Here is a 41,044-nt window from a genome sequence, read left to right on the forward strand (position 1 = left end):
ACAGTCAGGAAGTGGCAATGGATTTATCCCTTCAACCGTGCGATGTGATTCATTTTCAACATACGAGCCAGTACATACCAGTTATTCGCTCCTTAAACCCTAAAGCTAAAATTGTCTTAACCCTTCATAGTGAGCTGTTTCCCCAACACAACCGGAAAATATTTGAAAAGCGTCTTCGCCACGTTGACTATGTCACTTGTGTCAGTAACTACATAACTGAAAAAACTCGTCGAGACTTTCCCCAAATTGCTGATCGCTGCCAGACAATTTACAACGGTATTGAAAGCGGTGAATTTGTGAATAGTAAGAAAGACTATAGGGAAGCTAGAGAAAGGGAAATCAAGCGTATCATGTATGCAGGTGCGGTGTCACCACAAAAAGGGATACATATTTTATTAGAAGCTCTACAAATTGTAGTTAAAAGCTATCCCAATGTTCAGCTAGAAGTGGTAGGCCCACAAGGAACAGTTCCTGCACAAGAATGTTTTCCTTTAGATGATAAAACCTTAGTAGACTGCTTAAAACCCTTTTATGCAAAACAATATCTATCTGAATTGCAACAAAGGCTTTCTCCAGACATTGCAGGTAGAGTATCTTTTGCAGGAATGATTCCTCGTTCCCAGTTGATTGACCGTTTCTTTCAAGCAGATATTTTTGTTTTTCCACCAATCTGGGATGAAGGTTTTGGAATTCCACCGGTTGAGTCAATGGCAGCAGGTACACCTGTAGTTGCCACTCGTTCTGGGGCTATAGTGGAAACTGTCCAGGATGGCGAAACGGGTCTTTTGGTGGAAAAGAACAATGCCCCTGCCCTAGCAACTGCAATCCTGCAACTTCTTGAAAATGATGATCTCAGAGAATCTATGGGCAGAGCAGGACGACAACGTGCTTTTGATTATTTTACCTGGGAACGGGCTGCTGATAAAACCTTGCAGTTATACAAAACTGTTTGTAATTGAGTGTTCCTATTTTGATGGAACCTATTTGTATTTGGTAGATTGAAAAATCAAAAAAGAAGAGTTCCCATGCCAAAAATTTCAGAAGTCCTCCAGCTTGCGTTTCAATATCATCGATCAAATCACTTAGTCAAAGCTAAGGAAGTTTACAATCTGATTCTAGAGCAACAGCCTCACCACCCAGAGGCATTATATGGGTTGGGAACGCTGGCACAGCAAGTAGGTCAGCACCAGTCTGCTGAGAAGTTGTTTATTGCAGCCCTCCAGATCCACCCAAAGTCTACAAAAACTTGGTTTAGTTTAGGTAATTTGCGCCAAGCTCAAGGTCAATTAAAAGAAGCAGAGTCAGCCTATAAGCAAGTCTTAGCCTTGCAACCGAACTCGGTAGCCGTTTACAACAATCTCGGCTATACCTTGCAACAACAAGGCAAACTGGAAGAAGCTATAACCTGCTATCAAAAAGCTCTGGAATTTCAGTCAGACTGCGCTGAAGCTGAGGTTAATTTGGGCAACATCCTGTACTCCCAAGGAAAACTCTCTCCAGAACAAAAAGTCTACTATGGAGCTTTGAATAACAAACTAGGCATTGACCGCAAAAAAGCAGGGAATTTGAAAATTGCCATTGCTTACTTTCAACAGGCTATAGCCCTACAGCCAGATTTAGGGAATGCTCATTACAACTTGGGAACAGCACTCCAAGAGCAGGGACAGTTTGAAGATTCCCTCACTTGCTATCAAAGAGCTTTGGAGTTGAATCCCGACAACTTTGAACTCCGTGATTTTATCATTATTTACCAAGCATTACTGTAGTAAAAATAACACTAAATACTAAATCAATACCCTTAATGTGAATTAAGTGCTGAAATCATTGTAATTGCGTTAATAATTTCCAAAACATGATTACAAGACAAGTCTCAAAATCCTTACAGGAGAAGAGATGTTTTTAATTCACACCATGATGTTCAATATATTACTTTATCTATAAACTTAAAAGAGGTGCAGAATTTATGATTCAACTACTACACGGCAACCGACAACAATTTCGTTGGCGACACAACGATATAAATATTCTGGGAAACACAGATACCAAACTGCCTGTAGTGCATTCATTGTACCTGCTAAATGGCGGCTCGCCAGTTCATTTTTATGTAGAACCAGAACCGGAGTTAGGAAAACCGAAGTATCCTTGGGGAACCAGAACCCCATCCGTGCTGCGATTGAAAGATCTACCAGGTCACTTCAACATTGAAATCCCGGTTGATAGTCCAGCACTCCGGGAAGGGTGGAATAGTATCAGCATTCAAATCAAAAATGGGGAGGGAGAAATTGAGGTGCTGAATGCTGAATTTAACTGGAATTCTCAGCCCTTACCTCTCCCCCTGAACTTGGACAATCTCAGTAGTTACAATAACATTCAAGAAATTGCCCAAATTGTGGACGGTAACTTTGACATTGATCATGAAAAAAATGCGATTTGTTCGCGGGAGCCAGTTGGTTCTGATACTCTCTTACTGCTTGCTTCTCCTGGTGGCAGCCAAGAAGCTACCTATGATGTGAAGTTTGCCAGTAATAGAAAGGGTTGGTCCTTCCTGGGATTAAGCGACTTTTTTGCCGGACATACAGAACAGTCCCCGGATCTGGGTATTAAACCCGGTTATTCCACTGCAGGGCTGGCGACGCTCGACCATAAGGGATTGCCTCAGATTTGGATAGCTTGGGGAGACTGCCTATATGAGAAGGAAGATTCATGGGTGATCAAGACTGAAAAAGAGATTAAACTTCCTATCCGTTCAGGCATTACCTACAGCGTCAGACATCAAGTGATTATGGAAAAAAATGTTAATTGTGCAAGGTTTCGCATTTGGAAGAAAGGCAACCCTGAGCCAAATGTTTGGGTATGTCAAGAACACAATCAGCATCTCAATAGCAAATTACCTAGAATTAATCAAGCTGCTTTTGGTCTCTTTCAATATTGGGGAATGTCAACAGAATGGTCCAATATTCATGTGAAAGCTCTAGATCTCAAAATGCAAGAACTCGGTTAAAACGAATGAAGCTATCCATAGTTACTGTAAGACAGGCTGTATTTTAGTATGCTATTAGCATGTTAGTATCAACACCAATTAGAAAACCAGAATATTGGCATATCGGACATATTGTAGCTATTCAATACACTGACTTGGCTTATTTAATTTAGGTTTAACCATGAGAGCACCACAGCTAAATAAAGTTAAAGTAGCTATAAGTAAGGCTGGATTTGCTGAAGGCTCAGGCTCCGGAACTGCTGAAATTTCCACCTTGTTTCGTTTAACTTCTACCAAAGCTAATGTAGTGTTATTTGCAAAATAGCGATCGTAAGAACCAACAATATAGGCTTCAGCGTATTCTTGATTCTCTCCAAAGTCGTAATCAGTGCTAGTTGCATACGGATCTATCAGCACATATTCACTGTTATCATAGCCAATAAAATCATTATCTCCTGCTGTAGTTAGATTACCTACAAGACTAAAGTAGTCTATGGTCTGATTATTACTTACATCTACTAGTGTAAAAAAGATATTTCCATTTGCCCTGGCATTTTCCACATATGGATTATCTACAGATGGATTATCTACCAATGGATAATCTATGGATGTATCTAGGGTTAAATCGCCAAAAAAATCAAATTTGAAATTAGTATCTGCCGTTATATCAAAGACTCCTCGAATCGTGGCTTCACTTTCTGCTGTACCTATGTAAGCTCCAACTTCACCTAACGCAGAAGTTGAAGAGACATTATATCCTAGTGCGGGGTCAATAACAAAAACTGCATCTGCATTCGCTTCGGTAGATAATTTAGCATCTTCAAAAATTCCTATGGCATTGACATTGGCATCAAAGTCAATATTAGTGGAGACTGTGGAAGGATTTTGACTAAAATTTGTAAACAAAAAGTTCCCTTCTGAGTTGGCAAGAGTAGCTGCTTTACTAGGTGAAACTGTCACCATTGAAATAGCTAAACATGGAGCACAGAATAGTAGTACTTTTTTTAAAAATTGCATTGTTTTAACCTCAAAAAAATTAGAGTTTTTAATTTTATCCAACCTAAATAACTCTCCTAAAACAATCAGGATATATCAAAAAAAATTGATATTATTAATATTATTCATTACCAAATTATTTGGCAGAACTGTACTTATGTTCATAAATACATTTATCAATAAGTTAAAAAATCTTTTTGATAAATTATCTGTTTTTTCTCAGATTTTAGACCAAGTTATATGATTTAGGATATGCCTATCTTTAAGCCTTGACAATCAATTATCGTTCTTATATGTAATCATCAGAGAGCTATGACAATACTGATAAAAATTGATTTTGACAATAACATAATCTAATTTATGCAAATCTAAATGCTCGATGTTTTGATGCCTGAGATTTGCCAATATCAGTATTTATTATCCTACTTACGCAACATTTTATAATCTTCTTTTATTAGCTTTATTCTTCATAATAATATTTTGTTTTTCATGATTTCATCATATAGTAAATCCCGAGATTCACCTATAATAATACCCGTATTAATACTGTCTAAATTAATGTTAATACCGTTAATTTGCAGGCGCTGTAAATTTGACGTAAGTTCCTGTAAAGCTATGCTCAAATTTGAATAGTAAAAATATAAAGTAAATATATAGATATTTTGAGGTAGATTAGGTATCATAATGCATTAAGTGCTGAAACCAACATAAATGCCTGGATAAGTCTCACAACCCTCACAAGAAAAGAGACATTTTTAATTCGCAAAATTATTATCCTCAGAAACAAACAAAAATCGATCGGGATTCTGGGATATGCTGGAATAAACGGAAAATTTGCCAAATAAAAGTGACGATGAAGCTGGCAGGACGAATAAGTCAGGTAAAACCTTCTCTAACCTTAGCGATCGCAGCTAAGGCTAAGGCAATGAAGGCAGATGGAATTGATGTTTGTAGTTTTAGTGCTGGGGAACCAGATTTTGACACTCCAGCCCATATTAAAGCCGCAGCTGCAAAGGCTTTGGATGAAGGTAAGACAAAATATGGCCCTGCGGCAGGAGAACCAAAGTTACGAGAGGCGATCGCCAATAAGCTCAAATCTAACAATAATCTAGATTATAAAGCAGAAAATGTGATTGTCACCAACGGTGGTAAACATTCCCTGTTTAATCTCATGTTGGCTTTGATCGAACCAGGTGATGAGGTGGTAATTCCAGCTCCATATTGGTTGAGCTATCCGGAAATGGTCACCTTAGCTGGGGGTAAAGCTGTAATTGTACCCACCGATGCATCCACCGGGTACAAAATCACCCCAGAAAGGCTGCGTCAGGCAATTACCCCCAAAACTAAGTTATTTGTCCTCAACTCCCCATCTAATCCCACAGGGATGGTGTATACACCAGAGGAGATCAAAGCGATCGCTCAAGTCATAGTTGACGCTGATATACTAGTTGTGTCTGACGAAATTTACGAGAAAATTCTCTATGATGGAGCCACACACATCAGTATTGGTTCCCTAGGTTCGGAAATCTTTCAGCGTACCATTATCAGTAATGGATTTGCTAAGGGTTATTCCATGACTGGTTGGCGAATTGGTTATTTAGCAGGGCCGGCAGACCTAATTAAAGCTACTATTACCATTCAAAGCCATAGTACATCTAATGTGTGTACCTTTGCTCAATATGGAGCGATCGCAGCTTTGGAAAATTCCCAGGACTGTGTGGAAGAAATGCGCCAAGCCTTTGCTAAACGAAGACAGGTAATGTTAGCCAGACTCAACGCCATTCCTGGATTAAGTTGTGCCAAACCCGATGGTGCTTTTTATATGTTTCCTGATATCAGTAAAACTGGATTAAAGTCTATGGACTTTTGTAATGCTTTATTGGAAAAACATCAGGTGGCGGTTATTCCTGGAATTGCTTTTGCTGCGGATAACAATATTCGTCTATCTTATGCTACTGACATGGCAACCATTGATAAGGGCTTGGATCGATTAGAAAAATTTGTCAAGTCCCGACTGTAGTTATTAGAACCAAAAGACCCCCGACTTCTACTCATAGGAATCCCTGCAATATGCCCATACTGATGCAGAAGTCGGGGTTCTAACAATATGTGAAACAAAAGTATTCGATTGTGGTGCAGGCAGTTTAGTATTTTAGTTGGTATAGCGGTAAACTTAACGCTCTCCGGGCGAAAAGCCAGGTCGGTTTTTGGTTCACCGAGTCGACTTAAACTAAACTCTTTGTGAATACATATGAGGCCACGCTCTGTTTTTAGTTTAATTGCAATTGGTGCGGTAGCACTGCTATTAATCGGTTCTGCAATTTTTTATTGGTTATTACCCAGAAATACCCCCAGCTTAATCACAAATAGAGGCACTATATCCGAACCAAGTGCAGCTATCTTTATTCCCAAACAAGCACCAATTATGGTGTCAATGCTAGTAAACCCAGAGGATTTGCCAGCCCTATCTAGAAATGGCATATCCTCCCAATTACAAAATAGTGTAAGTAGATCGGCGTAAAAAATTATCGTTTGGATAAGGCAGGGGGCAGGGAGCAGGGAGCAGGGGGAACAAGGATTTTAGGCTTATTTACTTTTCTTCACATAGTTTGGTTTTATTGTGCCGACTTACTTATTAGCTAACTCTGGTATTAATTACCAAAAAGATATTCAACCGTGGTTAGGGGAAGAAATTACCTTAGCTGTGACTACCCCAGATATAGATAGGGATGATAAAAATGGATTGCAACCAGGATACCTCATGGCTTTAGCCACCGCACAACCAGAAAAAAGCCGAGAATTTGTCGATTTATTATTTTCCCAGCGAGTATTAGCAGGTAATCAATTAGCTGTAGAAGAATATGAAGGTGTAAAGCTAATTTATGACTATCCAGAACTGAATCAGGAGCAGAATAAACCCAAACACATCAAAGATTTACAACCCCTGGCTAGTGCTTTAGTAGGAAACAGCTTTGTATTATTTGCTAACAATCTTCAAGTATTGCGAGACGCAGTAAATAATGTCCAAGCACCGGACGTGAATTTGCTCAGTTCTCCCCAATATCAAAAAGCCATACAGCAATTACCCAAAGAATCTCATTTAGCTACAGCTTTTATTAATTTCTCTACAGTGGCACAATGGCAAGGGTTACAGCTAATAGATCCAGTTTACGATAGTCAAATGGTTGCCCTGAAGCTATCTAATAAAGGATTATTTGCAGAAAATATTATACTAAGTAGGTTGGCGTAAAAAATTATCGTTTGGATAAGGCAGGGGGCAGGGAGCAGGGAGCAGGGGGAACAAGGGTTTTAGGCTTATTTACTATTCTTCACATAGTTTGGTTTTATTGTGCCGACTTACTTAGCAGCATCCAAAGAATTACCAGTATCAGCCTCATTATCTACACTTACAACAGCATCAAACTGGATTCCCAACACAGCAGCATTAGTCTTAACAGGTAAGGATTTAAGCAATTTAGGTAATACTGCTTTGGCACAGTTTTGGACACAATTAACCAACACTATATCTGGTTCTAGTAGAAATACAATTAGCCAATGGGTAAAACCACTGACAGATGTGCAAAATCCTTGGAGAATTGACTTATCTGAGGATATTTTTAGTTGGGTAAAGGGAGAATATGCCCTGGGGTTATTACCCAACAATGGCAAAAAAGCACCTGATTGGATTTTAGTTGTAGACAAATCGGATGGTAAAGCTGGAATTTCTCATTTAGATCAGATTGCCGCTTCATCTGGTTTAAGTATTAATAGTTTCTCATTAGAACAGCAAAAAATCTTAGCCTGGACACAAATACAAGCAGCTGCAACTCCCCAAAATAATAAGCAAGATAAACCTTTCAATATAGACGCACAAATTAGAGGCTTACATACAACATTAGGGAATTATGAAATTTTTACATCCTCCATTGCAACTATGGATAAAATACTCACAACAGAAGAAAATAGCTTTATGAAAAGTCCTTCTTTCCAAAACAGTTTGCATGTTATGCCTTTTCCGAATCAAGGCTATGCATACCTTGACTGGAGCACAGGTCAGGAAATTATTAAACACGAATTTCCCATGATTAAGTTATTTACAGCATTAAGTAAACCATTTGTGAATAAATTACTCCCACGCAGTGACTTTGATCAAGTATCGCTTACCTTGAGTAGTGATAGTAGTCATACTGACTTTCTCAAAGCATCTTTACTTTTGCAACTTGAACCCTAACAACTTAGTCTTTGACTAACAGATAGTTTATTTTGCCAATTCGTATAAGATTTTTGATATCTTGTACAGATTTTTTTGTACAGATTATAAGGTGTCATACTCCCAAGACAAACATATAGTGATGGAAATTAAGATTTATATATAAAAACACTATAATTACTTTTAAATAAATGACTCAAAGTAAGTTTGGCATTCCCCATTGTGGATTGTATTCCACCTTAATTTTGACTATTATCGCCACTGTCACCGCCACACCAGTAATAGCAAATTCATCTAACTTCGAGAAGATTATCCTGTCACCAGGTTTTGAACCTAACAAAGGACGAGTCACTGGTTATACCAAAGGCTCCTTCCCCTTACATAATATGAGCAAACGCGATCAAAAAGGCAATCATTGTACTGGTTTTGCTACACCCACTCCCGATCACATCATGATCTTAAAAAAAGACTTCTCTAATTTAGAATTAAAGGTTAATAGTGGTAGGGATACAACTTTGCTGATATTAGGACCAGATAAGAGTACCATTCGTTGTGGCGATGATACTGGTAAAAATAAAGATGCCAGCATTACTGACAATAACTGGAAAGCTGGACCATATAAAATATGGGTAGGTAATTTTAAAAAAAATTCACAAACAAACTACTCTCTTCTAGTCAAAGAATAGTAGGGTGAACTAATACAGCAATACGCATTTATATTTAGACATCTTAGGATTCTAAAACCTATACACAATCAACTTTTGACTTTTGACTTTTAAATTTTGACCGAAAAAGAAAAGCATACAAGCCCCCAAATTTATTTGTGGAAGAATTAGAAATAATTGTGCCGCGATGCATAAGCACTCTTTCTCAATAATTCATTTCTTGAGAGACTCCCTTTCTGCGCGCTGCATCGCTATTTCAAGCCCTTCGCAGTCGCTCATGGGGGAGACCCCCAAGACCGCGCGCGCTGCTCTCTACATTCATGTATGGGGTTTCTCCCCTGCTCCCTGTTCCCTGCTCCCCTGCTTCTTACTGACTTCCGCGTAGCGGTATACCGAACTTTAGTTATGGCACTTAAAAAGTTAAGATAGGATTGACTACCTTGGCGAAATTTAGGATGCAATAAGCGTGCTATCTACACTCCTTGCTGACTTTCGCATTATTTTTGAACGTGATCCAGCTGCCCGTAACTGGCTAGAAGTCTTGTTTTGCTACCCTGGCTTGCAAGCTTTGCTATTTCATCGGTTGGCTCATTGGCTCTATAGCGTTGGCATTCCTTTTCTTCCCCGATTAATTTCTCATATTTCTCGATTTATTACTGGAATTGAAATCCACCCTGGTGCTGCAATTGGACAAGGGGTATTTATCGATCATGGTATGGGGGTTGTTATTGGTGAAACAGCTATTATTGGTGATTACACTTTGATTTACCAAGGCGTAACCCTAGGGGGTACAGGTAAAGAAAGTGGTAAACGCCACCCCACAGTTGGAGAAAATGCAGTTGTTGGTGCTGGTGCGAAGGTATTAGGCAATATTCTCATTGGTAATAATGTCCGCATTGGTGCTGGTTCAGTTGTCCTCAGGGATGTACCCTCAGATTGCACAGTCGTTGGTGTACCCGGTAGGATAGTCTACCGTTCCGGTGTTCGGGTTGCTCCCCTAGAACATAACAACTTACCAGACTCAGAAGCGCAGGTAATTCGGGCTTTAGTTGATCGCATAGAATTACTGGAAGAACAAATACAAGACTTCCAGCATTTTCAATCTACGACAAAAACTCCTGTTTTAGTGGGTAATGTTACTAACTGTGAAGAAGCAATAACCCAAGAAGCACCCTGTTGCGATATCAAAGATAAAGCAATTAAACAGTTTTTTGATGGTGCAGGTATCTGAGAGTCAGTTAGCCTCCTCCGGAGGAGCTACGCTAACAGTTATCAGTTATCAAACTTGTGTGGTGTGTTTCTGAACACACCTTATTTTTTCCTGGTAAAAACCAATGTTATAGCGCTAGGCGCAAGTAATAAGTAATAAGCAATAAGTTTGAGGAAATACTGCAAATTTTGTAGTTAAAGATGACAGTACTTATATTAGTAGTATTAGTTGCGATCGCATTTCTATAATCAAACCTGTTGACAAGTTTCTACACTAGTAATGCTGGGTGGAAGTCGGAAGTTGACCTATTACCTATTACCAATGAAAAGATGGATAGTAAAACAAATATCTTCCAAATATCATCACAACTTCCTGATCAAGAATTATTTGAAACTTTACTACAAACTAAAGATATTCTGATTGAACGGATTATCTCTACTGGACAAAGTACTCCTCCTGGACAATGGTATGACCAAGAAACTGATGAATGGGTGATTTTATTGCAAGGAAAGGCTCAATTATCCTATGAAAATGGTCGCACAGTGGATTTATTGCCAGGAGATTACCTATTATTGAAAGCACACGAAAAGCATAGAGTTGAAGCTACCAGTAGTGACCCTATTTGTATTTGGTTAGCGATTCATTTTACTTCTCGGTAATTTTCAAATATTATTGCGAGTTTATGACATCTGCATAATTCAGATATATCATTACTGTCCGTTCGCTCATTTTTGAACCGAAAATTTAATTAAGCCTTACAAAGCTTATGATCTAGGATATGCCGTCAATTCAGGCATTTTTGGCTCTTACAAGGTTTTAGCCATTTTTATGATTTAGACCTCCCTACGTCTTAAATAGGCGCTTCTGGAGGCTTTTTATTAAAGTTTCAAATATTACTTCTAAATAACCGCTTACTTAGGAATCGCCTTTTTCCTTTTAAATTAAGGCTTTAATTCAACTTAGAGTTTCAAAATAAGCGAACGCCGAGTCATTAAAATTAATCTAGAATTTGCATTTCAAATAAATTAATAGTGGAAAATTAAATGGCAACAACTGTCCAACTAAGAGCAGCAAAACTTCCCTCAATTGTAGGATATATTGCTGTACATTATTGGTTTGTAGTTATTAAAGAAAACCAACAAGAACGATGGGAAGTTTGGCAAAATCGTGGTCGATGTCCAGAAAGTTGGGGACATTTACATAAAAATTTGATGCCTTGGGATTCTGGAGTTGGAAATGGAGGGAGTTGGTTAGAAAAAGAATGGCAAGGAGAAATGGCAGGTTTACTAGCTGAAATTATTGAAAATAGTCCAACAAAGTATGGATACAAATATGTTTACCGTTATTATCCCGGCCCCAATAGTAATACTTATGTTCAGTGGATTTTGAATGAAGGTAAAGCTAATTATTTACTGAGTGCATTAGGAGTTGGGAAAGATTATACTAAAAGAATTGGTATACAAAAATACGATCAAGTAATTCATTTTTCTTTATTTTTTTTAGGTGGATTTAAATTTATTCATAGGAAAGAATTTGAACTCCATATTTTAGGTCTTACTATTGGTGTCAAAACCCAACCATTTATCCTAAAACTTCCATTTAATTTTCGCAAATTTGCTAAAAATCACAATGGATGAAATAGAAATACTATTCGTAAATGAATTAAAGAGTTAAATAGTGGCATTAATTGTGTAGATCATTATTCCGCTAGAGTAAGATTATTAGCGGAATCATACCTTCCTAAACCTATTAAAAGATATCAAAAATTTAGTTGATTCCCAAAGTCAAAATTACTGGTCTTCTTTTGTTCTTGTAGCTAATTGGTTGTAGTGTCTAATGCGCCAAACTTTTTCAGTTTAAACCTCATCTACCTTGAAAACCGTAGTCTTCTAATTATAGTTTTCTAATTATGAATTTGGGATTGCTTGCTTACGTCGCAATCATACATACGAGTAATTTTAAACTCTAGGTTTCAACACGTACGGATTTATTTTTGGTAGTGGGCAGTGGGAGAATCGAACTCCCATGACCGCAAGGTCGCCACATTTTGAGTGTGGTGCGTCTACCAATTTCGCCAACCGCCCCGATCTGCAACTTTGCTACTATAACATACTTTGTGATTTTGCAACAAACTTTGATATTCTTTACTACTAGACCAGCGATCAATCTCTCTGGCTCGCAATACGGGAACTGGGTGAGTCAGTTGAGATGTGTGGGTTGCTTTGACCATTTCCCCCAATTCAGTGTTACTAATCTCATCATAGGCACGGGCTTGGGCAATAAAAGCATCAAGATTTAATTGTGATGATAATTTGGGAGAACCGCCTGCTAATTTCATCAACACAGACATAATTACCTTTGGATCTTGGGTCACTAATAACGCAGCGCGATCGCAAGTAAATTCAGCACAGCGTACCCATTCCAACAATTGTGTCTGAATCGCTTGAGCTAACATCCCTCCTATGTTAGGCATGGCAGTAGCTGCCAATATGAGTAAATTTACAGGAGTGAGATAAACACTATGGTCACATTTTAGATGTCCCAGTTCATGGGCAATTACTGCTTGAATTTCCTCTGGAGTTAGCATATCAATTAAAGCAGTATGCAATACCACAAAGGGCTGTTTTCCCCGCATAGCGAAGGTATAAGCATTAGGGACTGGAGAAGAATGAACGTATAACTGAGGCGTTTCTATGTCCAAAATTTGGCAAGCAGAAACCAATAATTTGTGTAGCTCGGGTAGTTGTTGCTCTCCCACTAAAATACTAGAAGCAATATTTTCTACATAAAATACTTGTTCTGCGATCGGTCCGAGGAGATTGCGTACTATCAGATCTATCCCAGGAATTTGTTTGAGAGCCTTAGTTGCTTCCAGATCCAAGGGGTGGCGAAAAGTATCTGCTTTCAGTCCGATGAGAGATGTTTTTGATAAGGACATATTAATCTTAGTTATCAGTGAGCCAGTACGAGAATGTCTTCTGTCTCCTGCCACAAAATAATTCATTGAGGCTGGTTGTGAAACCAACCCTATACAGCTAGTATAACTACTATTAGAGAAATTATGAGTCTGTCTGCCCATTCTCATCTAGATATGGCGCTACGGGGAAGTAAGAAGTAATAATTCAGAGGGAGTAGGGAAAAGGGAGTAGGGAGTAGGGAACCCACCTTTAAAAAAGTGGGATTGTGAGTCCAGCCACACGTGCGGCTTCGCCGCCGAGTGGACTGGCGCTCGCGAAGCGTATCCGAAGGATTCACTCCGAAGGGGTAACAAGGACACTGTATTTTTTCGCGCTTCGCGGAGTCAAAATACAGTTTTTTAAACTGGGCTTTAGACCCAGAACTAAAGTTTTGTACATCCCTACTCCCTGTTTTTGTAATAATTAATTAAGTAAGTCCATTGTGGTGGAAGGGTTCCCAAGTATCTTACTGGTGCTGTGCCCTTACAAAGAATTTATGTTGCAAACATTATTTGAATTGGTTTTATTTATTAAAATTTAGCAATGTCCGCGCCCTAATTTCGTAGTGCTATATGCCAATTTTTTTTGTGGTGCAGCCATCTTGCCTAACTCACATAAAAGGATGGGCAAAATGCCCATCCGACAAGATTGGATCATCATTTTTGTGAAGTTCTCTAAGTCGAAATCTGCACTTTAGAATCACCAATATTTTTGATAAATTCCATGTCAGTTCCAGTGGCAGAAACTCGCTGAATTTTAGCTCCCAACTGTTGCAACTTTACATCTAATCGATCATAGCCACGATCAAGGTGATGTAATCCATGTATTGTAGTTTGTCCTTGAGCTGCTAGCCCAGCTAAAACTAGAGCTGCTGCTGCCCGTAAGTCAGGACATAATACTGGTGCCCCAGATAACATTGGAACTCCACGGAGAAAAGCAGTATTTCCTTTGACGCGAATATCTGCTCCTAAGCGGTTTAACTCCGAAGCATGGCGCAGGCGATTTTCAAATACAGATTCGTTAATTATACTATCCCCTTCAGCCAAAGTTAGGAGCGCCATAAATGGTGCTTGCATATCGGTGGGGAAACCTGGATGAGGGAAAGTTTCAATATCCGTTGCTTGGAGATTGTCTGTTGGTAAAACTCGTAAGCAATCAGGTGCTTCCTCAACTAAGTTCACACCTATTTCCTTGAGCTTGGCAATTACTGGTAATAAATGTTCTGGTACTAAAGATGATACTAATATTTCAGAACGGGTAATCGCTCCGGCAAGTAAAAATGTCCCAGCTTCAATGCGATCGGGAATAATTTTATAATCTGTAGAGTGCAGTTTAGGAACACCATCAATAATAATTTTGCTAGTCCCAGCACCTTTAATTTTTGCACCCATTGAGATACAGAAGTTAGCTAAATCTATCACTTCTGGTTCCCGGGCAGCATTATCTATAATAGTTTCACCATCAGCCAGAGTTGCCGCCATCATCAATGTTTCTGTGGCACCTACACTGGGAGTATCCAGATAAATCTTAGCTCCTTTCAGCCGGCGTTGATTGCCAGGAACATAGGCATTACAAATACCATGTTCAATTTGCACCTCAGCTCCCATAGCTTGTAGTCCTCGGACGTGCAAATCTACAGGACGGGCACCAATGGCACAACCACCAGGTAAGGGCATTTGAGCCACACCTAGCCTTGCCAAAATTGCACCAATTGCAAAAAAGCTTGCCCGCAACTGAGTAACTAATTCATAAGGGGCTTTAGAGGTTTTAATTTCACTGGCGTTAATATCTAAAATGTCATCATGGCGTTCTAAGCTAATGCCTAAAGCTGACAACACCTGCCCCATTTTGTCCACATCTGCTAATAGAGGAACATTGCGAATGCGGCAGTCTTCCGAACATAGCAAGGCTCCAGCCATAATTACTAAGGCTGAGTTTTTTGCTCCGCTAATTTTCACATGACCATGCAAACGATGCCCACCGAATATTTGCAGAACTGAGGAGTCTGCATTTGGTACAACTTTGGCATCCGGTAAGCCACTGGAAAGATTAATAAGCCCACCCTCCACAATATAGGTAATATTATCCAACTGAATTTGGTTCTGATTCTACACGAAAGATTTCATTTGTCTATATTTTTTTTTAATCAGCCTCACATAAAATTTATATTTTTCTAGCTAAAAATACTTGTGAATATCTATCCTCAGGGTAACATTTAATGCTATTATAAGATTTTTCTTGACACCATTAAATAAGTAAGTCAGAATAATAGACTAGTCAATCAAAAATAACTTAAATAAGCGGGACTGGCGGAATTGGTAGACGCGCTAGATTCAGGTTCTAGTTTCCTCACGGATGTCCGGGTTCAAGTCCCGGGTTCCGCATTTAAGGGTTTAAGGATGAAAGATGAATGGAGCTAGGGTCTTCGTCAACTTTTATCCTCAAAAATTCCCAGATAATACTTTCTATGTTGACCAGTACTCAAAACCCTCTTGTAAAACAAATACGTAAACTGCATTCTACTAAGGAACGACATAAGCAGGGTTTATTTTTAATTGAGGGAACCCATTTAATAGAAGAAGCTTGTGAGGTGGGTTATCCTTTTGATGCTGCTTGCTGTACTCCAGAATGGCAAGGGAATCACCTGAGTTTATGGGATACTGTTTGTCATCAATGTGAACGGGCAGAAATTGTCAGTCAAGAAATTTTAAATGCGATCGCGACTACGGTGCAACCGGATGGGGTAGTAGCTACGGCTAAACGGGGAATCAATGCCAGTCAGGTTCCTTTCACTGGTTTAGTTATGGCTGTGGAAACTATTCAAGATCCTGGTAATTTGGGAACAATGATTCGGGCGGCTGCGGGAGCAGGAGCGTCAGGATTATGGTTAAGTGAAGATAGTGTGGATTTAGATAATCCTAAGGTACTGCGTGCTTCTGCAGGTCAGTGGTTTCGTTTACCTATGGCTGTGAGTCCAGATTTAAAATTGATTGTGCAACAGGCGCAACAAGTGGGGATGCAAGTGATTGCGACTTTACCTAGTGCAAATTTAACTTATTGGCAAGTAAACTGGCAGCAACCAACCTTAATGCTTTTGGGTAATGAAGGTGCGGGCTTATCACCTAATTTAGCAGCAATGGCTGATTTGCAAGTGAAAATCCCCCTGAATCCTGGGGTGGAATCATTGAATGTAGCTATTACTGGAGCTTTGATGTTGTATGAGGCTCAAAGACAAAAAAGTTTTGCTGGTTAAATTAAACTGAAACTGGGAGCTAATCCTATTTTAGATTTTAGATTTTAGATTTTGGATTTTAGATTTTGGATTGTGAAAGAATTACTACATAAGCTTTTCTTCCCATCTGTAGCAATCATTTTTTAAATTGGCATAATATATTAACTTTGCCTGTTAAATGGCTGAACAGCAAAATCATTCCATGTAATAGTAAAACTTCTCTGCTCTTCTGTGGCGACAAACTTGACTATTACTTCACAAGCTACAGCAACTGCGAACATAACTAAATTACGCGCTAAAGGGTAATCACACACATCATCATTTACGGGTGATGGTACGCGATAAATTTGATTCCAAATAATTTCGGCATAATCAGAAGCTAAACCAACATGTAAACAAGGTATTTGAGATTGGTGACAGTAATCTTTAACGGCTTGACGACTACCACTGTTATCAAAGGTGTCAACAACCAAACCACTACCTGTTAATAATTTACCAGCATTGGCTGGTGTTAATTCTTGAGAGCGTCCATCCACAGCAATTCCCAAAGCACGGTAAAGACTATTTGTGAGAATTTTAGCCTTATATGCACCAATATCAGAACGGTAATAGGGTTGAGTGGAAAGATTCCGTTCCTCAATGCGATCGCAATCTATAATCCGGAGTTTACCAAAACCAGAGCGAGTTAAATTTTCACTTATATTTGCACCCAAAGCACCAGCACCGCATACTATAACTGGAAAATCCCGTAATTTAGTCATTAGTGCAGGAGTACGGTGTAATTGTTCGTGGAAAAAAATAGACATAGGGACTTGCAAATAAAAAAATAATCCATCACTGGGAATGCAGGGGAACAGGGGGAGTGAAGCAAGTAGTTCAAGCCTATAAATTGGGCACTTTATTCCCCAGACCCTAATTAAATCAGATAACAAGAGGTAGAGGGAGATGTCCTATATCGGAATAAATTTCCCAGACTACCACGCCTCTTGTCAGAAGAACTTCCCTCTAAGGTAATACCAAGTTGCTTCCAAAGATAGTCAGCATGTCATTGCGACGTTCACAGGGCGGAAGGAAGCAATCTCACCAACTAGTGGTCTATCCCATTTGTTCTGATAGCTAGTTTTGTAGTCATATTTATATGACTTTTACTATTAGACTGGGACTTATAAGTAAGTCGGCACAATAAAACCAAACTATGTGGAGAAAAGTAAATAAGGCTAAAACCCTTTTTCCCCCTGCTCCCTGCCCCCTGCCCCCTGTCTTATCCAAACGATAATTTTTTACGCCTACCTACTTAAGTCCTAGGCGGGTGTGATAGAAAATCTATCATATTTTATGGGACAGACCACTATAACTACTACAACAGAATGCAACTTAGTATAAGTTATGCCAATTGGAATACTCCAGTTTCCTATCTATTGCGTCTATTACGACGAACATAAAGTTTCACCCCGAACCGACCAAAATTAGGTTGATCGATAAAAAAGCCTGTTACTCCTAAATCTAACAGTTGCTGCACCTCAGTAATGATATTTTGACAGCTACCATCAGTATTCAAGGTGAGGTATCTCTCTTCTGCACGGAGAGTATAGGGATGTACTTCTAACCCTCGTTTAAGTGCAGTTTCCAGGAATGGTTCGACTTCTCCAGTCAGCTGTGTCCCCACTTCTGCAACTCCATCACCATTACAATCCACTTTTTCGGCGATTGTTTCTCGCAGCAGAAAAGAGTTTTTCCAGGGACCTATACCCTCGGCATAATTGCTGGCAATATAACTAATGACATCGTCGTTGACTAAGTCTTTGTAACCTGTTGTTGGTGTAATTGTCACCAAATCAACTAGATTGCCATAGATTGCTCGCAAATCTTTACCCTGTTCTGCATTGTAAATCATGTCATAAGGATGGGAAAAATTACTACTAGGCTGTACAAAATCATCAGTAATATCACCGTAAAGCTGCACCAAGGGAAGATCAACCCCTGCATCAGGCATGATTTTATTCTGTAGCTCAATCAGATTCTCAAATTCAAAGGATTGAATAAAGATACGTTGAGAATCAGTAAAATTCTTCTTTACCAAGGTATCAATTAACAACTTACCTAATGAAGTGTTAATAGATCCACCATTAATCAGAGTACCTGCTTTAGCAAAGTGAGTCGGATGTTTTGTCTCTGGGTAAATACCGATTTTCCGACCAGTTTCCTTTTCTTCTTTTTGGAGCAAATCAATAATCTCCTCCAAGGTGGGAATCTCAAATTGACCGTCAAAGCTGGTATTTTGTGGACGAATATCCGGTATACGCTCTTTTGCCCTTAGTGTTTTAATTTCAGCTAAGGTAAAATCTTCACTAAACCAGCCCGTAGTTTCTACCCCATCAATCATCTTCGTGGTTTTGAGATGGGCAAATTCCGAGCGATCAGCAACATCAGTAGTACCACTGAGTTCATTCTCATGGCGAGCAATCAGAACACCATCCTTTGTAGCCACCAAATCAGGCTCAATAAAATCTGCACCTTGTCGAATTGCTAGCTCATAAGCTGCAAGGGTATGCTCTGGTCTGTAACCACTAGCACCCCGATGAGCAATTACTAGGGGAGTTTCCCGCTTATTGTTTTCAATGTCGGCAATTGCAACTGTACCCAAAAAAATAGCTCCCATCGGTAAGAGTAAAATTGGCAGTGCTTTGAGTTTTTGAAAAATAGCCATTGGAAATCTCCTAAACCTCTGATTCTGATAACTCTGCAAATTTAGACATTTACAGTCAGATTCAGGAGTCTAGAGTTTAGAAGTAATGGCAACATTAAGTTAACTGTAATGGAAAGGTTAAAATAATGGCTCTTGGCAACTTTTGGTGATCTTGATTGAAGTAAGGCAGTTCCATTTCAAGTTAGAGCCAATGAAAAAAATTTTCACCATCAAGGATGTATAGCCCTGTGGGCATTAAAGAAAAGCGCAGCTTGGCGCGAAGCGTCATAAATACTTTTCCCTATCCCCCAACCCCTAACACCTAACCACTATTTTCAAGCTAGACATATCTACACAGAAAATTCATCACATCGTTACAAATTACCCAGTTTAACTCTGGTAATATTACTAGTAAGCAAACATTCCGTTTGCTCCTCACAACATAGTTACGCTCTCTTGTCCTTACTAACAGCAAGGGAGCTTTTTCCCCAAAAAAGCCAAAAAGCTTAAGCATTAATGCTTAAGCTTGCACTTACATGTAATACTAGGAAATCCCTAATTTACCAGAATAATAGTTTACTAGAAATATCTACATTGCTCAAAGCTTAGTAGTTTCTATTACGATTACCGCCGCGATTACCGCCGCCACCATAGGATGAGCGTCTATCTTCTCTGGGTTTAGCTTTATTGACTTTCAGATCGCGTCCCATCCACTCTGCGCCATCAAGAGCTTCAATCGCCGCTGCTTCTTCCGTTTCATTCTCCATTTCTACAAAAGCAAAACCACGCATACGACCAGTCTCACGATCAGTCGGGACTTGTACTCTTTTTACAGTACCATATTCTTCAAAAACAGAATTAAGATCAGCTTCTGTAACCTCATAAGAAAGATTACCTACATAAATGGACATATATTGTCTCCAAAATCATCAAAATCATGGGTATGTAGAGATTTAGATTTCGGAGATAAGTCTTTGAATACCAAAAGGAGAAAACCTATCAATACTGAAAACAAACACCGTCGCCGAATTAACTCTCGAACACCATTATTACACAATATTCAAATATTAGGGTAAAACTTAGAAAAAATTCACAAAAAGCCATAATTAATGATACATAAGTTCTATTTTGAAGTTTGAGGTTAAATACTTGTCATTAGGACTACAAAGGGCAAGAGGCAGAGGGAGAAAGAGTTTAGGTGATTTTTGCATGGATGGCAATATCACAAGTAATCAGGCGGACATGATATCAAATACCAGTTTAACACCATTTAAAAAAGCCCGTATCAACGGGCTTTTTTAATCAACTAAGTTCAGATTTGTCAAATTCAATCCATTGACTAAAGTGATTGCTGATACATAACAATGATTATCGTTTTGCCAACTTCTTCGCCATCTTCCGTAAACGAATTGACTCAGGAGTGACTTCCACTAATTCATCGGAAGTGATGTATTCCAAAGCACGTTCTAAGCTCATTTCCACTGGTGATTGTAACTGTACCAATTCATCACCACTGGCAGCACGGTGGTTAGTCAACTGCTTAGTTTTGCAAATATTTAAATCCAAATCTTGGGGACGATTGTGTTCACCGACAATCATACCCTTGTAAACTTTGGTACCAGGTGTAATAAAGAATACTCCTCTATTTTCAGCATTCTTCAGGGCATAAAAAGTAGCAATACCTTCTTCAAAAGCAATGAGTACTCCTTTGTTGCGGGATTCAATGTCACCAATGAGTGGACGATAATCAAGGAAACTATGATTCATAATTCCCTCACCCTTAGTCATGCGGATAAATTCACCACGGAAACCGATTAAACCTCGGGCGGGAATCACAAATTCGAGTTGAGCTCGTCCATTCCCACTCATTTGCATATTTTGCATTTCCGCCTTACGTTGTCCTAGGCGTTCTATACAGTTACCAACCCCGTCTTCAGGAACGTCAAGCACCAAAAGTTCGTAGGGTTCGCATGGTTGTCCGTTTACTTCTCGGTAAATTACCTGGGGTTGGGATACTTGGAACTCATAGCCTTCTCGGCGCATGGTTTCAATTAAAATACCTAAATGTAGTTCCCCACGACCGGATACCAGGAACTTATCGGGAGAATCTGTTTCTTCTACCCGCAAAGCAACGTTAGTTTCTAATTCCCGGAACAAGCGATCGCGAATTTGTCTGGATGTCACAAATTTACCTTCTTTCCCAGCAAATGGTGAATCATTAATCCAAAAGGTCATCTGTAATGTCGGCTCATCCACCTTAATTAGTGGTAATGCTTGGGGTTCATTGGGACAGGTAATAGTTTCCCCAATATTGGCATCTGCAAACCCAGCTACCGCCACAATATAACCAGCTGAAGCCGATTCCATTTCCACTCGCTGTAATCCCTCAAAGCCCATCAATTTAGTGATTTTAGCTTTGATGATTTCACCCTTTTCATTCACTAACGCCGCTTGCTGTCCAGCGTTGATAGTACCATTGTGAATCCTACCAATGACAATCCGTCCTAAATATTCCGAATAATCTAGGGTTGTAACTTGTAATTGTAAAGGCTTTTGGGGATCTCCTACTGGGGGTGGCACATGGCGGAGAATCGCCGCAAATAGTGGTTGCATATCCTTGGGTTCTGCTTCCAAATCCTCTTTGGCATAACCAGAAAGACCAGAGGCAAACAAGTAAGGAAAATCACACTGGTCATCATCTGCCCCTAGTTCCAAGAACAGATCCAAAACCTTATCAACTGCACCGTGAGGATTGGCTTGGGGACGGTCAATTTTATTGACTACAACAATTGGCCGCAATCCTTTTTCCAGTGCTTTTTTTAACACAAACCTAGTTTGAGGCATGGGGCCTTCATTGGCATCCACAATTAAGATGCAACCATCCACCATACCCAATACTCGTTCCACCTCACCACCGAAATCGGCGTGTCCGGGAGTATCTACAATATTAATTAGGGTATCTTGATATTTGACTGCTGTATTCTTCGATAAGATAGTAATTCCCCGCTCCCTCTCCAGGGCGTTAGAATCCATAACGCAATCCGGAACGTCTTCCCCTTCGCGGAAAATGCCGGATTGTTTGAGGAGGGCATCAACTAGGGTTGTTTTGCCGTGGTCTACGTGGGCGATAATAGCGACGTTACGGATAGGGAGCGTCATAAGCTCGTTCCAATACTGCGGTTTATATAACTTTACAATTTTGCTTGTATTTATGTAACAGAATTTCGGAATTTTAGATAATTCTGTAAACAAGCCTTAATAATTGTATCTTAATCGTTAGAATTAGTGCAGTTTATTTGGAACAAAGATGGGGAAGTTAGAAATTGGATGATCACAACTTACGACTCAACAGCCATAAGCACCAACTGGTTGATTGCGGAAAACAGCATCGCCGGATGCGACATCAAACCAATGGGTGCTTTGGGGTTGTAATGCTAGGGTAATTTGTTCATCATTCCAGTTTTGATCTGTAGGTAGCAAAGCCCTGACAGTGACTGCTTGGGAGTCGGGACTAGCTACACTCACACTCACCAAGTTATACATACCCAAATTTTCTACTAAAAATACCTTGCCAGTAAAGGTATAGGGATCTCCTGGTTGAGCAATACAGACATTCTCTGGACGAATCCCCAGGATAATTTCCGGGGGTATGGTGGGTATATCTGGTAAAGATATGGGAAAATCTCCCAACATAGCGGATTTATTTTTACAGGGTAGAGTCAGTAAATTCATTTGCGGACTACCAACAAATCCAGCAACAAATAAATTCGCAGGGTAATTATATATATGAGCTGGTGTATCGAGCTGTTGGATATAACCATTATTGAGTACCGCCACTTTGGTAGACAAAGTCATTGCCTCCGTTTGGTCGTGAGTAACATATACTACAGGAGCTTTTTGACCAGCAAATATTTGTTTTAAGTCAGCGCGGACTCTTTCCCTTAATAAAGCATCTAGATTACTCAAGGGTTCATCTAGTAAGTATACTTGGGCATGACGTACCAAAGCCCGACCGACTGCCACCCGTTGTCTTTGTCCTCCAGAGAGTTGACCTGGTTTGCGTTGAAATAATTCTTCTAATCCGAGAATTTGGGCAACTTCTGCCACCCGCTTTTGAATTTCGACTCTAGGTATTTTCTTTAGTTTTAATCCCGAAGCTAGGTTTTCATATACACTCATATGGGGATAAAGAGCGTAACTTTGAAATACCATTGCCATATTGCGATCGCCTGGTCTTCTAAAGGTAATATCTTCATTACCCAGGATAATTTTTCCTCTTGTTGGTTCTTCTAAACCAGCTATCATCCTCAGAGTAGTAGATTTACCACAACCAGAGGGCCCCAGCAAGGTGAGAAATTCGTTATCATCCACTGTTAAACTAATATCTTTAACAGGAACAACTTTAGAAGAATAGGTTTTATTTAAGTTGTTTAATTCCAGTTTAGCCATGATGTTGATATTTATGATGGTGATGGTGATATTGATGAGGGTTAAAGATTAAAAATTAAGCAAATAAACCAGAGAACAATGTAAAAAAATAATCAGTGACATTCTTAATCAGTGACATCCTTCAATCCATAAAAATCAGTGATCTAACCTTTAACAGCTCCAGCAGTTAGACCTTGAACAATTTTCCGCTGGAAGAATAAAACTAATACAACTAACGGTAAAGTACCCACAACAGTTGCTGCTGATATAGAACCATAGGGTATTTCAAAAGTTGAAGAACCACTGATTTGAGCCGCTGCTACCGGAATAGTTTTCATTTCATCACGGGTAATGAATGTGAGGGCAAAAATAAACTCATTCCAAGCAAAAATAAAAGTCAGAATGCCTGTTGTGACTAATGCAGGGACAGTCATTGGCAAGAGAATTTTCAGCAGCATTTGCAAGGTATTATAACCATCCATTCTAGCTGAATCTTCTAATTCTTTTGGTAGTTGTTCAAAAAAGCTGCGTAATACCAAAATTGTCAATGGTAAATTAATTGCAGCATAGGGAATAATCAAAGCCAAGTAATTATTTCCCAGGTGTAATTTCTGAATAATTTCTAACAGCCCTAAGAATAATAAAATACCGGGGAATAAAGTCACAATTAAGATTCCACCCAAGATAAATTTACTACCCCAAGGGCGCAATCTAGCTAAGGCATAAGCAGCAGGTGCACCCATTGTTAAGGATAAAACGGTGGAAGTAATAGAGACAAAAGCACTGTTCAATATGTAGCGCCAGAAAGGTCGACGGGCAAATAAATCCAGGTAGTGGTCGAAGGTAATTCTACTGGGAAAATAAATCGTTGGTAGTTTAGAAATATCCTGGTTTACCTTAAATGATGTCAGTACTTGCCACATTACAGGTGCTAAACAAAATACTACTAAACAAGCGATCACTACCCACATAAAAACATTTTTGACCAAATTCTTGGCTTGGTTCTGTGGTTGGGGATTTGCAGTTAATTTTTCTGGTATTGCAGCCATGTTTACTCAAGGTTAGATGGTTGGTGGTTGGTGGTTGTTAGTTGTTAGTTGATGGTTAAAGCAATATTGTCCTAACTAATATGCCCATTGCTATAAAGTTGCGAAATCAAGTCGTTCAATTAGGTTGACAGATTAATTAGTAACTGGGTTTTTGTCGTTAAATTTACTCAGTAATAAACCGGCAAAAGCTACTGCTACGACTAAGAGGGTAAATGTAACTACTACTAGTGCTGCCCCATAGCCGAAATCCAGGTAGCGCATAATGGTAGAGTAAATATATAAGGATATGACCTCCGTTGCACCACCAGGACCACCACCAGTCATGACAGAAACTAAGTCGAATATTCCAAATGCCTGGGCAAAACGGAATAGCATGGCAATCAAGATTTGTGGCATTAACAGGGGAAGGGTAATTTGCCGAAAACTTTGCCAAGGTGTGGCACCATCAATGGCATGAGCCTCATACATATCTGAGGAAATTGACTGCAAGCCAGCGAGCAATAAGATACTGATAAAAGGCGTAGTTTTCCATACATCAGCAAATACTACTGCAATCATGGCTAGGGTTGGTTCTCCTAACCAGTTAATACCATTTTCTACTAGCCCCAGTCGCAGTAATATGTCATTAGCAACACCGAATTGATCGTTAAAAATCCATGCCCAAGCCAGACCAATTAAGGCTGTTGGTAAAGCCCAAGGTAAAATGGCAATGGTTCGCACTGCACCACGTCCAGCAAAAGGCTGATTCAGAATCAGGGCAACTCCTAGTCCGATAAATAGTTCCACCAGTACTGATGCAGTCGTAAATATGGTTGTTGTCCCTAAACTTTGCCAAAAATGACCATCCCCTGACATTCTCAGGTAATTATTTATGCCAGAAAACACGGGTTGCAGTTTTGTCCCTAGGTTCTGAGTAAATAAACTTAACCAAAAGGCACGCATAATGGGATAAACGAAGACTAATAACAGCAACAGCAAAGCTGGTAGCAAGAAAACTGCTGCTGTTCTGATTTCCCGACTTCTGATTGTTTGTAATTTTGTCATTCAATCTTAGATTTTGGATTGTAAAAAACAGATAATCAGTTGTTGATTTGAAGTTTGAATTTTGACTTTCAACCAGTAACTAGTACTCCACCAAGAGAACTATGGCTGGTTAATAATGAGAAGGAAAAGTTATTTTATCTCCACACTTCCCACACTTCCCAAACTCCTCCTACCCAGCCAGAGTACTAGGTTTTGAGTAGTCGTCTGGTTTCTGATGCTGCTGCTTTCATAGCTTTTTCTGGGGTCATGCCATTTGTGAGTGCAGAACTCAAATAACGCTGTAAAATATCTGATGCTTGAGCATATTGAGCAATTGGTGGACGCAAAACAGCTTTATTGACTACTTGCAATAATTCTGGATAATGAGGATACTTGGCGACAATTTGAGGATCTTTAAATAGGGATTGTCTACTGGGAACGAAGCCTGTTTGGAGAATAAATTTGCGTTGTGCTTCTTCACTGGTAAAGTATTGTATAGCTTTCCAGGCCGCTTCTGGATGTTTAGAGGTTTTGGCAATTCCTAAACCCCAACCTCCCAAACAAGCACCTCCACCTTTATCAGCAGTACCCACCATAGGTCTAATTGCTAGTTTTCCTTTAATGGGGGAATCATCTGCATTCGCTAAAGCCCATACATAGGGCCAATTGCGTAAAAATGCGGCTTCCCCATTTTGAAATATTCTTCTGGTTTCTTCCTCTTGATAGGTTGTTACCCCTTCTGGAGTAATTTTATCTTTGATAGTTTGTTTGAGAAAGGCGATCGCTTTTAAGCTTTCTGGTTGATCTAAACCTACTTCTAAAGTATCAGGATTTACCCAATATCCTCCAAAACCTTCCAATACCTCCACAAACATCGCCGCTAATCCTTCATATTGGCGACCTTGCCATACATAACCCCAATCTACCTTTCCTTTCTCCTTCAAAGCTTTGGATATTTTCACTAAGTCTGCAAAAGTCTCTGGAGGTTCAAATCCAGCCTCCTGAAGTAAATCCTTCCGGTAGTAGAGCATCCCCGCATCAGAACGCATGGGAATTCGATACAACTTACCTTCATAACGCCCCCCATCTACATCTTTGGGAGAAAATGCGGCGAGTTCATCTTTGGTAATGCGATTACTTAAATCTGCTAACCAACCCGCAGCCGCAAATTTTGGTGTCCAAATCACATCCATATTAATCAAGTCATATGGAGAGTCACCCAGAATAAAGGCAGAAGTGTACAAGTCTTCCAGTAAATTGGTAGCATTAGGTCCTTCAATGACATTGATGCGAATCCCCGGATTTTTTTCCTGAAAGTCTTTGACTAATGATTCCTTCCAGGTTTGGGCTTCGGATGCTATCATCAGCATATTCAGAACCACTGGCTGTTGAGTCAGAGCTGGTGGCACAGATATGAGAAGAATACCCAATAAAACTGTAAAAAAGACAACTATTGGTGATTTGAATTTTTGTTTTATTTTCGACATTAACTGCAATTTTGCCATTAGTGAATAAAGCATTACTTTCCAACTAGCGCAAATTTATAAACTATTTATAGTTACTTAAACAATCTCAATAATTAAGCAATATAATCTGGGTAAGGGTTAACAATCTATCAGTAAATAACTATAAATATTCCACATTTGAGGACATATTATTGGTTGAATATTGTTGACTCCAAATTATTCCAACAAATAAGTATATAAGTAGGTTGGCGTAAAAAATTATCGTTTGGATAAGGCAGGGGGCAGGGAGCAGGGAGCAGGGGGAACAAGGGTTTTAGGCTTATTTACTATTCTTCACATAGTTTGGTTTTATTGTGCCGACTTACTTATATGTTTTTTTGCACAAATTTTATACAGCAAATGTTTTAATAAAGTCAATAGTGGGAAAAAAAAGATACAGTTTACCGTCAAAATAGCTAATCATTTTCTATCAGGATATGAAGCAACAGTAAATTTACTGAAATTAGAGCTGAATATCCTCATACAATCAAGGTACTGCTATAGGATTTTGTACGGTTGCTTTTAGGAACATTACCTAACATCACTTAGTCATGGAATTATATAGCTAGGCAATTAGGGTGCATATGTTTTCGAATGCTGACACCTATGAATAGTTAATTTATTACTTATTACTTACCCCTAGGACTATATCTGGGAATGACTATAACCAAAATTGTAGCTAGATTAGAAGGGTTGAGCTGGTGAGGATAGCAAAAAACAATGCTACAAGCAGAGCAAACATTACAAAATCGTTATCAATTACAACGCCAACTGGGTAATAATGGGATTCGCCAAACTTGGTTAGCTAAAGATTTACAGACTACTAATGACGAGCAGCACCTGGTAGTGGTCAAGCTCCTAGCTTTTGGTGGTACAGTACAGTGGGAAGATTTAAAACTCTTTGAAAGAGAGGTACAAATTCTCAAGCAGTTAAATCATCCCCGTATTCCTAAATATATTGATTATTTTTCCATAGATGATCGCAATCTCTGGTTTTGCCTAGTCCAGGAATATATTCCTGGAGGATCCTTGAAAGAAATGTTAACTCAAGGTAAGCGATTTACAGAAAAGCAAGTCCGGAAAGTCGCTATTGAAATTCTCACAATTCTCATTTATTTACACGAACTCAATCCCCCCGTACTACATCGCGACATCAAGCCTAGTAATTTAATCTGGGGGGAAGATAATCATATTTATTTAGTAGATTTCGGTGCAGTGCAAGATAAAGCAGCAAAGGAAGGAGTGACATTTACCATAGTTGGAACCTATGGTTATGCACCTATGGAGCAGTTTGGTGGGAAAGCGGTAGCAGCCTCCGATTTGTATGCTTTGGGAACAACCTTGATTCATTTACTGACTGGAACCTCACCAGCAGAGTTACCAATGCGTGACTTGCAAATTCAGTTTCGAGAGTTGGTAAATGTTAAACCTAGTTTGGTAAATTGGCTAGAGGATATAACTGAGCCATCGGTAGAAAGACGAATCAATAGTGCTCGTGCAGCATTAGACTCCCTAAAAAAGAATCGCTTATCCCCTACTTTATTAAATGTCATTCGCCAGCCCCGAGAAAGTCGGGTAGAAATCAAAAAAAACCGCAAACATTTATTAGTCAAATTACCAATGCGATCGCAGTCTATATTCGATATGATACGCTTTGGTACCATCTTGCTGACTATAGTTAGTCTAGAATTAGTAATATTATTCACGATTTTTTCAGTACTGCTAGCATCAATTTCTGGATTTTCTCTAATTATCTTGGCTTTACTTTCCTTGGCATTTTTCCGATTTACAGATGGATTATTAATGAATGCTTTTGGATACCAGCATGTACATATAACTCCGGAAAATGTTGCAATTGAACAGAGGTTATTTAACTTTTGTCGTCAGCGTCAATCTGCTCCTACTAATTCTATTCGAGATGTGTTTCAGAGTGTAATGTACATCACGAATAGAAGAAGCTTTCAGATGAATAATGTCAAAGAAGAAAAAGAAATGGTAACAATTCAAACTGATAATCAGCGTCACTCCTTTGGTGTCGGCTTAAGTGCAATAGAATGTGTTTGGTTAGCAAACGAAATAAAAGATTGGTTACGCACTGTGAGATAAGAGATATTAATTATTAGTTTGAATTTAGAGATTATTATCAAATACAGATAAAAAAGAGTGAGCAAATATTGCTGCTTGAGTTCTATCCCTTAAATTCAATCGCGTTAAAATACTGGTAACGTGGTTTTTTACAGTTCTTTCTGCAATAAACAAAGTTTTAGCAATTTCTTTATTATTTGCGCCCTTAGCAATTAAATGTAATACTTCTTTTTCTCTAGGTGTTAGTTCTGCCAATTCAGGTGGCACTAAAGAATTTTTAGTTGGATATACATCACTAATATGGGCAATTACTTTTTCAATTAATCCTGGCCCTAAATGGGTATGTCCGGCATGAATTAAGCGAATAGCATTAGCTAAAGGATCCATAGATGTATCTTTAAGTAAATAACCTTTAGCACCAAATCGAATTGCTTGAGATACATATTCATCATCATCAAAAGTAGTTAAAATTAATATTTTTATCTGGGGAAATTTTTGGCAAATAATTTGAGTCGCTGCTACGCCATCCATTATCGGCATTCGCACATCCATCAATACTAAATCTGGCTGTAAAACCTCAATTTGGTTGATTGCTTGTTGACCATTTTCTGCTTCACCAATAACATCAAAATCAGCCTGGGATTCTAGTAAACTTTTGATCCCTTGACGGATAATACGTTGATCATCAACTAACAACAAGCGAATCATTAACTTAGCCTCGATAATGGAAAAAATGCGATTATATTGCAACCACCACCTGGTTGGCTTTTAATATACAAGTGACCATCAAATGCCATACAACGTTCCCGCATACCTTGAAGACCAAAACCAGTAGTATTTTGATTGGGGTTGAAGCCAACTCCATTGTCATCTATACGTAAGCAAACAGAATCATTAGTTGTATGTACATCAATTATCACCTCATTTGCACCGCTATGCTTAGAAATATTTGTTAAGGCTTCTTGAATGATCCGATAAATAACTTGTTTCAAATCAGATGATAATACTGAATTAATTTGCAAATCATATTTAGGTTGAATAGAAGTATGGGCTTGAAACTCTGTAATTAAATTAGTAATTGCAACTTCTAATAATTGCCCCTTCAAAGGGTCAGAGCGCAAAGTCTTAACAGAGGAACGAACTTCTTTTAATGAGTTAGCAACTATTTTTTTGGCTTCCAACAAAAATGATTTCGTTTTATCAGGATTAGACTCCAAATAAACTAAAGCATTTTCTAGTTGAATACTTTGCGTAGTCAGTGCATGTCCTAAAGAGTCATGAATTTCCCTTGCAATTCTGTTACGCTCTTGTAGAGTAGCTTGGTCTTCTATTTTTAATGCATATTGTCTTAGCTTATCATGGGCTAAAGTTAATTTTTGCCGACTTTGGCGTTCTGAAATTAGAGTATTTATAAGTAATAATATAAAGACTAATTTAAAACCAAATATTACACTAGCAGTCAATTTAATACTGAAACCTATAGTCTTAATGCTCTCTTGATTAAGAGTAATCTCTGTTGGGATATTTCCGTTTGTAAAAGGTAGATAAGTATTAATACTCGAAAAAAACAATATTAAAATTGTTACTGCAACTAGTATTCTTCCTGGTGTTTCAAATATGAGGGAACTACGAATTAGTAAAACAACTAATAATGTTGGAGTAAAGCCAAATCCAAGACCGCCAAGAATATTTAATAATAAAATAAATAATAACCCCAATCCAGTATAAGCCAATTTAGAAAATAATTTCTTTTTAGGCAGATACAATCCCATGATCGTAAAACACAGCATACATATAAGGAATAATATCTTATGACTTATATCTATAGTGTTTATTGTTTTTGCTAATGGCAGCTTAAAAGGAATATTAAATATCCGAAATATTAATAAAGATGTTGCTAAAAGTAACCATTCTAAGTATAAAAATAAAGGAAACGGATGTTTTTTCAAGCTCATATTTTGCATGAATTTAAGTACTGGTATTTTATTCATACTTTTGTAATTAATATTTTATTATTAAATTATAAACATAACTTATCTGACAATCAGATAAATACAGCCATGGCGATGCAGGGAAGTAATCCCACAGTCTGATTTTAAATCTCTCTGGGGCAGGCTCAGCTAAGGTTGCGAGCGGGTAAGTTATAAAAAAATGATGGGAGGAATTTAGTATATTTATTATGTGATTGAATGTCTAGTGGCTTCAGTACTATTTACTATAGAACAAACTAGGTCTAAAGTACCAGTTGAAATTAGAGCAGTAGTACCATTGATTTCCAAAATAATAATTATACAATTAAATCAGTAAACAGAAAGCAAGTTCTGTTTCTAGCAAAAACATCAATAATTTTGTCAATTTCATCAACAATATACTTGATAGGTGCTTAAAAAATATTCACTCATAAAAATCAGAACAACGATTAAAGAGTGAACCTTTAGTCTTCAAGTAATGGTGATGAAAAATGTAAAACTTGAAAAATGCATAGGAATTATATGTCAAACAAACTTCTTTCTAGTTTATTTGTGTCTACAATGGCACTCATGATAATTGCGCCTACAGCACAAGCAAAACTGGTGTCTACACCAAACAAAGATAATATTCCCAATCATAAGATTGAAAATAAATTTGCAGGAAAACCCGGGTCTAGTGGTTTTAATCAAGATTTTTCTCAGATACCTGGTTTGAATTTAACTGAAAATCAAAAGAATCAACTCCAGGAAGTTAAAGTGACTATGGATAGTCGTTTGAGTGAAATTCTCACAGATGAACAACTAGAAAACTTGCAAGAATTAATGGAAGCAGGAAAAAGTCCTCGCAGAATGGCGAGTTCTTTATCTTTTAAGCAAATGAGACAGATGAGAAAATTGATGAATTGGCAAAAGAAACAATTAGATTCTATTCTTACTGATGAGCAGCAAGATTTATTAGAACAGTTTAGAAACAGCAGAAATAGAAGTTCTCTTGTTTTTCAGGCAGTAGGTTAATAGCCGATTATAAAAAAGTTCCTTGTAGATTCTTGGGGAAATATGATCAATATGATTATTTATATTGATTATATTTTCCTTTCTTTATTTCGCAATCATCAATTATTTTGGAGAAAATAAATATATCAGAAAATATGTATTTTCAGGCTGACATGAAGGGTATTACAATCCAATTAAAATTGGAATATTTATTATGAAACTAGAAATAGTCCAGGTAATCGATTGGCAGGAAAAACAGCAATATAAAATTATATTGAATGAAGAAGTAACATATAATACATGGCTAAATAATAAGGGATATGATTATCTTCATCAAGTTAATATAGATCAAGAAGTACTAGATATTTATTGTAATAAAAAGTCTTCCTATGCTGTTTATATGCGATCATTACTTGGTCTACAAAATCATTATATATTGATTTATTGAATATATAAATATAATAACTTCAAGTTATAAAATAAATGTTGTATTGCCACAATTTAATTTATTAACCTGTTTAAAACAAATTGGATGTAGCTTTATCAAAGAAAAGAATTATTTATAATCTAGGTTGATATTATTTGTTGACTAATTAGTAACAACTAAGTTATCTACAAAAAAAGGCATAACATGGAAAATTCCATACCATTACAGACTAATTTTACCTGATGTTATGCCCTAGTGGATGGTTTATTTTTTATTTTTATACTTCCCAAGCCATAACTAAGCTTCCACTACTCCCACAGGACAACTGACATTGGTTCCACCTAAACCACAGTATCCACCAGGATTTTTGGCTAAATACTGCTGATGGTAGTCTTCGGCATAGTAAAATTCTGGAGCATCAATAATTTCTGTGGTAATCTCGCCATAACCTGCATCTTTAAGAGCTTGCTGATACATCTGCTGGGATGCCTGGGCTTCCTGCTTTTGACCTTCTGAATATACATAAATTCCAGAACGGTACTGAGTACCATTATCATTCCCTTGACGCATTCCTTGGGTGGGATTATGGCTTTCCCAAAATACTTTCAATAGTTCCTGGTAGCTGATTACCTTGGGGTCAAATACAACTAGTACCACCTCATTATGTCCAGTCATACCAGTACAAACTTCTTGGTAAGTGGGGTTAGGAGTAATACCCGCCCCATAACCTACAGCAGTGGTATAAACTCCCTGGAGTTGCCAAAATTTACGTTCTGCACCCCAAAAACATCCCATACCAAATATTGCTTTCTCCATGCCTTCTGGAAAGGGGGGTTTGAGTGGATTCTTGTTTACGTAGTGCTGTGCCGGTACTGGCATGGTTTCTGCTCTTCCTGGTAAGGCTTCCGAGGTACTAGGTAAGGTTGATTTTTTTTTCCCAAATCCAAATATCATGGTGATACTAATCTCTAATTTTTGATACTAATCTTAACTCTACTTAATATTGTAAAGACTGTAGTGATTTTTTGCTCAGTGGGTATTTAATTGCCAATCAGGGTGTCAAGAAGAGACGAGGAGACGGGGAAAGGGGGAGACGGGGAGACACTGATGTAGTGGGGGCTTGAACCGCCCACCAATCGGGAGCCATCAAATCGCAGATTTTGATGGAGGACTCAGACCCTTGAGACACATCCCGCTCCGCGTTCCCGTGTCCCCGCGTCCCCGCGTCATCCAGTTGAGCTGAGCCCGAAAGGTTAAGTAATAAGTCGGAGTTCAAGCTTCTGACAACACAGTGTTCCCTACACCCTACACCCCTATTGTTGGCGGAACTCATATATATCTTGAATTACTTTTACCCAACCATCAGAAACAGATTCCAGGATGCGATCGCCTTTTTCTTTAGTTGCAGTGGTAGGATCCCCTATAACCCCACTTTTACTTAAATCTTTAGTTGCCCAAGCGAAGGATAGCTTGCCTTCCATACTCAACAGACTTGTTTCTGGCTGTACTGGTGGATACTCGGCAATGGCTTGATCCATTTTTACTTGCTCTGGTAGTAATGCCAACATAATACTAGTTTCTGCATCTCCAGCATGAATTCCTAGTTTTTTTTCCTTATCTGTCAACATTTCTCCGGTAATATGGGGCACCCTCCAGGTAAATAAAGGAAATACCAAAAAATCGCTATATTTAATATGTAAATCCCGCGCCACAATATCCATTACCTGGGGTTGTCCGCCGTGGGAGTTCATTAGTACTAGTTTTCTGAAACCTGCACGGTAAATACTTTCTGCCACTTCCGTCAAGGTTGCTAACAGGGTTTCTGCACTGAGAGTTACTGTACCGGGAAAATGCCAGTGTTCATTTGATTTACCATAATACAAATTAGGTAAAGCATAGGCAGGAATACTAGTATCCAGTTTTTCTAAGGCTCTTCCTAATACCCCCATACCAATTGCCCCATCGACAATTAGGGGTAAATGAGGTCCATGTTGCTCAATTGCCCCTACAGGTTGAATAATTACTGTATTTTCCTTATCTGGCATGGCTTGGATATTAGTCCAAGTCAGGTATGGGAAAAAACGTGCTGGGGGGATAAAACTATGCATATTAAAAACTTTGATAAGTCTTTTCTACTACTGTTGCCAATAATTTCATCCCAGTAGCAATTTCTTCGTCAGTACCTGTAAGGCTAATGCGTAAACACTCCTGTTTGTGTCGCCACTCCTGCCTTAAGCCAGGGAAGAATGTGCTACCGGGGACAACAATTACACCTACTTCCTTCAGTTTTTGGTAAAGTTCCCAGTCAGAAATTGGTAAATCTTTTAACCATAACCAAGCAAAAATAGCTCCTTCACCACGATGGAGAAACCAAGGTAAATCCTTGGGCATGGATGCATGTAAGGCACTTTCTAGAACTGTGAATTTTTGCTGATAAAAGGGGCGGATAACTGTTGTACTAATATCTGCTAAGGCTCCGGAATTTATAGCACGAGCCGCGATCGCTTGTCCATATTTGGATGGATGAATGCATAAGTTTGTCTGGAAGCATTCCAGTGATTTAATCATCCTTTCTTTGCCAATAGCAATCCCAATTCTTTCTCCTGGTAATCCCGCTTTGGATAAGCTCATACAGTGGAGAATATTATCCCCAAATACTGGTGTCATGGGAGTAAAATTTAGTGCCGGGAAAGGTGGTCCATAGGCCGAATCAATTAATACAGGGGTATCATAAGGTGCAGCCAAAGCCGCAATTTTATTCACTTCATCTTCAGTCAGAACATTACCAGTAGGATTGCAGGGGCGGGAGAAAATCACACAACCAGTAGTTTCTGAAATTGATAGTTGACTGAAGTCTGGACGGTATTTAAATCGGTGTCCTTGTTCCTCCACATCTAAAGTAGGCTTATAAGCTACCAAAGCATCTGGGAACAAACATACGCCACCATAACCCGTATAATCAGGACTGAGGGGTAAAACAATTTGCTTTAGTTCTTGATCAGGGGTAGCACCCCCAAAAGAATTAGCAGCGTAGAAATAGAGGCTTTGACTACCAGGGGTAATGAGAACATTGTGCTCTGTTAATTTTAATCCGTAGCGACGATTAAAATCATTGGCGATCGCGTCAATCAAAGGACCATACCCCTGACTGGAGCCATACCGACAAACCACTTCTCCATACTCTGAACTAGCTAGGAGTTCCGCCGTAGAATCCCGCCATAATTTTTCGACTTCGGGCAAAATTAAGGGATTACCAGCACTTAAGTTAATAAATTGCTTACCTGCATGGGCTCGCAAGGTTTCAACAATGTCCTTCATAATTGCCCTAACACCAGTTAGGTGAGACATTTGTGCGCCAAATTGAGAGAGGGCAGGATTCATAAGCTAATAAATAACTGTGCTAATCGAGTATTTTGATAAATATTGTAACGCGAGTTAAGAAGCTGGCAATAGGTAATTTGCTGGAGATAATTACAAATACCAACGAACAATGATTTTTAATTACACAATATTTTTTCCACATATAAACCCCGTCTATTTTGAAACTTGGAGTTTCTGATACTTATACCATTTTGAAAAAAGAATGAGACAGATGGGTAGGGGCACGGCATCCATAATCTTTCAACCGGATGACACTGGGCTTGGGACACATCCCGCTCCGCGTCCCCGTGTCCCCGCGTCATCCGATTGAGATCCAAAAAGTCAAATTTTGTGATACTCAATCCTTAGTTGTTGTACTTCTTGTGGTTGAGATTCCCGAAATGTAACTCTTTCACTTTCTTGCAATCCTAGGGGTGAAAATTCAGCCAATTCTGATGTAGATAAAGGCCAAGGTGGGCCATCAGTTGCTGCTTCTTGTTCTCGAAAACGGGTAATTACTAATAATGTTCCCATGGGAGCAACCATAGAAGCAACTGACTGGATGGCTTGAGAACGAACATTCAAAGGTAAAGCTTGGATATTGCGAGATTCGATGACCAAATCAAAAGTATTTTGCCATTGTTGGGGTAGCATTAATAAATCTGCGATCGCATAATTCACGGTAGAATTAGGAAACCGTTGTTTACACCAAGCGATCGCAGTAGGGGAAATATCGAAGGCAGTCACCTGAAAACCGAGTTCGGATAGAGCTTGAGCATCATCACCTAAACCACAACCAATTACTAATGCTGAATTTCCTTGTCCTGATGGTTTACGTAGAGTTAACCAATCTTGCAAATAGGGGTGGGGTGCTAACTTTGCCCAAGGAACTTGTGTAGCATCCCCCTGAGCATCAGCATACAATACTTCAAACCATGCTGATGGTTCTGATGATTTTACAGCTTCTGTGGCTAATCGCTTAACCTTCTGTTGTAGATGTTGTGGTTGTTCTTCAAACATAGAGCATGTACCGATTCATTGTAATTCCACCATATTTTTCCATTTATCACATGCCATACCCAACCATCCATTGTAGGGGCACGGCATCCACAATCTTTGCCGCACAACGAAATATTCCACCCACGCCGTGCCCATAAGATGTTTCATCACACGACAAAATTTCGTCCACAGCATCCACAATCTTTGCCGCACAACGAAATATTCCACCCACGCTTTGCCCATAAAATGTTTCACCACACGACAAAAATTTCGTCCACAGCATCCACAATCTTTGCCGCACAACGAAATATTCCACCCACGCCGTGCCCATAAAATGTTTCATCACACGACAAAATTTTGTCCACAGCATCCACAATCCTCACTGCACAACGAAAAGTTCAACCCACGCCGTGCCCATAAAATGTTTCATCACACGACAAAATTTCGTCCACAGCATCCACAATCCTCACTGCACAACGAAAAGTTCAACCCACGCCGTGCCCATAAAATGTTTCATCACACGACAAAATTTCGTCCACAGCATCCACAATCCTCACTGCACAACGAAAATTCCACCCACGCCGTGCCCAATCGCCATAATTTGGTTGGCTTAATATATTCAGGGCAGGCGCATTTAATTTTGTTGGTAAACCAGTTATACTATCGATACCGTGCCCCTACTGTTACACATACTCAAAGGCATTACTGGTGAGATTCAAGCTATTCACATCCTCAAAAATAGCCACCAAATCCCCACTGCGGTAGAGTAACACATCACTACCCTGTATTGTTGTCTGGTAATTCCCAACAACACCATGAAGCTGCACAACATCCTCGCTAGCGAAGAAGTCTTGAATCATAGCGTAATCTTGATTACCGGCAGTTACGTAATAAGCCTGAATCGCATCCCCAAGGATAAAGCGGTCTGCACCAGCTCCACCCATAAGCATATCCCGTTCATAAGCTCCAGCAGCTACCTCATCAGTACCGTTGAGGGTATCATCGCCTCCACCCCCGAAGAGCTCGTCATGACCGCTACCACCAGTGATTTGGTCGTTGCCAATTGCCCCTTCTGGAATGGAAGTTGCATCTTGATTAACATCAACCACCAACCGGGGTGCATTCCAACCTTCCGCAGAGTCAAACTGAACCCAGTTACTACCTGTACTCAGGAAAGCCCACCCATGATTACTGGTGGGGTCTGCTTGCCAAGCTTGCAAACTAGCTGTTACATCAATAGTGAGAATGCCTTGATTCACATAACCCGTAGTCGCCACTGATGTACTCTTGGCTTCTGCACCGTTGGTTTGGATTCCATTTCCCCAGGAATTCCAGGTGGCACTATCAGTCCAACTTTGCTGTAGTTCATAAACTTCAAGGCTGCTACCCGCGTTATAAACTTCTAATTCCAAAACCGCAGAGTTGATGGTATCGTCCAAGGCAATTTGACCAGCTTGGCTGCCGAAGATATTGTCAAACTTCAATAGACCTTGGACTTCTCTTCCTTCATCATCATCATCATCATCATCACCTGCAATATCTATATCACCTGCAATATCTATTATATTCAGCGAGGTATTACTGCCACGATAGCTATTAGCATAGGATTGATCAATATAAGTATCAACAGTGCTATTGTAGCCATTCACCCCTTGTTGGAAAGTCAGGGTTGCAGGAGTGTTGACATTTGTTTCAGTTGTAGTGGAGCCATTACCATCCCCTTCAATGACATCATTACCAGAATTGCCGTAAATAACATCATCGCCGCTTCCCCCTATAAGGATATCGCTACCCCCAGCAACAGACCAGTCAATTTCGATGATACCTTGCAAGGATGCATGGCCCAAATAATCGCCCCACTGTAGCCCACCAGAACCATCATTATAATTCATCCGCACATAGGCATCAGTGTTATTGGGTTCACTAGGTGCCCAATTGGTATAGGTAACAGCTTCACCACTCGCCCAGGTAAAAGTACCTTCGGTATCTTTATCAGTGAAACCGATCCACAACCATTCGCTGGTACCAAAAGTTTGTTTTAACCAGTATTCCTCAGCAGCATCATTAATAGTAACTAAGTTACCGCCTAAACTCTGAGCTTCAGTTTGGGCTGCTTCCCATGAATTTGCTGAACTGAGAACGTAAGTACTTTGACCGTAAGTATAATAAGTATAACCCTCAGGAATCACAGGGGTAACACTACCATCATCAAACTCATCTTCACCGTAGATAATATCATCACCAACATCACCGAAGATTACGTCATTACCACCACCACCCCTGAGAATATCGCTATTATCTGAGAGCTGTACATTAGCACTTTCAACGGGTACAAACTCGATGTAGTCAATCCGAGTAAATTCCCAAGTATCTGCAATTCCTTGCAAGAAAATCTCATCGCCTTCATTAACTACCAATCCTGAGGCAACAGTATGGGTAACAAAGTTATTAGTTCCTGCGAAGGAATTACCCATTTCTTGATCGAGTAGCCATTTATCCGCTTCTACCCCACCAACTTTCACAGAAATCTCGGATATACCATCATTTTCATCGTGGTAACCGACGATAACATCGTAGAATCCGGTAGTACCAGTAAAGGTAGTAGTTGCAGTTATAGTAGCACCAGCATAACCTGCCTTAATTAAACTACCACCAGAGGCAAAAGTTTGAGCTTCCGTCAGGTAGTTACCACCCAAGGTCATGTCCTCGGCTTCAAATTTGACTGTGCTAATTGTTGGAGAATTATTGGTGGAATTATTGGTGTAACTATCAGTGGAAGAACTATCAGATGTTGCATGAGTTACATCAACCAACAGGCGAGGTGCAGTGGTGCCTTCAGCAGAGTCAAAATCAACCCCGTCATTACCAGTCGGAAGGAAAGCCCAGCCATAATTACTCGTGGGGTCTGCTTGCCAAGCTTGTAAACTAGCTGTCACATCAATCGTGAGGATGCCTTGATTCACATAACCCGTAGTCGCTACTGATGTATTCTTGGCTTCTGTACCGTTGGCTTGAATTCCATTCCCCCAAGAATTCCAAGTGGCTGTATCTGTCCAACTTTGCAGTAGCTCATATACCTCAAGGCTGCTTCCTTCATCAGAAACATCAATTTCCAAAACCGCAGAGTTGATGGTATCGTCCAAGGCAATTTGACCTGCTTGGCTGCCGAAAATATTATCAAACCGAATCAGACCCTGAACAGGATCCCCATCATCACTACCATCAACATTAAGGGAATCTGAACTGCTATTGTTGGCATTAGGATTATCTCCATGTATATAGGTATCAACCGTACCACTGTAGCCATTCACCCCTTGCTGGAAAGTTATCCATTCATTCAGAACAACGCTATTCTCGTTGTCACTACTAGAATCATTGTCACTGCTTGTATTTTCGCTACTATCACTAGTATTAGTAATATTACCACTGGAGTCGATGCCAAACTGACTTCTCAGGTTGTTGAGGTTCAGATCAAAACTACTAGTATCTTGGTAGTTATCTCCAAAAATTATGTCATTACCATGACCACCCTCAATCATATCCCTGCCATCTTCACCCACCAGCAGGTCACTTCCAGCTTCACCTTGAATCAGATCATCATCAGCACCACCGTAAGCCGCATCATCTCCAGCACCAGCCATGATGAAGTCTCTACCCTCTCCACCAGAGAGGAAATCATCACCCCCACCTCCGGAGACAACATCAGCACCATCTTCACCGTAAATGGCATCACCACCATTTTCCCCGGAAAGAAAGTCATTTCCCGTACCACCATAGATTTGGTCGTTGCCATTGAAGCCAAAGATGCTATCATTACCAGCATCACCTTTGAGGGTATCATCTCCATCCCCACCATCAATTAAGTCATCCCCATCTCCACCACTGATATCATCATTCCCAACAAAACCGCCGAATATATCATCTATCCCAGTCCCAACTTTAGTCTTGATAGTGGTATTAGGGTTATTGGGGTTTTGTTCTCCCGGTAGTGGTTCTAGGACTACACTAGAGCTGTCAGAAGAGTTGTCTAAAACATTGAACAAAGTCTGCCAAAAAGGATCATCATCATCACCACCACCAAACCAGGACCAGAAAGAATCGCCCTCGCCACCACCCCCAAACCAAGACCAGAAGGAACCACCTTCGCCACCACCCCCAAACCAAGACCAGAAGGAATCACCCTCGCCACCACCACCAAACCAAGACCAGAAATCACCAGTATTGTTATTGTTATTGGTATTGGTATTGTTATTGTTATTGGTATTGGTA

Annotated in this window: 33 protein-coding genes, 2 tRNA genes and 1 pseudogene; 16 read left to right on the forward strand and 20 right to left on the reverse strand. The window is 39.4% G+C overall.

What is annotated here, in order from left to right:
• The 3 genes from CALSC_RS11380 to CALSC_RS11390 form a co-directional block, all read left to right on the forward strand.
• The coding region (locus CALSC_RS11380; protein WP_088241465.1) for a glycosyltransferase family 4 protein at nucleotides 1-959 on the forward strand (959 nt) is incomplete at its 5' end.
• 66 nt (nucleotides 960-1,025) lie between these two features.
• A complete protein-coding gene (locus CALSC_RS11385; protein ID WP_088241466.1) occupies nucleotides 1,026-1,766 on the forward strand; it encodes a tetratricopeptide repeat protein in 741 nt (246 codons plus the stop codon).
• A 197-nt stretch (nucleotides 1,767-1,963) separates the two neighbouring features.
• Nucleotides 1,964-3,001, forward strand: coding sequence for a hypothetical protein (locus CALSC_RS11390; protein ID WP_088241467.1), 1,038 nt, complete (start codon nucleotides 1,964-1,966; stop codon nucleotides 2,999-3,001).
• Between the two features lie 117 nt (nucleotides 3,002-3,118).
• On the opposite strand, the gene CALSC_RS11395 is transcribed toward CALSC_RS11390, so the two are convergent.
• On the reverse strand, nucleotides 3,119-3,997 hold the full coding sequence (locus CALSC_RS11395) for a hypothetical protein (protein WP_143288228.1): 879 nt from the start codon (nucleotides 3,995-3,997) through the stop codon (nucleotides 3,119-3,121).
• An 832-nt stretch (nucleotides 3,998-4,829) separates the two neighbouring features.
• On the opposite strand from CALSC_RS11395, the gene CALSC_RS11405 reads away from it, so the two are divergent.
• From CALSC_RS11405 to CALSC_RS11440, 7 genes and pseudogenes are all read left to right on the forward strand, one after another.
• Complete coding sequence (locus CALSC_RS11405; RefSeq protein ID WP_088241470.1) at nucleotides 4,830-5,996, forward strand: pyridoxal phosphate-dependent aminotransferase; 1,167 nt, start codon at nucleotides 4,830-4,832, stop codon at nucleotides 5,994-5,996.
• Between the two features lie 231 nt (nucleotides 5,997-6,227).
• A pseudogene (locus CALSC_RS28180) lies at nucleotides 6,228-7,226 on the forward strand (DUF3352 domain-containing protein).
• A gap of 99 nt (nucleotides 7,227-7,325) precedes the next feature.
• Entirely contained in the window at nucleotides 7,326-8,207 is an 882-nt protein-coding gene (locus tag CALSC_RS11420; RefSeq protein ID WP_159460604.1) for a DUF3352 domain-containing protein, read from the forward strand.
• 170 nt (nucleotides 8,208-8,377) lie between these two features.
• Nucleotides 8,378-8,872 carry a hypothetical protein gene (locus tag CALSC_RS11425; RefSeq protein ID WP_088241474.1) on the forward strand — a complete coding sequence of 165 codons (495 nt, stop codon included), beginning with the start codon at nucleotides 8,378-8,380 and terminating at the stop codon, nucleotides 8,870-8,872.
• A 445-nt stretch (nucleotides 8,873-9,317) separates the two neighbouring features.
• Nucleotides 9,318-10,082, forward strand: coding sequence for a serine O-acetyltransferase (gene cysE / locus CALSC_RS11430; RefSeq protein ID WP_088241475.1), 765 nt, complete (start codon nucleotides 9,318-9,320; stop codon nucleotides 10,080-10,082).
• A gap of 236 nt (nucleotides 10,083-10,318) precedes the next feature.
• A complete protein-coding gene (locus tag CALSC_RS11435; protein WP_200817614.1) occupies nucleotides 10,319-10,720 on the forward strand; it encodes a cupin domain-containing protein in 402 nt (133 codons plus the stop codon).
• A 384-nt stretch (nucleotides 10,721-11,104) separates the two neighbouring features.
• Nucleotides 11,105-11,698, forward strand: a complete 594-nt coding sequence (locus CALSC_RS11440) for a DUF3750 domain-containing protein (protein ID WP_088241477.1) — start codon at nucleotides 11,105-11,107, stop codon at nucleotides 11,696-11,698.
• A gap of 363 nt (nucleotides 11,699-12,061) precedes the next feature.
• Here CALSC_RS11440 and CALSC_RS11445 read toward each other — a convergent pair.
• From CALSC_RS11445 to murA, 3 genes are all read right to left on the reverse strand, one after another.
• Nucleotides 12,062-12,145: transfer RNA gene (locus CALSC_RS11445), tRNA-Leu, on the reverse strand.
• Nucleotides 12,124-12,999 (reverse strand): M48 family metallopeptidase, encoded by an 876-nt coding sequence (locus CALSC_RS11450; protein ID WP_088241496.1) that lies wholly within the window; start codon nucleotides 12,997-12,999, stop codon nucleotides 12,124-12,126. Before CALSC_RS11450 ends, CALSC_RS11445 begins: the two co-directional genes overlap by 22 nt.
• Nucleotides 13,000-13,692: 693 nt before the next feature.
• A complete protein-coding gene (gene murA, locus CALSC_RS11455; protein WP_088241497.1) occupies nucleotides 13,693-15,087 on the reverse strand; it encodes a UDP-N-acetylglucosamine 1-carboxyvinyltransferase in 1,395 nt (464 codons plus the stop codon).
• A 231-nt stretch (nucleotides 15,088-15,318) separates the two neighbouring features.
• On the opposite strand from murA, the gene CALSC_RS11460 reads away from it, so the two are divergent.
• Both CALSC_RS11460 and CALSC_RS11465 read left to right on the forward strand, forming a co-directional pair.
• Nucleotides 15,319-15,402: transfer RNA gene (locus CALSC_RS11460), tRNA-Leu, on the forward strand.
• A gap of 83 nt (nucleotides 15,403-15,485) precedes the next feature.
• Nucleotides 15,486-16,271 carry a TrmH family RNA methyltransferase gene (locus tag CALSC_RS11465; RefSeq protein ID WP_088241478.1) on the forward strand — a complete coding sequence of 262 codons (786 nt, stop codon included), beginning with the start codon at nucleotides 15,486-15,488 and terminating at the stop codon, nucleotides 16,269-16,271.
• 140 nt (nucleotides 16,272-16,411) lie between these two features.
• Here CALSC_RS11465 and CALSC_RS11470 read toward each other — a convergent pair whose 3' ends face one another.
• From CALSC_RS11470 to CALSC_RS11500, 7 genes are all read right to left on the reverse strand, one after another.
• Nucleotides 16,412-17,056: a ThiF family adenylyltransferase gene (locus CALSC_RS11470; RefSeq protein ID WP_088241479.1), complete on the reverse strand. Its 645-nt coding sequence runs from the start codon at nucleotides 17,054-17,056 to the stop codon at nucleotides 16,412-16,414.
• A gap of 605 nt (nucleotides 17,057-17,661) precedes the next feature.
• Entirely contained in the window at nucleotides 17,662-18,957 is a 1,296-nt protein-coding gene (locus tag CALSC_RS11475; RefSeq protein ID WP_200817615.1) for a glycerophosphodiester phosphodiesterase family protein, read from the reverse strand.
• A gap of 584 nt (nucleotides 18,958-19,541) precedes the next feature.
• Nucleotides 19,542-19,847 carry an RNA recognition motif domain-containing protein gene (locus CALSC_RS11480; RefSeq protein WP_088241480.1) on the reverse strand — a complete coding sequence of 102 codons (306 nt, stop codon included), beginning with the start codon at nucleotides 19,845-19,847 and terminating at the stop codon, nucleotides 19,542-19,544.
• A 457-nt stretch (nucleotides 19,848-20,304) separates the two neighbouring features.
• Entirely contained in the window at nucleotides 20,305-22,095 is a 1,791-nt protein-coding gene (gene typA, locus CALSC_RS11485) for a translational GTPase TypA (RefSeq protein ID WP_088241481.1), read from the reverse strand.
• Nucleotides 22,096-22,281: 186 nt separating this feature from the next.
• The gene (locus CALSC_RS11490) at nucleotides 22,282-23,385 is read right to left on the reverse strand and encodes an ABC transporter ATP-binding protein (RefSeq protein WP_088241482.1); all 1,104 of its coding nucleotides are present in this window, start codon (nucleotides 23,383-23,385) and stop codon (nucleotides 22,282-22,284) included.
• A gap of 143 nt (nucleotides 23,386-23,528) precedes the next feature.
• A complete protein-coding gene (locus CALSC_RS11495; RefSeq protein ID WP_088241483.1) occupies nucleotides 23,529-24,413 on the reverse strand; it encodes a carbohydrate ABC transporter permease in 885 nt (294 codons plus the stop codon).
• Between the two features lie 132 nt (nucleotides 24,414-24,545).
• Nucleotides 24,546-25,457 carry a carbohydrate ABC transporter permease gene (locus CALSC_RS11500; protein WP_088241484.1) on the reverse strand — a complete coding sequence of 304 codons (912 nt, stop codon included), beginning with the start codon at nucleotides 25,455-25,457 and terminating at the stop codon, nucleotides 24,546-24,548.
• Between the two features lie 54 nt (nucleotides 25,458-25,511).
• On the opposite strand from CALSC_RS11500, the gene CALSC_RS27835 reads away from it, so the two are divergent.
• Complete coding sequence (locus tag CALSC_RS27835; protein WP_268807205.1) at nucleotides 25,512-25,646, forward strand: hypothetical protein; 135 nt, start codon at nucleotides 25,512-25,514, stop codon at nucleotides 25,644-25,646.
• Here CALSC_RS27835 and CALSC_RS11505 read toward each other — a convergent pair.
• On the reverse strand, nucleotides 25,643-26,923 hold the full coding sequence (locus tag CALSC_RS11505; RefSeq protein ID WP_088241499.1) for an ABC transporter substrate-binding protein: 1,281 nt from the start codon (nucleotides 26,921-26,923) through the stop codon (nucleotides 25,643-25,645). The two genes, CALSC_RS27835 and CALSC_RS11505, sit on opposite strands and share 4 nt — an antisense overlap.
• Nucleotides 26,924-27,661: 738 nt before the next feature.
• Here CALSC_RS11505 and CALSC_RS11510 point away from each other — a divergent pair.
• The gene (locus CALSC_RS11510) at nucleotides 27,662-29,047 is read left to right on the forward strand and encodes a serine/threonine protein kinase (RefSeq protein ID WP_088241485.1); all 1,386 of its coding nucleotides are present in this window, start codon (nucleotides 27,662-27,664) and stop codon (nucleotides 29,045-29,047) included.
• 24 nt (nucleotides 29,048-29,071) lie between these two features.
• Here CALSC_RS11510 and CALSC_RS11515 read toward each other — a convergent pair whose 3' ends face one another.
• Both CALSC_RS11515 and CALSC_RS11520 read right to left on the reverse strand, forming a co-directional pair.
• Entirely contained in the window at nucleotides 29,072-29,734 is a 663-nt protein-coding gene (locus tag CALSC_RS11515) for a response regulator transcription factor (protein WP_088241486.1), read from the reverse strand.
• Nucleotides 29,734-31,017 carry a sensor histidine kinase gene (locus CALSC_RS11520; protein WP_088241487.1) on the reverse strand — a complete coding sequence of 428 codons (1,284 nt, stop codon included), beginning with the start codon at nucleotides 31,015-31,017 and terminating at the stop codon, nucleotides 29,734-29,736. Before CALSC_RS11520 ends, CALSC_RS11515 begins: the two co-directional genes overlap by 1 nt.
• A gap of 501 nt (nucleotides 31,018-31,518) precedes the next feature.
• Between CALSC_RS11520 and CALSC_RS11525 the strand changes: the two genes are divergently transcribed.
• Entirely contained in the window at nucleotides 31,519-32,010 is a 492-nt protein-coding gene (locus CALSC_RS11525) for a Spy/CpxP family protein refolding chaperone (RefSeq protein ID WP_143288229.1), read from the forward strand.
• Between the two features lie 193 nt (nucleotides 32,011-32,203).
• Nucleotides 32,204-32,437 carry a hypothetical protein gene (locus tag CALSC_RS11530; protein ID WP_088241489.1) on the forward strand — a complete coding sequence of 78 codons (234 nt, stop codon included), beginning with the start codon at nucleotides 32,204-32,206 and terminating at the stop codon, nucleotides 32,435-32,437.
• A 276-nt stretch (nucleotides 32,438-32,713) separates the two neighbouring features.
• Here the strand turns inward: CALSC_RS11530 and msrA are convergent, their stop codons facing one another.
• The 6 genes from msrA to CALSC_RS11560 all read right to left on the reverse strand — a co-directional run.
• The gene (gene msrA / locus CALSC_RS11535) at nucleotides 32,714-33,370 is read right to left on the reverse strand and encodes a peptide-methionine (S)-S-oxide reductase MsrA (protein WP_088241490.1); all 657 of its coding nucleotides are present in this window, start codon (nucleotides 33,368-33,370) and stop codon (nucleotides 32,714-32,716) included.
• A gap of 359 nt (nucleotides 33,371-33,729) precedes the next feature.
• Nucleotides 33,730-34,524 carry a creatininase family protein gene (locus CALSC_RS11540; protein ID WP_088241491.1) on the reverse strand — a complete coding sequence of 265 codons (795 nt, stop codon included), beginning with the start codon at nucleotides 34,522-34,524 and terminating at the stop codon, nucleotides 33,730-33,732.
• Nucleotide 34,525: 1 nt separating this feature from the next.
• Nucleotides 34,526-35,797 (reverse strand): valine--pyruvate transaminase, encoded by a 1,272-nt coding sequence (locus tag CALSC_RS11545; protein WP_088241492.1) that lies wholly within the window; start codon nucleotides 35,795-35,797, stop codon nucleotides 34,526-34,528.
• 321 nt (nucleotides 35,798-36,118) lie between these two features.
• On the reverse strand, nucleotides 36,119-36,796 hold the full coding sequence (locus tag CALSC_RS11550; RefSeq protein WP_088241493.1) for a class I SAM-dependent methyltransferase: 678 nt from the start codon (nucleotides 36,794-36,796) through the stop codon (nucleotides 36,119-36,121).
• Between the two features lie 15 nt (nucleotides 36,797-36,811).
• Nucleotides 36,812-37,018 carry a hypothetical protein gene (locus CALSC_RS25890; protein ID WP_143288230.1) on the reverse strand — a complete coding sequence of 69 codons (207 nt, stop codon included), beginning with the start codon at nucleotides 37,016-37,018 and terminating at the stop codon, nucleotides 36,812-36,814.
• A 440-nt stretch (nucleotides 37,019-37,458) separates the two neighbouring features.
• The coding region (locus tag CALSC_RS11560; RefSeq protein WP_088241495.1) for a DNRLRE domain-containing protein at nucleotides 37,459-41,044 on the reverse strand (3,586 nt) is incomplete at its 5' end.

Origin of the sequence: Calothrix rhizosoleniae SC01, from assembly GCF_900185595.1 — a bacterium.
Classification (GTDB): domain Bacteria; phylum Cyanobacteriota; class Cyanobacteriia; order Cyanobacteriales; family Nostocaceae; genus Calothrix_A; species Calothrix_A rhizosoleniae.

Excerpts from the sequence above, each read along its gene's own strand:
- CALSC_RS11450 (WP_088241496.1), bottom strand. The coding sequence starts at position 12,999 with ATGTCCTTATCAAAAACATCTCTCATCGGACTGAAAGCAGATACTTTT.
- CALSC_RS11490 (WP_088241482.1), bottom strand. The coding sequence starts at position 23,385 with ATGGCTAAACTGGAATTAAACAACTTAAATAAAACCTATTCTTCTAAA.
- CALSC_RS11405 (WP_088241470.1), top strand. The coding sequence starts at position 4,830 with ATGAAGCTGGCAGGACGAATAAGTCAGGTAAAACCTTCTCTAACCTTA.
- CALSC_RS11505 (WP_088241499.1), bottom strand. The coding sequence starts at position 26,923 with ATGTCGAAAATAAAACAAAAATTCAAATCACCAATAGTTGTCTTTTTT.
- CALSC_RS11525 (WP_143288229.1), top strand. The coding sequence starts at position 31,519 with ATGTCAAACAAACTTCTTTCTAGTTTATTTGTGTCTACAATGGCACTC.
- CALSC_RS11510 (WP_088241485.1), top strand. The coding sequence starts at position 27,662 with ATGCTACAAGCAGAGCAAACATTACAAAATCGTTATCAATTACAACGC.
- msrA (WP_088241490.1), bottom strand. The coding sequence starts at position 33,370 with ATGATATTTGGATTTGGGAAAAAAAAATCAACCTTACCTAGTACCTCG.
- CALSC_RS25890 (WP_143288230.1), bottom strand. The coding sequence starts at position 37,018 with ATGGGCAAAGCGTGGGTGGAATATTTCGTTGTGCGGCAAAGATTGTGG.
- CALSC_RS11540 (WP_088241491.1), bottom strand. The coding sequence starts at position 34,524 with ATGCATAGTTTTATCCCCCCAGCACGTTTTTTCCCATACCTGACTTGG.
- CALSC_RS11500 (WP_088241484.1), bottom strand. The coding sequence starts at position 25,457 with ATGACAAAATTACAAACAATCAGAAGTCGGGAAATCAGAACAGCAGCA.
- typA (WP_088241481.1), bottom strand. The coding sequence starts at position 22,095 with ATGACGCTCCCTATCCGTAACGTCGCTATTATCGCCCACGTAGACCAC.
- CALSC_RS11530 (WP_088241489.1), top strand. The coding sequence starts at position 32,204 with ATGAAACTAGAAATAGTCCAGGTAATCGATTGGCAGGAAAAACAGCAA.
- CALSC_RS11395 (WP_143288228.1), bottom strand. The coding sequence starts at position 3,997 with ATGCAATTTTTAAAAAAAGTACTACTATTCTGTGCTCCATGTTTAGCT.
- CALSC_RS11520 (WP_088241487.1), bottom strand. The coding sequence starts at position 31,017 with ATGAATAAAATACCAGTACTTAAATTCATGCAAAATATGAGCTTGAAA.
- CALSC_RS11475 (WP_200817615.1), bottom strand. The coding sequence starts at position 18,957 with ATGGCTATTTTTCAAAAACTCAAAGCACTGCCAATTTTACTCTTACCG.
- CALSC_RS11545 (WP_088241492.1), bottom strand. The coding sequence starts at position 35,797 with ATGAATCCTGCCCTCTCTCAATTTGGCGCACAAATGTCTCACCTAACT.
- CALSC_RS11515 (WP_088241486.1), bottom strand. The coding sequence starts at position 29,734 with ATGATTCGCTTGTTGTTAGTTGATGATCAACGTATTATCCGTCAAGGG.
- CALSC_RS11495 (WP_088241483.1), bottom strand. The coding sequence starts at position 24,413 with ATGGCTGCAATACCAGAAAAATTAACTGCAAATCCCCAACCACAGAAC.
- CALSC_RS11480 (WP_088241480.1), bottom strand. The coding sequence starts at position 19,847 with ATGTCCATTTATGTAGGTAATCTTTCTTATGAGGTTACAGAAGCTGAT.
- CALSC_RS11465 (WP_088241478.1), top strand. The coding sequence starts at position 15,486 with ATGTTGACCAGTACTCAAAACCCTCTTGTAAAACAAATACGTAAACTG.
- CALSC_RS11385 (WP_088241466.1), top strand. The coding sequence starts at position 1,026 with ATGCCAAAAATTTCAGAAGTCCTCCAGCTTGCGTTTCAATATCATCGA.
- CALSC_RS11550 (WP_088241493.1), bottom strand. The coding sequence starts at position 36,796 with ATGTTTGAAGAACAACCACAACATCTACAACAGAAGGTTAAGCGATTA.
- CALSC_RS11390 (WP_088241467.1), top strand. The coding sequence starts at position 1,964 with ATGATTCAACTACTACACGGCAACCGACAACAATTTCGTTGGCGACAC.
- CALSC_RS11470 (WP_088241479.1), bottom strand. The coding sequence starts at position 17,056 with ATGTCTATTTTTTTCCACGAACAATTACACCGTACTCCTGCACTAATG.
- CALSC_RS11440 (WP_088241477.1), top strand. The coding sequence starts at position 11,105 with ATGGCAACAACTGTCCAACTAAGAGCAGCAAAACTTCCCTCAATTGTA.
- CALSC_RS11425 (WP_088241474.1), top strand. The coding sequence starts at position 8,378 with ATGACTCAAAGTAAGTTTGGCATTCCCCATTGTGGATTGTATTCCACC.